The organism is Kitasatospora sp. NPDC054939 (assembly GCF_053610105.1).
Window position 1 is genome coordinate 1 of record NZ_JBSGXP010000018.1, and the last position, 51,747, is coordinate 51,747.

A 51,747-nucleotide genomic window follows, 5' to 3' on the forward strand; every position below is an offset into this window, starting at 1 on the left:
CATGAACAAGCAGTTCAAGCGCGTCAACTTCGTCGAGGAGCCCGAGACCAGCAACGGGATCGCTGGTGAGGCGCCGAGCAAGGGCTGACCTGGGACGATTCATGACCCACGATGACCCACGATGGCTCACCGTGTTTCATCCAAAACCTCCCCCCGCGCTCCCTGGGAGTGCGGGAACTCCCTGAGAACTCCCCGGGCGCTCACGCGAAACCGCCCTGCACCCCCCTTTCGGGGGGTACAGGGCGGAGCAAGAGCCAGGTAGGGTACCGAGATGTCTCCCACAACTTAGGTTACCCTGGCCTGACTCAGAGTTCCCGTCCCTCAGCGCCCGATGTAAGCGGGCACTGCGGGACGGGAGTCATCGGGCCGGCCCTCTCTGGGCGGCTATCCCCAGACCGAGTCCGCGAGGGTCGCAGTCGGCTTGGGAGTGGGCTTGGGCTCGACCGGGACGGCGCCCCAGACCGAGTCGGCCGACGGTGCGGCGGGCCCCGCGGTCGGGGCCGCCGTGATGGCGATAGCGGCGCTTGCCAGGGCGAGGCCGGCGGTGAGGACCCCAGCCGCTCGGCGGACAGTGTGCAGCACTGTTCTTCACCCCTTCCGGTGATGTGGAGGGGAGTGTTCCCCTCTGCCTGTGATCAGCATTCCGGTCGTTCATATCTGAATCAAGCGATCACACGGTATCCTCCGGACATTGCACAATTAGGCAAGGTCATACCGGATGAATCGGGACAAGAGGGATGTTTTCTGAGGGGTCGTCAGGTCGATTCTTTCCTGTTCGTGCAGTGCGCGATCTGTACCTCGGCGTCCTCTCCGGTCGCCGCACGAACCCGGAGCCCTGCCCCGAGCTGGACCAGCTGCGAGCCACCCACCTGCTCGCCCCCGATGCCGGCCGACCCGGCCACTACGTTGCGCTCGACCCGGCTGCGGCCCTACGCGACCGGCGAACCGAACTTCTGCGCGAGGTCAGCGACCTGATCGCCGAGGCTCAGATCCTCCCCGTCCAGATCGCAGACTTCGCCGCAGCCTACGAGGCGAAGCACGGACCTACCGCCGGCCAGCAGCGCGGCGGCATCGAGATCCTCACTGGCAAGGCCGGCATCAACGAGCGGCTCGAAGGGCTGGTTGGTGAGTGCAAGCGCGAGCTCCTGACGGCCCAGCAGCTCGGCCCGAGGCCGGCCGATCTGCTGGCCCTCAGCTATCAGCGCGACCTCGGCGTTCTGCGCCGCGGGGCCATGATGCGCACCATCTATCTGCCCAGCGTTCGAACGCACGCGCCGACAGCCCGATGGGCTCTCACCATGACCGAGCAGGGCGCGAAGATTCGTACAGGCAGGGCCTTCGGCCGTGCGATCGTGATCGACCGCCGCGTGGCGTTCGTTGCGGTGGTCGACCCCTGGAGTGGCGAGGAACTCACCAAGGAGCAGGCTGCCGTCGTCACGGCTCCTGCACTGGTCGCCGCCATCTCCGCGGGCTTCGAGCGGGATTGGGCTCGGGCGGAGCCGTGGGACGGGACGACGGAGGTTGCGCTACTGCCGGTGCACGTCGGCATCCTGGGGTGTCTGGCGCGGGGTCTCGACCAGGATGACGCCGCGGCCGAGCTGAGCATCTCTCGGCGGACCGTCAACAACCGGCTGGCCGAGCTTCGGCGGATTGCTGGCGCCGCCACGGTAGCCCAGCTCCTGTACTGGTGGGCGCGCCGCGAGGCGGCTACCGCTGACGCGTGATCGTCGCGGTGTAGTACCGGCCGTCCGCGTAGAAGCGAAGCTCAAAGCCGGACTCGGCGTCCAGGTAGTCCAGGACGCGCCGCTCTCCGCCTTCCCCGGCGATCATCCAGACATAGGCGTCCGCGCGGTCCGGCCGTATCGGCGCTGACCTGAGCACATTGGCGAGCGCCACGATCGCGTCGCCTAGGCGCTCGTGGTGCTCAGGCTTGATCAGGTCGGGGATGGCGAGGGTGTACAGGGTGTGCTCCCGGTCTATCCCCCCGGGCTGCGGCAGGGCGATTCTATCGAACAGGTAATCGATCAACTGGTGGCCTCGGCATACAGACTTTCGATCATGGGCACGCCAGCGTCAAGGGGTGCCGACCCCGCCCCGCCGACTACCGGACCCCCGCCAGCTGCAAGAACGTCGCGAGGTCGGGGATCGCCTCCGCTTCTTACGCCGCCAGCAGGGCGTGAGCCAGGAGCGCCTGGCCGAGATGATCGGCCGCGACCGGCAGTCCGTATCGAGCTGGGAGCGCGGCACCACACCGCCGACGCTCGACGACCTCGGGGCGATGGCGCGGGCCCTGGGTGTCGAGACGTGGCGTCTGCTGTACGGGTAGGTCCCGGCCCGGCGGGCGGCCGGGCCGGGACCGCGGATCTACTCGCCTGACGGGGGGTTCTGCGGCGGGTTGGGGTTCCCAGCCGGCGGCGGGGGCTGGCGCGGGCCGGGCGGCGGCGGGGGCGCTCCCCCGATTCCGGTCGGCTGCCCGCTTGGCTGCTGCTGCGGCATCTCCGTGTCCTCCTCCTGGGTATCCGCCGGTAGCTGGTCCGGCGGCAGCATGGTGGGGTGGGCGGGGCCCCGGGTTGGCCCACGGGTGCCGCGGCGCTGTCCGCGCCACCGGCCCTGGGCGCCGGGCGGGATGATGTGGCTCATCGTGGTGTCCTCGGTCGGTGCGGCCAGGTCGGCCGGAACCCCATCGTGGCGCGCGTCGCGGACGGCCGGGGCGGGATCGTCGGACTCCAGCCGATCGGCGTCCGGCGGGACCGGACAGTCGAGGTGCTCGACGCTCGCCGTGCAGGCCGTGATGTCCTCGATGAACCTGCCCCAGACCCGGGCGGCGCCACATCGCACGCAGGTCCCCCACTCCTCGGGAGCCCCGAGGGCTGGAGCCCTGGCCAGAACCTCCCGGGCCCACCACCGGGCCCCCGTCGGCCACCCATCGTCCTCGGGCTGCCGGAACATGCCGGCCATCATCGGGCGGCCGGGGTGACGTCGGCCGCCTGGTACCCGCCGTACCCGGACGCCGCGACCGCCCGACCGATCCACGCCTGCGCACTCTCGCGGCTGTGGAACTCGACCGGGGCCAGGCCCTGCCGGACCCATCCGCCCGCCTCCAGGTCGCGTACGCCCCATCTGCCGGGGCGCTCACCCTCCTCGCCCCGGGGCTCGGGCCGGTACCGTGCCGCGGTCCTGGCGGTCGTCGACTGCCACTCCCCGCGCCACGCCCGGACCTGGATGTGTCGGCCGTCGGCCAGGATGACCTCGACGTCCAGGCGGCCGTGGAAATCGAGCTGGAACTCGACCCCCTCGGTTCGGCCGGTGCCGAGCAACAGGCGCATCGCCTCGCGGTAGTTGGGCCGGAGCGACATGTCGCGGAGGGCCTGCCACAGGGTGGTGAGTGCGGTCTCGATGGGCTCGGTCACCGGGTCGAGGAACCCGTCGATAGCGACCGTCAGCTCTTCCGTATCACTCATGAGCTGCTCTCCGGGCCAGGGCAGGGGCCAGGGTGGGCAACGACGGCCCAGCCCAGGGGAGCACTGCCAGGGGGGACAGGGGTGTACGCGTAGCCGTCCGGCACGAACGGGCCGACGGTGCCCCCACAGCGGACGCAGGCCTCGGCGCGGACCTGCTGCGGGCTGTAGTCGGCTGCCAGGGTTGACTTCCCCAGCCAGATCTCGCGCGAGAGCGCCCCGGTGAGTAGGTACTGCTCGACCGCGATCCGGCCGCTGTCGGGGGCGAGCGGGTGGGTGCCGAGTACGACCACGACGGTGCCCCCGCGGCGAACGAAGTCGGCCCACCCCTCGTCAGCGGGTACCCGCAGCGCGGGCGCACCGCCGGGCAGCAGCACGACAGCGTGCCGGTCCTGCAAGACCAGCCGGATCCCGGGCGCGGGCAGCGGCTCGGTCGGGACTGCCAGGCCGGCCTGTTCCGCTATCGGCCCGAGGCTCCCCGTGGCCCCTTCGGGCGTCACCAGGACGAACGACACCAGGCCCTCGGGCGTGGAGTCGATCCAGGTCCAGGCGGAAAGTGACAGGCTCGGTAACGGGCGCGGGCGATCAACCGCCACGGACACGGCCCCCTCCAATCGACAGCGGGACTACCATCAGCCCCAGGCTCCACCCCGCCGGGACGCCGCGCGATCACCGTGGGGGTGGCAGAGGGTGGCACTTCTGCCCGGGGTGGCAGAGGAGGGTAGGTAAGAGCCATGACGACACCGAGAGAACCGAACGCCAGGCTCTCCGAGTGGCTCGACCGCGCGGGCCTCAGCAACGGCGAGCTAGCGCGGCGGGTCAAAGCCGCAGCTCACGACGCCGGGCACCCGCACGTCCTGCCGGACGCCACGGCAGTCCGGCGCTGGCGAGCGGGCAACCGGCCGCGGCGGCCAATCCCCGGGATCATCGCCGATGTCGTCTCAGCGAAGCTCGGATACCGGGTCACATCGTACGAACTCGGACTCGGGGAGAGCCCGGCCGAGGACCGCTCGCTCCTTTACTCCCGCGACTTCGCAGTTACGGTGGAAACCGTCTCTGACCTGGGGAGAGCAGACGTGGACCGCCGTCGATTCCTTGCCGCCGCACCGTTCGCCGCCGTAGCCTCCACCGGACCGTCCCGGGACTGGCTCCTCGCCGTCCTGGACCAGGCCCCCGAGCCGGGCCCCCGCGTCCGGCTGGAAGACGTCACCGCGGTCCGGAACATGTTCGGCGCCTTCCAGCGGATGGACGTCATGCAAGGCGGCGGCTCCGGCCGGCTCCTCCTCGCCCAGTACATGAACATCCACGTGTACCCCCTACTCCGCCGCCCCCAGCCTGCTGACGTCCACCGCGCCCTGTGCGAGGCCGCCGCCGAGCAGACCTACCTCCTGGGCTGGATGGCCTACGACTCCGGCGAGCACGGCACCGCCCAGCGGTACCTGGTCCAATCCCTCCGCCTGGCCGAGGAGTCAGGGCACGCGCCGCTCGGCGCCCACGTCCTGGCCGGCATGGCCGACCAGGCGACACTCCTCGGACACCCCGAGGAGGGACTCCGCCTCGCCCAGACCGGTCGGCACGGGCTGCGCGGGTCCTCCCCTGCGGCACTCGCCGACCTGTGGGCGTTGGAGGGCCGGGCACTCGCCGCGATGGGCGACAAGGCCGGCGCCACCCGCGCGGTCACGGAATCCGAGCAGGCTGCCGAACAGATCAACACCGCAGCGGAGCCGGAGTGGGCGGTGTTCATCGACCCCGCCTACCTGCACGGCGAGCACGCCATGACCCTCCGGGACATCGGCGACCACGCTGGCGCCGCCGAGCACGCCAAGCGCAGCATCGACCACGCCCGCGAGCAGAAGCGGGCCCGCCGCGGCGCGCTCTCGCAGGCCGCCCTGGCCACCACCTACCTTGGGCGGCGCGACCTGGAGCAGGCGTACGCCGCCGGGCTCCGTACGCTCTCCCTGGCCGGGCAGGTGAAGTCGAGCCGCGCGGTCGAGGCCGTCGCTGACCTTCAGCGGCGGATGCAGCCGTTCGGCAAGAGCCGCCTGGTCGCGGACTTCAACGAGCGGGCACGCACGCTCACCGCGGCCTGACCCCGAACGCGACGAACCGCCCCCGCCCGGGTGTCCGGGTGGGGGCGGTGGTGTCAGCGGGCGAGCGCCAGCAGGGTGGCAAGGGAAGCGATTACACCGGCGACGACGCCGACGACCGCGGAGAGCATCTGGACCCGGCGGCGGTCGGCCGCCCGGACTTCCTCGGCCGCGGCGAGCTTCTGCTCGGCGGCGTCCAGGCGCCGGTCGTGCTCGGCGAGCGCGGCATCGTGAGCGTCGACCCGCAGGTCGGTCTGGCCGGCCCGCTGGACGAGAAGCGCCAGCGAGCCCTTGATCTCGGCGAACCCGGTCGAGACAGCTCCTCTCAGCTCGGCGAGGGCGACAGCCAGTGCGGTCTGCGGGTCCGCGGCCGGGGGCGGGGCGGTCACTCGCGGACCGCCTGGCGGTGGGCCTCGGCGTCCGGGTCCGGCGCCGACCGCAGCCAGGCCGGCAGCATCCGGTCGACCACGGGCAGCGCCATGACCCGGGTGATACCGGCCGCTACGGCCAGGCCGACCGCGACCCCAGGCGCGGACTGCGGGATGCCGGACGCGTCGAGGATGAGGGGCGCGGCGGCGGCCAGGCCCAGGCCGGTCTGGACGGTGGTGCGGATGGTGCGGCGGGTCGAGTCGCGCATCGTCAGCTCTCCTTGGTAGTGGTGACGGTGAGGGTGATGCCAGCCGCGAGCTGCTCGGCGACGGCGGGGCCGACGGTGTCCTGCACCGCGGCCACCAGCTCGGCGCGAAGGCCGGAGAGCTTCTCGTCCAGGACCTCGCCGACGACCGCGCGCAGGTGCGACCGAGACGCCTGCTGGTACCAGTCGATCAGCCACTTCCGGCCGTCGGACGCGCCCGGCGGGTACTCGTGGGCGAGGCCCTGGGCGTGGAGGTACACAGCCGCATCAGCGATGCGGTCCATCTCTTCCTGGGTCAGCACGGCAGTGGGCTCCTTCGGTGTGGTGGTGGGGAGGTTAGGGGTGGTGCCGGAGGCACCGGCGAAGATCCCCGGCATGATCACGTCGTAGAACTGGCGCACGCGCGCGTCGCCCGGGCAGTCCGTCCCGCCCTGCGACCACTGCGGGTACAGCCGGTGAACGCCGAACCCCGGGTCGTCGTGCGAGCGGCAGACCCGCAGCGGGACGCCGTGCTGACGGTGCACCCAGACACCGAGGTCGACCAGGGTCCGCAGCTGGGCGTCCGTCCACGGGTCGGAGTGCGAGGTGTTCGACGCCGTCTCCACCGAAACGGCGCCAGTGCCGTCCGGCCGCCGGTTCGCGTACATGTTCGCGTCCGCCCGGGTCTGCGTGCCGACGAACTGCGCGATCCCGCCGTCGAACCCGACGCCGAAGTGCGACTCAAGGCCGGTCGAGTCCCGCCAGAACTCGTACGTCCTGCGGGGCGTCCACGGCGCCGCGATGCTGTGGAAGATCAGCTGGGTCGGGACGATAGCCGGCTGCTGATCGGATTCGGGCTGCAGCTCCATGCGCTGAGCCTCTGGGTACCAGGCCAAGGCGGCCTCCTGGGGTGCGGGCCCGGCCGTGCGGCGCGGGGTGGTGGTCAGTTGAGCGGGACGTCGGCGGCGGACGAGGCGACGGCGAAGCCGCGGTAGTGCCGCAGGACGACCTGGTGGCCGGCCGCGGCGAGCGGGCGGGCGATGTCCTCGGCGCTGCGGATGCCGCCGGTGTACGTCCCGGTGCGGTACGGCCAGCCCGGGATGTCGTCCTCGCTGGTGATCGCGTAGACGATGTGCTCGCCCGGGTCGATGGCGGGCCGGGCCACGGCCATGAGCCACAGTTCGCCGTACGCGGCGGGCTGGCCGGCCTGCGTCGGGGCGAGCTGTCCGCAGCGGTCGGCGAGGTACTCGGCGGCGGCCAGGTCGTCGAGCCGCGCGGCGAGTTGCTGGGGGGTGAGGGCTACGAGGGTCGTGACCGTGCGCACGGTGCAGTGCTCCTACATGAGGTTGCGGATCAGCTGGGTCTGGGCGTGGACGGTGCCGGAGCCCGAGGTGCGCTGGGCCTCCACGGCCAGGCGGTAGACGTCGCCGACGGCCACGGTGGACGGCAGGTCGCCGGTGTAGTCGAGCGGGTCGCCGGCCGCCACGGTCGGCCCCCACGGGGCGCCGTCCACCGTGATCCGGACGTTGCCGGCGCCGCCGCCCGAGGTCGCGGTGACGAGGACCAGGCGGAGCTGCGTCGACCAGCGGACGTTGCTGCAGGCCGCGATCGTGGTCCAGGAGCTGAGCGTGGTCTGCGGCCAGCGCGCCGGGTCCGCGTCGAGCGGGGGCAGCAGCGCGTCCGCGGCAGACAGGTCCGGGCGGACCGCGCGGAGTTCGCGCAGCTGCCGCTCCAGGTCGGCGAGCTGCCGTCCGAAGGCCGACGGGCCGCCCGGTAGCTGGTCCTGGCGGGTGGTCACTCGTCCTCCAGCAGGATCGGCGCCACCCGGTCCGCGCCGGGGTCGAGCAGCCAGGCGTAGGCCCGGGCGGTCGTGGCGATGCCGGCGGGGTGGCGGGGCGAGGAGTCGATGGTGATGCTGACGCTGTCGCCGAGGTCCCAGCTGGTCCCGAGCCGCGGGGCCGCGGAGGCTACCGCTTCGAGGCCCCAGGCCCGGGTGCCGGTGCCCATCAGGGCCAGCGCCTCGGTGGCGTGCCGGTCCAGCTGGGCGGTGTCGGTGATGCCCTGGGCCGGGGTCCAGCGGTGCTCCCACAGGGCCCAGCCGGAGGCGAGCAGGGCGTCGGCGGTGTGCACGCCGGACGTGGTCCGGGCGTTGTTGGCGTGGTCGCCGCGGGCGACCACGCGGGTGGCGCCCTTCCCCCGCTCGTACGACTCGGACAGCACGTAGGTGGAGATGCAACCGGGCATGTCGAACAACGCCTCGGCCGCGGGCCCGCCGAGGGCCGGCCGGATCCGCAGGGGCAACTGAAACCGGGTCTGGGCGGCGTCCGCCCACTCGACGTCGATCGTCCACTCGGGCCCGCCGTCCAGCGCGCTGATCTCCTGCAGCCCGGAGAGGATGGTGCGGTCGTCGGCGTCGGCCATGGCGTAGTCGATGACCGTGCCGCTGGCCGTGGTGTCGATGGTGATCGGGAGCCCGCTGGTAAGCGCCGGGGTGGCGAGCGCGGCCATGACGGTGGACGCGTCGGTGACGCTCGCGGTGTAGTCGCCCGGGTAGCGCCGGTCCAGGTACGCCTCGGGCGTGGCGGCCTGCAGCCGCACCGCCGGGTCCGATCCGCCCTCGCGCCGCAGCACGATGCCGGGCCACAACGGCGTCCCGGTGTCGGTGTCGACGGCCACCAGCAGGGTCCGGCCCGGGTCGACGGCGGCCTCCCAGCCGTGCGGGGCGCCGGCGAGCGCCAGCGACATGCTGCCGTTGGTCTGGGCGCCGATGCGCCGGCTGATCGGCTGGTCGAGCCGCAGGGACGGCAGCTCCTCGGCGATCGCCCCGGTCCGCAGGTCGCAGCCGTACCAGGTCAGTTCCAGGGCGGGCATCAGAGCGCCTCGTACTCGGCGGACCAGATCAGCTTCGCGCCGGTGGCCAGCGAGGTGGGGTTGACGGCGCTGATGTTGTCGAAGGAGGTGGTGGAGAACGAGGTCTTGGCGATCAGGGTCGCCCGGTTCGCGTCGGCGGGGTTCATCGAGACGACGCCGACGAAGTTGTTGCCGCCCGAGATGTAGTTGAGCGAGCCGAGTCGGGTGAAGCCGATCCCCGTGCCGGTGGCCTGGGCTGCCGGCATGCTCAGGAACCAGAGGCCCGACCCCCCGTTCGTCGTGGAGCCGATGGTCATCTCGCCGTGCCAGAAGACCGTGTTGCCGAGGCGGTGCCAGCGGCTGTAGATGGTGCCGTTGCCGATGGACGCGCCTCCGCCGAGCGCGGTGAACACGGGGGTGAAGCTGCTCCAGTCGCCTTGCGCGTACCAGGCCGCCCCGTTCCAGTACTCGGGGCAGCCACGGACGGTGTTGTAGCGCGCCTGGCCGGTGTAGGTGCCGGGGGCGGCGATGTCGACGGCGCTGGAGACGGGCAGGATGCCGCCCGGCGCGACGGTGATCTGGCGGATCGCGCTGGAGACGGTGGCCGAGCCGGTGCCGCCGCCGCCGGTGGACGGCACGTTGATCGTGGCGAGCGGGATCCAGATCTCGGTGGCGCCCGGGTTGGTGATGGCCGGGGTGCCGGACGGCACGCCGGGGAGGAGGACGGTGTCGGCTTTGCGGAAGCCGGCGGAGTCGATGGCGGTGTCCCACACTCGCAGGTAGACGAGGTCCAGCCGCGAGAAGGAGCCGTGGGCGGCACCGAGGGCGCCCGGGCTGGTGGCCGCGAGCTGGGCCCGGTAGACGCCCTGGCCCGCGCGGTGCAGGGTCGCGGTGCCCGCACTGACGTTGACGGTGGTTCCGGCCAGGGAGACGGCGAACCCCGCGTCACCCGGCCGGATGCCGGGCCGGGAACCGAGGGCCGTGCCGTCGGCCATGACGAGCGCGCTGTCCATCTTGCGGAGCTCGGTCTCGTCGAAGTTCAGGGTCGGGAGCCAGAGCGGATCAGTGGCAACCACGGGCGGGGCTCCTCACATCCAGGCTGAGCGGCAGGTGCCGGTCAGCAGCGCGGCGGCGTCGTAGACGGGGCAGGTCCAGCTGAAGGTCAGCGAGGACTGCGGGGGGACTTCCGGCCAGGTGCCGGACAGGTAGCGGCGCCGGGACACCTGGCCGTTGAGGGTCACCGTGCGGGCCTGGGCGTCGATGACCAGCACGTCGCCGGCCAGCAGGCTGTCGCTGTAGGTCTGCTGGGTCGTGACGCCCGTCGGGCGGGCGGCGACGATGGTGAAGCCCCCGGCGCACGGGCCCGTGACGGTGAGCACCGGCCGGGTGCCGATCGTGCCCTGGTTGGTCAGGGTGATCGTGCCGGACACCGTGGTCGCGGTGATCGTGATCGGCAGCGTGATCGGCAGGGTGAGGCCGCCCGTCACGGACGGCAGGGCGGCGGACTGGGACTGCAGGACGGTGCTGTAGCGGCGCGGGTCGGCCGCCGTGAGCATCACCGAGTAGCGGGCGGTCCGGTCGGTCTCCGGCTGCCACAGCACGCGGCCCGAGCGCCGCACCGTCACCCGCTTCGGCACGGCGTCCGCGACTTCGAGGACGGTGTCCTCCAGGGACGCCGCCGCGGACAGCTGCTCGCCGGCGGCGTCCAGGGCGGCGAGGGACGTCGCGGTCGCAGTGCCGGCCACGGTGATGACCCGGGCGGCCAGGTAGGTGGGCCCCGCCCAGGAGCCGTGGTCGGCCTCCCGGTCGGTGTACTGCGCGCGCACGTCCGCGCTGTCCCAGCCCTGCAGTCCGTCCCGCCCGATGGTCCAGGCGGTCCCGGCGGCGTCGACCGCGCCCAGCACGAGCGTGCCGAGCGCGGCCGTCTTCCCGCCGAGGACCTGCCCGGGGGTGTATCCGGCCACCGGGCATCACCCCCTCTCGTCAGCCGATGAAGGCCAGGCGCCGTTCCAGCTCGGCCAGTTGCTCGTGGGCGGACTGGCGGGCGCCGTTGAGCGTGATGTTCGTCGTCCGGCTGTGGTCGTATCGGGCGGCCGGAGCCGGTCCGCCGGAGATCTGCCGGGCGGGGATCAGGTCCCGCGCGAGCGGCATCAGCTGGAGGCCGAAGCGCGCCGCGACGTCGGCGAGGATCGCCGCCGACCTGCCGCGCTTGCCGGGGGCGAGCGGGATGTACGCCTCCCCTCCGGTCTCCGGCTCCGCCCAGACCCGCCACTCGCCCGGGCGGGCGATCTGGGCGACGTGGTGCTCGCCTCCGCCGGCGAACGCAGTGGCCCGGATGCCGCCGTCGGCGAAGCCGGTGAGGACGCCGCCGTCGCGCTCGGCCCGGTGGAGGCCGGCCGGGAAGTTGTAGCGGACGTCGACACTGACCTCTCTCCCCTTGATGGAGTTGATCAACTGCTGGATCCTGGTCGACCCGTTGACCGCGTCGTTGACGGGGACGGTCACCTTGACGTCCTTGCCGCCCTGGATCTGCTCGACCGTGAAGCCGATCGCCTGAAGATCCCGGATGGCCGACTCGTTCGGCGCCCTCACCGTGATGGTCTTGCCCGGCGGGACTGCCTCGACCTTGGCCTTGAGGTCCTGGAGGTCGCGGATGGTCTCCAGGGCGCCTGGGTCCGAGATGTTGGTGACCTTCGCCGCGGGCACCTGCGCGTACGCGGCCGTCAGGCTGTCGATCTGCAGCTTGGTGAAGCCGGCCTGCTGCATGACCTTGCGCAGGGCCTCGACGTCCTCGCCCAGCACGATGGTGGCCTGCTCCGTGCTGCCGGTCTGCTTCATGACGGCCTCGGCGTGCGCCTGGGCTGCCGCGGCGGCGTCCAGCATCGCGGCCTTGACCTCGCGGCCCTTCTCCGTGGTGATGTCCAGCGACGTGCCGTTCTCCTTTACGGCGTCCCGCAGTTCGGTGAGCGAGGACTGCATGTTGATCGCCGCCCTCGCGGCGCTGATGTTCGCGCCGTTCAGGTTGTCGAGCGCCTCGCTGAGCTTCTCGGCCTCGGTGCGGGTGTCGGCGAGCTCCTCCGCGGTGGTCGCGGCGGCCGAACCCAACTTGCCGGTGCTGCCTGCCGCGCCGCCGGCGGCCTCGGCCTCACGCTTGGCCGCCTCCACGGCCCCGTTGATCTGGGCGTTGAGTCCGCCCAGCGCGCCGTCGACCTTGGTAAGCGCCTGGGCCCACTTGTCCTGGCCGCCGCCGGCCTCCGCCGCAGCCTGTGCCGCGGCCACAGCCTCCACCCGCATCGGCTCCAGCTCGGCACGCACCCGGGCGGCCGCATCCGCGTTACCGAGGATCGCGTCCGTCAGGGTGGAGGTACTGATGCCGAGCTCCTTGGACGCCTTGAGCACGCCGTCCGTCTCCAACTTGTGGGCCACCCACGCGCGCGTGTTGGCGCCGATCGCGTTGCTGTCCGCCTTGACGGCCTCCGTCAAGGACTGGGTCTCCTCCTTGGCGTCGGCCGTGGCCAGACCGAAAACCGTCAGCGCGGCGACCGCCACGCCGAGGGCCGCACCCCACGGCCCGGTGAGGAGCGACATGGTTCCCGTGGCGGCGGCGGCCAGCCGCGGCATGGTCGTCGTCAGTGCCGTCAACGACGCCTGGAACGCGGCGATGCGCGGCAGGACCAGCATGAAGCCGCCGGCGAGGAGGGCGAGCGCGCCGCCGATGCCGAGCAGGGCGACCGTGGACGTCTGGGCCCATCCGGGCAGGTTGCTGTAGGCGTCGACCACCTGGGTGACCCACTGCACCATCTCCCGCAGGACCTTGTTGGCCGCCGAGCCGCTCTGGATGAGCGCGACCTCCAACGACCCCTGGAGCTTCTGCAGGTCGCCGGCCAGGTTGTCCAGCTGGATCGCGGCCATGCGGCTGGCTGCGCCCTGGTCGGTCACGGCGCCGATGTACTTGTCGATGCCCTCGGCGCCGAGTTCGTACAGGATCGTTGCCGAGCGGACGGCGTCCGATCCGAAGATGGTGGCGAACGCGGCGTTGCGGGCCTCGGGGGTGAGGTTCGTGAAGCTGGACTTGAGGTTGCCGGCCAGCTGGGACAGGCCGACGAACTGGCCGGACGCGTCGTACGCCGAGAAGCCGAGCTGCTTCATCACGCCGAGCGCTTCGTCGCTCTGCGGGACCAGGCGCTGCAGCATCACCTTGAGCGAGGTGCCGGCGTCGCTGCCGATCAGCGCGCGGTCCGCGAAGGCGGCCAGGGCCCCGACGGTGTCCTCCAGGCTCAGGCCGGTCTGCTTGGCGAGCAGGCCGCCCATGCGCAGGGACTCGCCGAGCTGGTGCACGTCGGTAGCGCTCTTGTTGGCGCCCGCGGCGAGGACGTCCGCTACGTGGCCGACGTCCCGGCCGCGCAGGCCGAAGGTATTCATGGCCTGGGCGCTGATGGTGGCGGCCTCGGCCAGGTCGAGCTGTCCTGCCGCGGCGAGGGACAGCGCGCCGCGCAGGGCGCCCTCGAGGATGTCCGCCGTGGAGATGCCAGCCTTGGCGAGTTCGGCTTCCGCTTCGGCCGCCTGGGAGGCGGTGTAGGCGGTGTCCCGTCCGGCGTCCAGCGCCGCGTCGCGCAGCTGGTTCATCTCCTCCGCGGTGGCGTCCGCGACGGCCTGCACCCCGGACATCGCCTTCTCGAACTTGGCTGCGGCGACGGAGGCGACGGCGAACGCTCCGAGCATCAGCACGCCGGCGGTCCGCACCGCGCTGAAGGCGCCCTCGGCGCGGTCACCAGCCGCCGCCATGCGGGCGAACGCCCCGCCCTGCGCCGCGGCGGAGGCGCTCGCCGAGGCGGCCAGGGCAGCCTGCTGGGCCATCAGGGCCTCGCCCGCAGCGAGCCGGGCGGCCAGGGACGCCCGGGTGCCGGCCGCAGCCGCCGCAGTGGCCTCCGTCATCCGGGCCTCGGAGGCGACCACGGACGTGGCGGCGGCCTGGGTGGCGGTCGCCAGCTGCCCCATCGAGCGCGCGGACAGGCCGGCCGCCGAGGCGAACGTCGTCGGGATGTCGCGCGCCGCTGCTTCGAGCCGGCCGAGGGTGGCGGTGGTGGCGGTCACCGACTGCTGGGTGGCGCGGCCCGAGGTGCGCGCGGCGGCCGCAGTCTCGGCGAGCGAGCGCTGAGTGCTCGCCGCGGCGCGGGCGAACGCGTTCTGCTGCTCGGCCGCGGCGATGCCGGCCGTCCGGCCGAGCTGCCGGTAGTCCTGCTCGGACTGGCGCACACCGCGGCGCGCGTCGGAGTTGTCCAGCGTCAGCCGGACGTTGACCGTGCGGTCAGCCACGTCACCCTCCTCTGCGCTCTCGCGGGTGGACGTGGACGTGGGCGCCGACCTGGTCCCCGCCGTCCTGATGGAAGCGTTCGGCGTGGCGGCCGGCGGTGGTGCAGGCGTGGCAGCGGATCACCTCGGCCACGTACCGATACTCACTGTCTGGGTCGGTGGACTCGGCGAGCGGCTGGCCGCATCCGCTGCAGGTCTCGTCCTCGACCTGGAGCAGGGCCAGGGCCCAGGCCCGGTCGGAGTCGGTCCACAGCGGCTCCCCGGCGGCGGGCACGCGGCCGAGGAAGACGCTGCGGGGAACGCCCCACGCTCGGGCTGCCTCTAGCTCTCGCCGCCACGGGCCGCGACGGTCGCGGAGGCGAGCAGCGAGAAAGGGACGCGCTGGCTGGCCTCCGTGTTGAGGGCCCACACGGCGTCGAGGAGCGCGTTCTGCTGGCCTGCGGTCAGCTTCTCCGCCAGGCGCCGGTACTGCTGGACGGTCATCGTCGGCTCGACCGCGCACGCGGCGACGGCGGCCGGCGCGAGGGTCCGCGGGTCGAACAGCGCGCCCGCTTCGCCCGGGTGTGCGGCCACCAGGTCGGACCACCTCTCGGCGCCGATCGCGCGAAGGCGGAACTCGACCTGGTGCTCGGCCATCTCGGCGCGCAGTTCCTCCATGCGGGCGGCGATCTGCACGCGGGGGCTGCCGGCGAGCGAGTCTCCGACCAGGGAGGCGACGTCGGCGAGCTGGCGCTCCAGGGCCTCGTACTCGCCCTGGAGCTGACCGGCCAGGCACAGCGGCACCGTGGTCTCGCGCAGGGTGGCGCCCTTGATGATCTCCTCGATGTCGGGCATCAGGCCACCAGAGCGTTCGTCGCGGGCTCGGTGGTGACGAACATCGGCACGACATACTTCATGACCTCGTTCGGGGCCGTGGCCTTGTTCTGCCGCTCGCCGCACACGGTCGGGTAGACCTCGACCTGCTGGCCGGCCGCCCACGCGGTGGCGTAGGGGATGCCGCGCCGCACAATCATGAAGCCGCGGACGCCCTTCACGAGGGTCCCGTAGAGCAGGTCCTCCGGGACCGTGTCACCCCTCTTGAGGGTCAGCTCGTTCGCGAACTTGGTCCGTCCGACCTCCTCGGTGTCGTACGTGCTGGCCAGGCTGCCGGTGTCGACGGCGGCCGTCGTGGGGTCCGTCTTCAGGCCGTCCGGGGTGACGCGGAGGGTGGCGTCGGTGCCCGCGGTCAGCTCGGCCACCGTCGGCGCGTTGATGTTGGCGATGGACGTGGCCCAGACCACGCGGACCTTGCCGTCGCCGATGACGTCAGACATGAGCCCTCCCAGGGCTGGATTGGGTCAGATGCGGAGCAGGGCCGCGGTGACGGAGGTGGTGGAGGAGTAGGTGACGGCGCAGGTGCCGTCGCTGCCGCCGGCGAACAGGTCGGCCTGGATCGGGCCGATGAGCTTCTCGCCGGTGGTGGCCGGGACGGTGACCACGACGTCGGCGGCCGACTGGCCGCGGACCTTCGCGGTGGAGGTGAGGGTCACGGTCATCGGCGAGCCTGCGGTGTTCTTGACGTGCAGGAAGTTGCGGTCAGAGCAGGGCAGGGTCGTGGATGCGACCGCCGCGCTGAAGGTCGGGGAGAGGCCGGCCAGGGAGACGACCTGGGGGGTGAGCTGGGGCATCGGTGGCTCCTCAGTCGGAGATGGAGTGGATCCGGTACTGGACCGGCAGGGTGAACACGGGCGGGGTGACGTCGTCCTCGCGCCGGAGCGGCGGGCCGCCCACCGGCTCGGGCCGCCAGCACACCCGGCCGGCGACGGCCAGGCCGCCGGCGAACGCGGCGCGGACCCGGCCCGCGGTGCCGATGGCGCCCTCGGCGGTACTGCCCACGCACGTCGCCTGCAGCGGCAGGTCCAGGACCGTCCGGTCGTCCGCGAGCGAGGCGGCCGTCTCGAGGCCGGGCGAGGGGTAGAGCACGACGTAGGTCGGCGGCAGCGGGCGCGCGGCCGGGGCGCCGCCGATGTAGACGGTCACCCCGGTCGCCTCGATGGCGGCCCGCGCGGCCAGGACGTGCGGCAGGTCCTCGGGCGGGGTACTCACAGCAGGCCCTCGGCGAGCTGCGCGACCGCGGCGGCGAACCGCGGCTCCTCGGCCATCAACGCCCTACCGCCGTCGTTGTGCGGCGGATTCTTGGACGAGCCGTATTCCAGCAGGTTGCCCAGGGCCCCCTGCGTGGCGCCCTTGTCCGGGCCGATCACCGCGCCCGTGCCGCCTCCCGGCAGGCTCACCAGGTCGTAGCCGATGCTGCGCGGGTAGTGCGGGGCGTACCGGCCCGCGGTCGCCCGGGCGTTCGCCGCCCAGTCCCGCTTCACGTTGAGGGCCCCGCGCGAGACCACCTGCCGGCTCGCCCGGTCGAGGTCCGCGCCCGCCCGGGCCAGGTCCCGCACCAGGGCCTCCAGGTCTCCGAGGTGTGCACTCATGACCGGTCCTCCGCACTGATCCGCCAGGCTGTGGACAGGGACGACTCCGGGACCGAGGTCACCCACAGCACCCGGCCGGCGAGCCGAGGGTCGGGGGACGCGGTGACCTCGACCAGGTCGCCCGGGAGAAGCCGCTCGCCTCCGGCCGGGACGGCCGACCAGGGCAGCGCGACGTCGTAGCGGCTCAGCACGACGGCGCGCTGCTCGGCCTGGACCTCCTCGGCCACCGCCTTGGCGGGCCGGACCCTGGCCCGGCCCGCGTACAGCACACGCGGGTCGGGCTGGACGGTCGCGCCGGTCACCGGGTCGTAGACGTCCTCGAGCGGCCGCAGCAGGCGCACGGTGTCGACCATGAGCGCCTCGTGCGCGGCCCGGCCGCGGGCGAGTACCGCTGACGGGTCAATGGCCATCAGGACTTCACCACCCACACCTTGGGGACCGGGCCGAGCTCGCGCTGAAGCGCGGTGAGCTCGCCGGGCAGCAGATCGCCGGCGGCGTCCAGCTGCTCGACGGCGTAGGTGACGCTGTAGTCCTCGATCTGCTCGGACCGCACGCCGGTCGCCATGCCCGTGGCCGGGGTGTCCGCCAGCCGCTGGGCGACCTGGCAGGTGAGTTCCACGATCCCGTCGGGAAGCACCGCCCAGCCGCGCTGGTAGGTGACCTCGACCCGTCGGGTGCACGGGTCCGGGAGCCGGAGCCGCTCGCCGTCCCACACCCAGCCGGTCACCACGGTGAGGGTGCCGTCCGCGGCGACCGCCCGGACCTGCTGCACGGTGATGACCGGCGGCGCGGGCAGGGTGACCGTGCCGTCCTCCTCGGCGTCGAGCTGGACGGTGACGGTGCTGGGGGTGATGGGCTGGCCGGCCGCGCGCCGGATGCGTACCGACGCGCGGCTCAGCAGGGCGTCCGCACGCTCCGGCGGGAGGGTGTACCCCCACGCGGTGGCGTCGGCCTGGGTGGCGAGCGCGGGCAGGCTCACGGTCGCCCCCTTCTACTCGGTGACGGCCGGCTCCTGGCCGGCGGTCCCCTCGGGGCCGGGCGGCTGGGCGTCGGCGTACTTCTCGACCAGGTCGGCCTTGGTCATGCCGTCGGCCTCCTCCGGGTCTGCGCCGCAGGCCACCGCCCAGCCGACCCAGAGTTCCTTCGCCGCGGCCTTCGCGGGCGCGGAGGTGGGCAGGGACGGCACCTCGGGCTCGGCCGGGCCGCGGTAGGCGGAGCCGTCGGAGTAGACGCGCTGCAGCTGCCCCTTGGCCAGCCGCTGGGCGATCGACTCCGGCAGCGGCAGGTCCATGGCGATGACGACGCCGCCCTCGCCACGCACGTGGATCGTCTCGGGCATCAGGTGTTCCTCGGGACGCGGAGGGCGGTGATGGTGCCCGGGACGACCGCGGCGGCGACGTCCACGAGCATGGAGCCGTCGTTCTGCAGGAACCGGCCGGACTCGAACGGGCCGATCCAGCTGATGGTGTTCGCCGTGACGTTGACGACCAGGTCGCCCTGGCCGGCCGCGAGCGCGGGCGGGTTGGTGCCGGCCTTGACGGTGATGTTGCCGCCGGTCGCGCCGACCGCGACCCGCAGCACGGTGAGCTCGGGCACGGCCTTGGCGATGGTGTGGCCGTTGTTGGTGCCCGGGTTGAGCGAGACGGCGGTCAGCGACGCGTCGGCGACGGAGCTGTTGGGGAGGAAGTTGCTGTAGGCGACAGCGGTGCGTGCCATGGTGGGTGGTCTCCGATCAGGCCGGGTCGATGTAGGCGCAGGCCAGGTGGTCGGGCAGGATCAGCTTCGCCCCGTACACGGACAGCCCCTTGACGGCGTCCGAGAAGCTGGACTCCGGCCGGTACGCCTCCGTCTTGGCGATCTGGTCCGCGAAGGTGATCGCGGCGCTCACGCCGGCCTGGATGACCTGGGTGTCACCGGAGGGCACCGGGACGTTGTTGCTCTCGAAGATGGTGAAGCCCGCGGCGCGGCCGACCAGACCGTTGCGCAGGGCATCCGGGGTACCGGCCTCGTTGGCCTTGATGAACCGGCTGTCGAGCAGCAGGGACGCCATGAACTCGGGGCTGGCGACGACGTAGCGGCCCTGGGTGGGGACGTTCGCCTTGGCGAGCTTGGTCCGCAGCGGCACCAGGACCTTGTCGTAGGCGTCGGTCGGAGTCGTGTAGGTGTTGATCGGCGCGCCGGTGGAACCGAGCACGTTCGCCGCGACGATGCCGGTGTACAGGCCCGCGATGTACTGGTCCTGCTGGTCGGCGACCTTGTACGCGGCCCGGCTCATGGCCTCGGGCATGACGCTGCCGGCGGCCTGGCGCTTGTCGACGTCGTCGACCTTGAAGGCGAAGTACTTGGACTGGTCGACGACCAGGGTGCGCTGGGCGTCGGTCAGCTCCTCCGCCACGATGGCGGTGACGTTGGGCACGTAGGTGCCCACGGTCGGGTCGGAGATCGAGGTGATCCGGACGCTGTCGCCGGCGTCGGAGATGTCGCCTTCGTAGTCCCGGTTGATCACCATGGGGCCGCCGTAGACGAGCGCCTTCCGCGCCGCCACCAGGAGCTTGGCGCTCCAGAACTCAGGCTTGAAACGGGTGATGGCCACTGCTGTGGGTCCTCTCGGTCAGGAGCCCAGGTAGTCGCGCAGCTGACCCTTGCGGTGAGCCTCGTCGATCTGCTCGGGCGTCATCTTCTTCAGGTCGGCCTCGCCGAGCTGGCGGGGGCCGGTGGAGCCCTTGCGGGCGCCTTGGTCGGCGGTGCCCTCGAAGCGGGGCCGGCCGGTGGTGGCGGCCGTTGCGGCCAGGTAGGGCTTGGACTTGATGAGGTCGGCGATCGCGTCGGCGATCTCGTCCTCGTCGACCTGGCCGTCCTCGTCGACCTCGAACCGGTCGAGGTCGATGAACCGGAGGGCGTCGCGGGGGTCGGCGAGCCTCCCGGCGGCCGCGGCCCGGACCTCGGACCGGAGGATCCGGGCGTTGGCCTTCGCGGTGGCGGCGGTGGTCGCCTCGCGGCGGATTTGGTCCGCGTCCGGGGCGCCGTCGTCGCCCTGCTTCGCGGCGGCGAGCTGGGCCTCCAGGTCGGTGGCGCGCTTCTCGGCCGCGCGGCGCCGGTCGGCCTCGGCCTTGCGCCGGGCCTTCTCCGCCGCGAGGGCCTTCGTGCCGGCCTCGCCGAGCGGCTCGTCGTCGTCGCCCTGGTCGTCGCTGTCGTCCAGCTCCGATTCGTCGCCCTCGCCCGAGTCGTCGTCCTCGTCGCCGGGAGCGCCCCCGAGGATGGGCCAGACCGGCTGCGGGCCGTCCTCGCCGGTGCGGGGCCGGCGCCAGCCGACGGCCTCCAGGCCGGTGCGCGGGTGCCGGGGCAGGGTGCTGTGGTGCATCGGTGCTCCTGTTGCAGGAGTCGGGGCCGCCCGTTGCGGGTGGCCGGGTCAGTAGAGGTAGCCGTACCGGTGGAGCAGGCGGATCGCGTCGTCCCGGTCGGAGGCAAGCTGATAGATCGCGTCCGGTGTCAGGCGGGCCCGGGCGGGCGCCCGGCCCTCGGCCGCCAGCTGGTTGAGGCGCCGGCGGGCCAGGCCGCGGCGGGTCATGCCCTCCCGGGTGGCCAGCAGCGTCCGGTCCCCCGAGCCGACGCGGTACAGGCCGCGCCGGGCGTTGACGACCTGGGCGACGTCGGCGCCGTCCCGGATCGCCCGGGCACCGGCCACGGTGAACGCGCGGTCCTGCTGCTTGGGTGTCAGGGAGTTGAAGTAGTCGCGCGAGTCGAGGGCCCGGCCCCGGAAGTGCGTGCGCTTGCCGATCGGCACGTGGACGCAGTGGCAGTGCGGGTGCCGCTGGAACCCGCGGTTGAAGGCGTACTCGCGGCCGGCCAGGACGGCGCACCTGCCGCACGCCCCGCCGGAGATCATCCGGACGTAGCCGCGCAGGCTGCGGCCCGCGGTGACCCCCACGCCGTCCGCGGCCCGGCCGGCGTCGGCGACCTCGGTGTCCACGATCGTCCGCAGCTTCCGCTCCCCGACGGCGAGGGCCTCGCGCAGGCCGGCGCCGTCGGCGATCGCCCGCTTGGTGTCGATGACCGGCAGGTAGAGCAGCGAGCTGAGCGCCCGGCCGTCGGCCGCGATCCCGGCGAACGCCCTCGGGTTGATCGTCCCGGCCGGGAGCGGCTCGACGCCCTGCAGCGCGGTCGCGGTGTCGGTGTACGCCTGGGCGGTGCCGGCCGAGGCGAGCTGCCCGGCGGAGACGACCGCCAGCAGCCGCGGCGATGCCTCCGCCCAGGACCCGCTGAGGTCGCGCTCGTCCAGGCCCCGCCACTCCCGGACCGCGCCGAGCACCGCCGCGGCTGCGGTCCGGCGCCGGGCGACCAGGTGCCGCTCCGCCAGCTCCATGAGGTCCACGGCCTACTCCTCCGGCAGTGCGGCCGGGTCCGGGCCGGGCGCCACCGCCGGGCTGGCGGCCTGCTGGGCGCTGTTCATCAGCGCGGCCACCGGGTCGAGGTCTGCCTCCCGCTCGCGCATGGCCATCAGGTCGAGGACCTCGGTCGGCGTGAGGCCGAACCGCAAGGCGAGCCACTCGAACGGGAACCCGATCTGCTTCAGCTTCAGCAACGAGTCGGTGAGCTGGGCAATCGACCGGGACTCGGCGTCCGCCCACAGCACGCTGCCCCCGGCGACGGCGTGCGCCTTGCCGTACTCCCCCTGGACCTGGGCGATGAGCTGGAAGACCTCCCTCAGCGCCTGGCCGAACCACAACTGCTTCTCCTGGGCCTTCTTCACCAGGCCCGTCTCTGCGGCCAGGAGCGCGCCCTCGGCAAGGTTGGCCATCCGCCCGATCAGGTAGTGCTGCGGGGTGCGGGTCTGCGCCGCGATGTGCCCGACCGCGACCTCGATGACCTCCGTGTACGCCTTCAGGTCGGCCGGCGCCCAGCTGCCGATCTTCGCGTCAGGGTTCTCCAGCCAGAGCACGCGGTCCTTGGCGAACTTCTTGAGGTCGATCGGCTTCTCGCCGACCTTCTGCCCGGTCGCGTCGAGCACCGGCATCTTGGGCACCGCGGCGCCCATCACCACCCGCTGAGCCAGCGATGCGTAGTCGGCGCCCGTGAAGAGCTGGGCCCACAAGAGGTTCACCGCGTCCTGCATGGCGATGACCCCCGCCACGTCCGAGATCGGTTCCTCGGCCAGCAGCGGCCGGTTCGGCAGCTCCACCATCGGTACGACGCCCAGCGGGTTGGTCTGCGGGTTCGGCTCGGTGCGGGTATCCCGCGGCTCCCAGGACCGCATCGCTTCGTCGGCCTCTGCCATCTGCGGGGACTTGCGCGGCCCGGGTCCGGTCGGTCGGGCGAACTTCCACACCTCGTCAGGCAGGTACAGGGTGGCGTACTCGCTCTGGCCGTCCTGCCACATCTTCAGCGCCGCCCGCCGGCGCCGACGGGAGCCCGGTTCGTAGGCGACGATCGAACTGGAGGCGTCCTCGAACGTCACGATCGGCAGGTCCGGGTTCTTGGGGTCGCCCCACACCAGGACGTGGCAGCGCGCCGAGGTGACGGCGCCGAGGAACCCCAGCTGGCTGTCGGCGTCGAGGCCGTTGCGCTGCCACACCTGCCACAGCTCGGCGTCCGCCCGGGTCTCGCCCGCAGCCCGGACGCCGACCACCGTCAGCCGCTCCACCGGGCTGTCGCTGACCGGCTGGACCCAGTTGTCGGAGAACCCCGCGTACTGCTCGGCGAAGTACTCCCGGAACTCCCGGGACGCGAACCGCAGCGGGTGCTTGCCGCGGTAGTAGTCCGAGGCGACCCGGGCCTTGGCTGCCCGGGTCGTCAGCTCCGAGGCGAGGACGTCCACCAGGTGGCGGGCCTGCTCCTCCGTGGCCACGGGACCACCCCCTATCCGGTGTAGACGTAGAACTGCTGCGGGGGCCCGCCCAGGCCAGCGGTGATGGCGTCGCGCCGCGCTTCCCAGGAGAGGCAGCCGGCCATCGCGGCGTCGATCTTGCGCGGTGAGTCGTGGCGGTCCTTCTGGATGGTCCACATCGGCTTGCCGTCGTCGTCCCGTACTCGGGCGTCGCGCTTCACTGCGTTGGCGATGTGCCGGGCGTACAGCGGATCGCCGTCGTGCTGCAGAGAGCCGTCGGTCTGGGCAGTACGGAACGCACGGAGGGCGAAGGCCATCTGGCGCGGGCGGTGGGTCCACCACTCGACGACGACCTTCTCGCCGTACTTGCCGGCCCAGGCCGCCACCGTCTCCTCCCAGTACGGGGGATCGGCGTAGACCCGAACCACGGACCACCGATCGAACGCGGACTCCAGAGCGGCGTTCACCTCGGCGACCGGCACCTCCCAGCGTTCGGCCTCGTCTGGTCGCGTCGGCGACTCCCAGGCGCCGAGTACCCACTGGTGCCCGGACTTCAGGTGCGTGGCGACCAGCGCGGTGGCGTCGCGCCAGCGGGCTCCGTCGAACCCCACCGTGATGGCCTCCTTGGGGGGGACCACGAAGCCGGTGTTCGCCAGCTCGGCCCACCGGCCGGCATCGAACGCGCGGGCTGAGGCGGTGCCGGGCTGGTTCAAGAAGTAGCGGCGGGCGTCTGCCGGGTCGGTGTCCGGTTCGCGCATGTCCGCCGCGATGCGCTCCAGGTCCATCCACCCGGCCGCGTCCCCGTAGACGTACTCCAGCGCGGGCAGCAGCTGGGCGTCGTCCATCAGGTCCTCAACGTGCGGGCCCTGGCGGTGGTCGAAGAGCAGGCCGCCGTCGCGCACCTTGCCGGCCTTGATGGCCTCGTAGTACTGGTGCGTGGCCTCGGCCACCGAGTTCTCCCCGACCGCGTACATGGTCGACGTCTCCAGCGACCACGGTTCGGCCGCGCGGCGCTTCACCAGGTTGCGGCGCACCGTCTTGTGCATGGCGCGGGTCTCGGGGAGCACGTAGAGGTGCGTCTCGTCGAAGACCCCGAACGTCTCCTTGCCGCCGTCCTTCGACGCCGAGCTCGCGGTCGAGGGGACGATCTCACCGCCGCCCTCGATGAAGATCCGGCTTGAGGTCTGGGCGTTGCGCCCGAGGTCGATCGCCGGGAACTCGTCACCGAAGTGCTCGACGAGGTGCTCCAGCATCACCGCGACGTTGTCGTAGGTGTTGCCGGCCTGCCCCTCCTCGGTGGCCATGCACCGGATGTACGGGTACGTCTGCTCACGGCCTACCGGCTCGCCATCGGCGTCCCACCCGTCGAACCGACAGGGCCCAAGGGCCTCGAAGACCACCAGGGCGCCGGCCAGTTCCGACTTGGCGCGGCCCTTCGGCCGGGAGAGGAAGGCCCGGTTGACCTTCCGGCGGCCGGTGGACGCGTCCAGCTCGTACGCCTTGACGATGAAGGCGGCCATCTCGTCGTCGATGACCAGCGGCTGGCCCTGGACGTCCCCCGGCCCGTGGCACAGGTAGTGCTCGATCCAGTCGACCGCGTCGAAGCCGAGGGAGACGAATCGGGCCGGGTCAGCTCTCCGCCTGGCCATCGACCACTCGCAGAACGCGGTTCCGGCGGTTCGTGGCGGCCCTGCTGCTCGGCGCGCGCTTTCGCGCAGCCGGTCCGTCGGGCTCGGCCACGGTCCACCGCAGTCGAGCCCGGTCGGCCGCCGTACCGCCGAGGGCCGCCTCGTTCAGCCGGATCTCGGACAGCAGCTCCTTCTTCGGCTCGGTCCAGTACTGCTCGACGAGCTGGGCCAGCATGTGGAGCCGCTGCCAGTCGGTGGCGAGGAAGGTCGCGGCCTGCGGCGACGAGCGCCAGGTCTCGTACCACTCCAGGGTCCGGCTGTCGTAGTCGTGACCGCCAGGGAGCGCTGGCGTCGGCCCATCGGGGCCGGCCGCAGGGAGGACTGCGCCAGCGGCCGGATCGGCGTTGCGCCGGCGCCGCTGCGACGGGTCCTTCGGAACAGGGCCTACACCGGCCATCGTGATCACCTCTCGGGTGCCGTTGCGGCACGTCATCGCCCGGCCGTTGCGGCCTGGGCGGGGTCACACTGGGTTACTGAAGCGGCCGCCTGGGATCCCCCAGACCCGTACGCACCGCGAGGTCCCTCCCCCGCGGGTCCCTGCCGGTGGGCCCGAGGGGGTCACCCCCCAGGGTCTAGTCACCCTCCGTGCCCGCCGGCAGGTCCCAGCCCATGGCGATCAGGGCCTCTCGGGTGCCCGGGCCCAGTACGTAGCGTGGCAGTGGGTCACTCAGGGTCGTGACATCGACCAGCGGGGCCGGCTCGGGGGCGCCAAGCAGCGGCTGGCCGATGACCTGGGTGCGGATGAAGTCCATGCACTCGGCCTCGGAGCGGAACCACATGCCTGTGCTGACCATGAGGCCTTCGAGTTGGAGCACCGCCTGCCACGGGTAGCCAGGGCTGAAGCCTTCGCCTTCGGTCTCGAAGCAGGCGAACCAGCCGGCGCTCATGTGTTCCACCCTCCTGGCTGGTGCTGTGCGGTCTCTCGGCTGTGGCAGCTGTGGCAGAGGCCGCGGCCGTGTTTCGGGTCGTCGGGGTCGTGGCCGCGCTCGACCAGCTCGCGCCGGCTGAGCGGGTGGTGGTCGGCGTGCTGGCTGGGCTTGGCGCGGCAGAGGACGCAGACGGGGTCGCGGGCGAGGACGGCCGGCCGGAATCGGGTGCGGTGCCGCTGGCCGTAGCCGCGCTGGGTGGTGGTGCCGCGGGCTCGGTCTGCTTCGGCGCGGTGGGTCGGGCAGCGTCCGCCGTCGGTGAGTTCGGGGCATCCGGGGACGGTGCACACGGTGTGTGCTCGTCGTCTGGTCACGGTGATCACCTGCCTCTACGCTGGCGCCTTCGACTGGAGGGGGTTGTGATGGCGTCTCAGGTGATTCAGGGTGTGGTCGTGGGCGGGCTGACGCTGGTGGTCGGCGGGTTCGCGCTGGGGTTCTTTCCTGTGGGCGACGATTGCGGGTCGCCGTGGTCGCCTAAGGAGTCGAGTTACCTGCGGACCGTGTCGGCGGAGTGCACGCTGAAGGTTGCGGAGCGGCAGGCGCCAGCGTGGATGTTGCTCGTTGGCGGGGCCGCGGCGTTGTTCGGGGGCCTGGCGGCCCGGCCGAAGCCGGAGCCGGAGCCGAGGGTGTCCGGGCGGGAGCCCGCACCGGTCGGTGAGGGCGAGGGCCCGCTCGTGCCGTAGCGGTCAGACGCGGGGCGGCCAGGACCACGTGCCCGGCTCGGTGCCCTCGGGCCGGGTGGTGGCCCAGTGGGCGTCCACGCCGTCGAGGTGGACCTGCAGGTTGCAGCCGGCCGGGAAGGCTCGGGTGATGACGGCGGGGTAGCTGTCGCCGGCGGTGACCATGCTGCCGAGGGTGGCGACGTCGATGCGGTCGCGGGTGGCTCGGCCTGCGCGACGGCGGTTGATTGCGTCGGCGTCGTGCTGGTCGAGTGTGTAGAGCACGGTGCGGCCGATGGTGGGCTGGGCCAACGGATCCTCCGGGTCAGGCTGCGATGGTGCGGTGGGCCTTCGCGCGGGTGCGGGCCTCGGCGCGGGCGACGTCGAGCTGGGCGTAGAGCGGGCGATCGTGGTCGTCCAGGCCGACGGGCTCCAGGAGGCCTCGGTGTCGCCAGCTGCGGATGGTGGGGGGCTTGACACCGCAGAGGGCGGCGGCCTCGGCCGTGGTCATCAGCACAGTGGCCTCCTCCGGGGAACGACGAAGGGCCCGACGCTGGTCGGGCCCTTCTGGAAGCGGACGCAGTTGTTCTGCTGGCATCAGCGTTGCACAGCGTGCCGATCACGCGCAAGCGCCTTGATCCAGTGGACGTCGGAGCGGGCGGGGTCGCCCGGGTCGTCCTTGATCAAGTACCCCTCTCGGGGCCCCTCTCCGGCAGACTGTTGCTGTTGCTGTTGCTCGGTCTGACCAGCAGCAACACCTGCGAGAAGGGGTTGCAGAGCGGCCGGGGGGAGAGGGGGCAGATCCTCCCGCCGAACGCCGGTCGACACCCCGCGGTCCTTGACGCGCACCCCGCGGTTGACGGGGACGCCGGCGGCCTTGCACAGCGCGCGGATGCGGTCGGTCGCGGTCTCATCCCCGAGGATCGCGGCGGCGAGCTGGGCGAGGTGCAGCCCCTTCTCCGTGCCGATGGTCAGGTGGAGGGCGGCGAGGAACGCGGTCGCGTCCTTCCCCGCCGGCCCGTCCTCGGCCGTCTCGGCGGCGGGCGGGGTGGCGCACCAGGAGGCGATGAGCCAGCCGGCAGCGAGCGGCCACCAGAGCACGGGAGCGGCGGCGAGCATCCCGGCGGCGAACGCGGCGCCGGACACGGTGCCGATGATGCGGGCGATGCCGGACTTGATGCCGTCCCGGGCCCACCAGTCGGTGACGCGGTGGAGGAGCACTCCCCCGCCGGCCAGCGCGCGGCCGGTCACTGGATGGCCATCGTGACGACGGCGCCGGCGGCGTTGACGGCGGAGGCGAGCGGGACGGCGGCGGCCCCGGCGACGGTGCCGGACAGGCCGAGGCAGGCGCCGGCGAGGGAGCCGACGGCGAGCTTGCGCGGGGAGATGGCCGTCGCCCACTTCGCCAGGCAGAGGATGGTCACGGTGAGCAGGAGGACGACGACATACCCGCCGCTGGTGAGGGCGACCTGCTGGGCCCGGGTGGTGTCGGAGGTGGAGCCGCCCACGCCGAAGACGAGAGCCAGGTCCCCGAGGCCGCTGGCACCCCACAGGGCGATGCCGAATGTGCCGGAGAGGAGGCCGCCGGTGGAGATGATGCCGATCATGCCGTAGGCGATGGCGAGGAGGTACGGGACGGCGGCGGCCGGCTTGTGCGCCTCGTGGAACCACCAGCGCACGCCGATGCCGATGACGATGCTGATGCCGACGCAGAGGCCGCCGAGAGTGACCGTGTTCATGGGGGGCCTACCTGAGGATGAGGGGGAGGGCGAGGAGGGTGAGGGCGGCCCAGATGCCGCACGCGGTGCGCAGGGTGACCGTGGGGCCGTGGGGGTGCACGGCGGCGAGGACGGTGAGCGCGAGCGCGGCGGGGACCGCCCAGAGGAGGGCGGCGTTCACACGTAGCCTCCGTTCCCGTGGCGCCGCTCGTGCGCGGCCTTCTTCTCCTGGTTGGCGTCCTCCTCGGCCTTGCGGGCCCGGGAGAGTGCAGTCCGCACGTACGCGGCGTCGGTCGCCATTCCCTGGAGCGCCAGCTGCTGGACGATGGTCCGCGCGTCGGCGTCGAGTCCGCCGAGGTGCCTGGCCATGAGGGTGACCGCTCGCGCGACGGTCAGGCCGCCGACCTGGGGCGCATCACCGCGCATCATCGCGCGGGCGGGGTCGAGGGCGGGGTGCTCGTCGACGGTCGGAGGCGCGGTGACACGGTCAAGGCGGACGCTCGGGACGGCGCGCTCGATCAGGAGGGCGACGTGCTCGGGGGTGAGGTTGACCCGGTAGGTGGCGAGGATCTCGGCGATCTCGGCGTCGGTCGCGTTCGGGTTGGCGGCGGCGACGCGCTGGACGGCGGCCGTGGGGCCGATCTCGGCGAACTGCTCGGCGATGACGTCCTCGGCGGACCGGGCGGGGAGGGCAGATGCGGGCGGATGCGCCACGGATGCGCCGCTGGTCACGTGGGTGACGGCCCGGGTGCGTACGGCGGTGGTCGCCTCCTCGTGAGCGAGGAGCCAGCCCCAGAACCCGAAGGAGGGGAGCCGGAATGCGTCCTCGCCGCGGGCGGCGCGGGCGGCGGCCCGGTCGGCGTTCCAGGAGAGGGCGGAGACGACCAGCAGGCCGACAGCGGGGGAGGCATAGAGGACTTCGGCGGGTCGGCCGCCGTTCGCGATGTCGGCGTGGACGAGGTTGAGGTAGACCGACGTGGCGGCCATGCCGAGGGCGGCGAGGACGCTGGGGGCGGCGGAGCGGCCGGCGCGGATGGCGTCACTCGCGGAGCGGAGGCAGAGGTAAGCGATGCCGTCGAAGACGAGGCCGGCGCCGACGGCGAGCCAGTGCGGGACACCGTAGTGGCGGGCGACGACGTAGAGGGACCAGGCGGCCATGCAGGCGGCAGCGGTGCGGACGAGGGCCATGGCGACCTGTCGGCCGAGGTTGGCGGCGACGCGTCGGACGTAGTCGACCTGGGGGGTGGCGGTCATGGTTGGTGTGCTCCGGGGAGGCAGTGGCAGCGAAGGATGTCCTTCGCTGCCGCGAGAGGAGGGGCTTGGTGTTGGTCAGGCGAAGCGGAGGAAGTCGGCCGTCACGTCGTCGCCGTGCTCGCTGGTCACCGTGATGGCGGACACGGTCTCGGCCGCCGCGAGCAGGACGGTGGCCAGCTCGACGCTGTGTCGGTCGAGGGCCTTGCCGTGCTGTCGGCCGTCGGTGGTGAAGGTCACCAGGTAGACGGGCTGCGGGGTCCACTCCAGCCCCTTGTCGGTCAGGGAGATCCACGCGGGGCGGGTCGGGGTGGACGGCGACATGTGGATGAGGCCGGCGCGCTGAGCGGTGCGGAGTGCGGCGAGGAGGCCGGTCTTGCCGGTGTCCTGGCGCATCCGGTCCGCGACCACGTTCGCGGGGCCGGACGGGTGGGTCTGCAGGTAGCTGACGAGGTCGGCGACGGTGCTGGCCTGGCGGGTGGCGGTGGTGAGCATTGGGTTCCTCCCCTGGGTGGCGGTGGGTGCCTGCCTTCCTCCATAATTGCATCATGAAGTTGCAACGTCAAGATGCATCACGAAGCGGCAAGCGTCGCCCCTACCAGCGATGGAACATCGCGTGGCATCATCAGGGCATGACCAGCACTGACGACCAGCAGGCGGCACGCACCCGGCTCGCTGAGCTCAGCGCTGCCTACGCCGCCGCCGAAGCCGCCCTCGACACCGCCCGCGACGCACTGAACGCCGGCATCGTCGACGTCCTCAAAGCCCGGGCCCTCGGCCCGTCCGAGGTGACGCGCATCGTGCCGTACGAGCGCCAGCATGTCGGCCGCATCGCCAAGGCCGGCGGAGTTCCACCGCTCCGCGAGCGCACCGTCGTCAGCGCCAAGAAGGCGACCCCTGTCGACGGCTGATCAGCCCGCATCACGGCGCATCACGGCCCCGCCCGGGCGACTCGGGCGGGGCCGTTGCTGTGCTCTGACCTGCGGCGCATCAGTGCCGCATCACTGGCGCATCACGCTGCGGTGAGTTCGCCGATGGTCTGCTCGACGCTTGCGGTGTACTCGGCCGGCTCGAACGTGTTGCGGCACGCGAGGCACTCGCGGACGCCGTCCGTACGCTCACACAGGCCCAGGACGCGGCAGGACGGGCACGCGCTGCGGACGGGACGCGCCGGCCGGGGCCCGACGCCGGTGATGCTGCTGAGGTGGTGGTGGAGCTCGGCGACTTCCTCGGCCAGGTCCTCGGCGTACGGCCGGAGGACGGCGTAGTCGAGGTGGAACCGGAGCGCCGCGGTCGCCGTGGCGGCGGCGTGCTCGCTGTCGAGGGCGTAGGGGAGGCGCGGGCCCGCCGGGACGCGGACCCAGCCGGTCCAGTCGTTGGCCTTCCGGCGGTCCTCAACGACCGCCGCGGCCCAGCTGGTGAGGATGGCCAGCGTCGGCGTGCCGTCGCGCCGGGGGCCGAGCTCGTCGAGCGCGGCCAGGCGGCACGGCAGCGGCGGGGTGCGGGTAGCGCCGGTAACGCGGTCACCTTGAGCGCCGGCGGCCGGCAGCAGCGCGAGGTGGGTGTGGGCGATGAGCACGGGCATCTCGCCGAGGTGGGTCCGGAGGCGGGCGGTGTACGGGGCGGTGAGCATGTCCGGTCTCCTGGTACTGGGCGGTGCGGGAACGGGCGATCAGGCGCAGATGGTGCAGCGGTGGCCGGCGTCCTCGCTCTCGTGGCACCGGTCGACGCAGGAGCGGCAGTAGTCGCTGTGGTGGTGGCGGGCGCGGCCGTCGAACCGCGTGTCGGTGTGGTCGAACTGGCGGCCGCAGCGGGCGCAGGTGTCGCAGCAGATGCCCATGCAGGTGTCGGGGTCGTGGTCGAGGGGCGGGGTGTTCATCGGGTGGTCTCCGTCGGGTGGGGTGGTCAGGTGGTGCTGCCGGGCCGGGGGATGAGGCCGCTGTCCTCGGCGGCCTCGCGGGTGGGCTGGTGGTGCTCGGGGTCCTGGCCGTCGCGGGCGCCGCCGAGGGCGAGGCCGATCACGAGGGCGGCCATGCCGGCGACCATCAGGCCGCCGGCGACCGCGGCAACGTCGGTCACGCGCCGCTGCCCTGGCCGCAGGTCTGGCTGTGCCGGTCGACCCGACAGACCGCGCACAGGCCGGTGAACCGGGTCCGACTCCCGCAGGCGGTGCAGACGCTGGCCGGGCGGGGGGTCGACTCGCGGCCACCGGCCATCGAGGCGGCACACGCGGGGCAAATGCCCTCGGGCAGCTCGCCGACGGCGCTGGTCTGGGTGAGGGCCTCGGGGACGACGGCGAGTTCGTCGCACGCGGTGAAGGTGAGGGTGCCGGGCTCGGGGTCGGGGAGGAAGATCGGGGTCGGGATGATGTGTCTGAACGTGGGGTCGGCGGTGGCGTAGGGGCTGGGCGGGTTGGGGGCGATGCGAACCACGGTGTCTCCTCGGGTTGGGCCCGCCCGCGGTGTGCGGGCGGGCGTCAGACGGCGGGGGCCTGCTGGCTGGTTACGGCCGCGAGGACGGCGTCCGCGAGCTGTCGCCGGATGCTGATCGGGACGAAGTAGCCGGCCCTGGCCAGGGTGTGGCTGGCGGCGTTGAAGGCGAGGGCCCGGTGGTCGGCGGGGGCCGCCGGGTCGGCCGGGTTGGGGTCGGTGAGGGCGAGGAGGATCTCGGCGGCCTCCGCACCGGGGTCGGTGCAGTCGGCGAGCCAGCCGGCCTTGTAGCGGAGCAACGCGGCAGCCTCGGCGAGTGCGGCAGTCCGGGCGTTGGCGGGCTCGGCGCGGAGTTGCTGGCTGGTCACAGGCCCTCCCCTGCGGTGGCGCGGGTGGCGAGCCGGATCGCCCGGGCGCGGGCCTGCAGGTCGATCGACTCCCGGCGCCGGACAGCACGGGCCTCGACCTGCTCGGGCGAGTTCCACCACGTCGAGTAGACGCCGTGCTGCGGGCAGTCTCGGTGCCACTCGCGGTGCTCGGTGACCTCCATGCCGACGGCGAGACGGCCGCAGGTACAAACGGTGGCGGCGACCCAGTCGCGGATGGTCTTCTCCATCTCGGCCAGCGCGGCGTTGCCCTTGGCCTGCGCGGCGAGGTTCTCGTCGCTGTCGGTCAGGGTGGAGTGGGCCTTGCGAAGCGCGCGCTGGTAGCGGCCCTGGGCGGGCTTGATCTCGTCGAGGAGCTGCCAGAAGGTCTGGTAGGTGCGGGGGGTGAAGTCGGGCAGTTCCACGGCGGGGCTCCAGGGGGTCTGTGCGGCCTGCGGGGCCGGTGGGTGGTCAGGTGGTGGGCTGGAGGAGGCGTATCGAGGTGGGACCGGTACGGAGGGTCAGGAGGGTGCCGGTGCCGTCGGTGAGGACCGCGGCGCCGATGCGGACGAGTGCGGTGTCGGGGAGTCGGCCGAGCCAGGCGCAGAGCGCGGGCAGGTCCTCGGCCGGGATGGTGTGGCGCCAGGGGGTGACGTGGGAGGCGGAGGCCAGACGGGGGGCGTGGCCGGGGCCCGCGGTGACGAGGATGCCGCCGAGGTCGGGGAGGGCGGTGAGAGCGAGGGGACCGGGCTGGGTGAGGAGCCAGGTCAGGCCGCTGGCGGGGAGTGCGCTGCTGCCTGCGGTCTGGGTGGTGCGCTGGTTCATCGGGGGCTCCGTGACTGGTCTGGGTGGTGCGGCTGGCCGCCAAGAGGCTGGCGGCCGACGGAGGGTTGCGGCGGGCCGTCAGCTCTGGTCGGCGATCAGGTGCCAGGCCGGGTCCGGGTGGTCGGCGTAGTCGAGCTCGATGCAGGCGTGGTGCAGGCGCGCGTCGCGCTCGGCCTGCCCAGCCGGGTCGAACGGCGCGACGATCACCGTCTCGCCCATATCGGCGCTGGCGTAGTCCGTGCAGACGTAGGTGGTGTCGCGGTCGTAGGGGCCCTCGCTGGCGTGGCCGACACCCTCGTGGTGGTCGAGGATGGCGTCGCGGAGTTCCTCGCCCCGCCACCCGGCGGCGTCGTGGGAGTCGGGCAGAGGGATGCCGTACAGCAGGACGGCGCTGTTGTAGATGCCCATCGGGGTGGCTCCTTCGGGTAGGTGGCACTGTCGCGGCCTGGAGGGCCGTGACGGTCACGGGCGCGGACAGTCAGAGGCCGAGGGCGGCGTAGGCGGCGCGGTGGGAGGCGCGGGTGCGGGCGTCGTCGAGGTGGCCCCCGAGCAAGCAGTGGGGCCGGTCGCACGCGACGGTGACGTGGCCCTCGGGCTCCCGGCCGTAGTGAACGCGGAAGGCGAGACGGCCGGGGGAGTAGATCTCTCGGCCGTGGCACAGCCGCGGGGCACCGCGGTGCGTCGAACCGGTCCACACCAGGTGGCCGTCGTCGGTTGGCCGGGCGAGCGCGGCGACCTTGGCCTCGGGGCTGTCGTACTCGGGCCGGACGGGGCCGTCGGACGGGGTGGTCATGGTGTCGACCTGGTGGGCGGGGGCGACACACGTCGCGTCGCCGCAGCCGGGCCGCGCGTGGCCGACGGGGGCGGCGCCGTCGTGGTGGAGCTGGTAGGCGATGCGGCGGGCGCTGTAGTGCGTGCTGCCGACGCTGAATGCGGGCGTGGTGCGCCGGCGGCGCCCAGTCCAGATGAGGTGGCCGTCCGGGCCTGCCTCGGTGTGCAGGCGGAACGCGGCCTCCAACTCCGGGGTGATCGGGGGTGCCGGGCGCTGGGGCTGCGGGATGCCGAGGTCCGTACGCAGCGCTCGGACCTGCTGGCGACCAACGCTGAGTGCGCGGCTGATGGCGAAGTCGGTGAGGCCGGCGCGCAGGAGGGTGATTGCGGTGGTGCGGTCGAAGGGGGTCATCGCGGGTCCTCGGGGTGGTCGTCCTCGATGTCGGCGGGTGTGATTTGCCAGCCGGCATCGGCGAGGGCGTGGGTGATCTGGTCGGTGAGCGCGTCGGGGTCGAGGTGCTGGCCGTCGACCGCGGCGGCGCGGATGGTCTGGACGGCGGCAGCCGGGATCCCGGTCACCGGGTGTGTCGCTGGGGGTGGACGCCGGGGTAGGGGCGGCCGGCCTCGGTGCGGCAGGGGATGCCGGGTTCGACCTGGCAGGCCGGGCAGACGGCGGTGGCCACGAGGCGTGCGTCGGTCTGGCGGGAGTCGTGCGGGGAGGCGAGGACGGCGCGGGTGCTGCGGAGGCGGCAGGGGCGTCCGGGGGCAGCTCCGCAGTGGCCGCAGTGCACGGTGAGCGCGGGGTGCTGCAGGGCGCGGAGGTGGGCGCGGAGGCTGGCGGGCATCGGGCGGCCCATCAGGCGGCCCTGCTCGCGTCGAGGCGGGCCGGGTGGACGTCGGCCATGCGTCGGCGCTGGTAGGTGGTGTGGCAGGGCCGTCCCGCCGGGGCCTGGCATCGAGGGCACTCGACTCCGAGGGGGCCGGGGCGTCGGACGGCCGCGTGTTCGGCGGGGATCGTCCGACCGACGCTGGAGATGAGTTCGGCGACCGGTCGGCGGCGGAGGGGCTCCCCGAGGGCCGCGCGGTTCCGCTGGGCGCGGAGAGCGTCAAGGTAGGCGGGGACGTCGTCGGGGTCGGCGTCGGGGACCTCGGCGGCCAGACCGGGCCCCTGGAGGTCCGCGGCGGCCTGGTCCCGGAGACGCCGAACGTGTTCGCGGATGTCGGCCGGCATGACCCAGTTGCGGGTGTTGGCGTAGTGGTGCGTCACCGCGGCCTGCGCCTGCTCGTAGTCGATGTCGGCAAGGACGGTCTGCCAGGCGCGGACGTCGGCGTCGCCGACCGTGCGACGGTCGAACGCGGCGGCAAGGGCCAGCAGCGTGGCGGTCTCGGATCGGTTCATTGGGCGGCTTCCTCTCGGGCGTACCGGGCCGCAAGGTCGAGGGCCTGCTGGACGCGCTGGTCGGTGGTGGAGAGCTGGGGAACGGCGCCGACGGCGGCGGGAAGGTAGGCGACGCCGTTGTCCGGCGGGGCCTCCAGGGACTGCCACCCGTCCACCCAGGCGGCGGCGGTGGCCGGAGTCCCCTTCAGCCGGGCGGAGCTTGCGGCGAACGCCACCATCGCGGGCACGCCGACGCGTGTGACGGCCTGCTCGGCGGCCTCCCACTGGGACTCCCGCAGGGCCCAGCCGATGCCCGCGATGCCTGCGGCTGCGACGGCGGTCTTGAGGTCGAGAAGTCGGTCGGGATGGGCTACGGGCCGCTCGGCAGCAGCTCCCCTGTTCCTTCCGAAGGAAGGAACAGGGGGCATGGCAGCGGCATGGGCATCCGCAGCACCGTCGGCGGGGGTGCTGTGTGACGATGCCTGCTGACCTGCGGCGGAGTCCCAAGAATGGGGTTCGTTTCGCTCTCGATTCGCCGAGCTTTCGTCGCTGAAACGAGGACGATTCGAGGCGTTTTCGTCAGCGATTCGGTTCGAGTTTCGGGCGGCGCGGCTCTTCGCAGCCCGGTCTGCGGCGGCCCGCCGGTTCGCCTCGTCCTGAGCCTTGGTGAGGTTCCTGCCGCCCTCGAAGAAGTCGTGAATCACATAGTCGCCGGGGTCCGGCTGCGGGCAGCGGGGGCAAGCGTGGTCGGCCTGGTGCCACAGCCCGACCTTGACCAGCTTGGCCGCCTGGGGGGCGGTGCCGTACAGCTGGGCGATGACCGCCGGGACGACGCCCTCGGTGAGGTGCTGGGCGGAGTAGGAACCGGCGCGCACGAAGAGTCCGATCGCCGCGTTCCCGGCCTTCAGCCACTTCGGGTGGCTGTGGGCCTTGTCGTCGATCTTGAACCACGGCACGGGTGCTCCTGCGAGGGTGGTCGCCCGGGCCGAGCGGACGGTGTCCAGCGCGGCCCGGGCGGGTCGAGTGGGTCAGGCGGCGGACAGGGCCGGCCGACGGAGGTCGCGTCCGCACGCGCACCGGACGCCGTCCTCGGCCTTGAGGTACTTCCAGCGGTGGAAGGGGCACGGCTCGACCAGCAGCGGGCCGGGCGCGTGCTGGACGATCGCGGTGCGGGGGCTGTACGGGCCGCCCATCGCGCGCACGGGGTGCAGGTCCTGGCAGGCGAGACACTGGCCGACCGTCCCCGGCGGGATGGCCTGGGTGAGGTGTTCGGTGCGCGATCCCGGGCAGATCCTGGGCGGGTCGAGGTCGCGCGGCCGGAAGGTGAGCTCGCGTCCGGTCGGTCCGGCGGGCTCCTGGCCGGAGCCGACCGCCCGCCCGTCGCAGGAGCCGCACACCCGGTCGCCCGCCGGCACCGTCTCGCGGGAGAGGAACTGGTCGTCGCGGACGCTGCCGGTGCACCACAGGTGGTAGACGGTCCGGCCGTTGCCGTAGCGGACGCCGGAGCGGACCCGGTGCCAGCGGGACATGCGCTCGGTCCGGACGAGGCGGGGGCCCTCGGTGAGCGGCTCGACGTCCTGGCTGTACAGGCCGAGACTGCTCACGGGCGGAAACAACTGGACCGTCATGCCGTCCTCCTGGTGCTGGTGGTGCTCGGGGTAGGGGCCCGGCCGGTGGCGGCCTGGGCGAGGCGGAAGTCCTGACCGCTGGAGCGGCGCTTGCCGCTGGCGACCGCCCGGGCGTCCACCAGGGCGCTGGCGGACTGCGGGGTCGGGAGCCGCTGGGGGGTGTAGCCGGGGCCGGGCGGCGGCTCGGGTTGGCCGCGCTCGGCGGCCGGGGTGTGGAGGCTGCAGCGCTCGCCGACACCGCCGTACGGGCGGCTCGCCCGGCCGCAGTGCCTGCCCAGCGAGGGCACCCACTGGTTGCAGCTCATCGGCGCCAGGCCGGCGGGAGGCCGACCAGCAGCTGGTCGACCTCCTCACCAACCGGTACGCCGGCGAGCTCCAGCTCGGTGAGGAGACTCATCGCGGCCGTGGTGACCGCCGGGTGCCCGCTCGTCAGGCCGTGGGCGATGTGGTCGGCGACCGTGCGCCGCAGGACCTCGGCCGGATCGGGGTCGGTCTGGGAAGCGGTCATGGCGGCGGTCCTCACGTCACGGGCGGTGCGGGTAGAGGGTTCTGCGGACGGCGGCGCGGGCGCGGCGCTGGGCGTCGGCGGCGGCCTGCTGCTGCTCGTGCTGCACCTGGTCGTGCCAGAGCACGGCCCAGGCGGCGGCGATCAGCAGGGCGGCGGCGAGGAGGGAGATCAGCACGGGATCTCCTCCGCCGTCGCGGCGACCGGGACGGGGCAGGTGTAGCGGTCGGTCGGGACACCGTCGGCGTAGAGCGCCCAGTAGCCGGACGGGTCCTGCTCGTTGATCGGCGCCCAGTGCAGGCGGGCGTAGGGCTGGAGGCGACGGACGGCGGCCTCGCAGGCCGCGGCGGCGGCCGACCGGCTGACGTACAGACCGGTCGCCCGGGCGTCCAGCTCGGCCCGGTAGACGGTCAGGTCGGTCCGCAGGACGTTCGCGGCCTCCAGGGCCCGGACGATCGCGGCCGGCCGCGGGTCCTGGCCGAGCATCGTGCGCACAACCAACTCGGCGGCGCGGATGAGGTGCTGGCGGGCGCTGATCGGCGGTGCGGGGCTACGGGTAGGCTGGTTCACAGCCCTACCTCCTTCGAGACGTTGATCGGTGGGGCAGAGGGCCTTCGTCCGGCGGCATCCGGGTGAGGGCCCGCCCCATGTCTGGGGGTGGGTCAGGCCGCGGCCGGCTGGCGGCGCGGCGCGCGGCGCGGCTCGGGCGCCCGGAGCGTCGGGTCGAGGCCGCGGTTGGATCGCGAGTCCTGCGACTCGTGCTCGTCCAGCCAGGCGTCCAGCGCCTCGATGCGGAAGAGAACCCGTCCGCCGGCGCGGAAGCCGGGCGGAGCGGTGCGGCGGTGTCGGAGGCCGCGGAGTCCCTTGGGCGTGCGGCCGATGTAGGCGGCGGCCTCATCCAAGGTCAGGACGGGCGACTTCGTGCTGTCCATCGTTTCCCTCCATTGCTCAATGAGTCAGGTCGGCGATTTCGGTGACGTCGACGCCCAGGCCATCGGCGATGCGTCTCATCACCTCGGGCTGGGCGCCGCGCTGCCCTCGCTCGATGCGGGACAAATGCGCAGCTGAGACATCTACTGCGGCGGCGAACCGCCGCAGGCCGTAGCCCAGCCGTTCGCGTCGCTGTCGGATGTTCGGTCCGTGCGCTCTCACGACAGCAACACTATGAGCAACGATGGGAAATGGCAAGCATTGATGAGCAGTGCTTCTGCGCGCGGCCTCTCACCTGGGCAAATGGCGGGAACCTGACTGCACAACCGCAGGCGCGATCTGCGATGCTGTTGCCTAACGTTGACCCGCGTGAGGAATCGGAGCCGTGATGAGCGCAGCCACAGGGGCTGACCTCGACTGGGCCGGGATCGGCCAAGCCATCCGGGAAGCGCGCGTTCGGCTCGGCATGAATCAGACCCAGCTGGCGGATGCGGCTGGCCTGGACCGGCGGACGATCTCCAACTACGAGAACGGTCGTCATCCGGCGTCGGCTCGGATCCCCGAGGGCTACTACGCCGTGGCGAGCGTCTTCGACTGGCCGACGGGCAGCGTCGAGTCGAAGCTGGGCCTCCCCGTGCGCACTCAGCGCACCGGGCGCGGCCCCGACATCGCTTCGCCCTCTCTGGCGCAGTCGCCGGGCGACCTGTTCCCCTGGGTCGGGCGCTTCGCCCGAGCTGCCGTTGCAGCGGGCGGGGACCCCGCGCTGCGGGACCAGCTGGAGGAGGTGGCCGACCGGCTACTGCAGTCCATCGCTTCTGGCGGGCCGACGTCGGCGCCGGCGCACCGGTCCTACGCGCTCGCCGCCTACCGCCCCCATGCCTGGGACGAGGGGGACGTCGGCGTCCCTGACGACGATGCCGAGCGAATCCAGCGTTTCCTGGACGAGCAGATGAGACGTCAGGGCGGGCCGCAGTAGGGAGGGCAACTCCCTGGCATACCCGCTAGCTGGGTGACTTAACGTGCATATTTACTCACCTTTGACCGTGAGAATGTGCCAGAATTCAACCGCCGACATGCCTCCCACACACGTCTGGATGTAGGGGGAGAGGCATGCCCGCAGCCAACGCCGTCGTCGCTGGGCTGTCGTACGACCCTGCCGCCGAGATCGAGATGATGGGGATCCCCATCTACCGGCTCTGGCTGCGGGACACCTGGGGAGCCTGGAGCCCCCGCCACCGCGCCGTGACGATCGCCGCCGGGCTCAGCCCCGTGGAGGAGCGCTGCGTCCTTGCGCATGAACTCGAACACATCCTCGCGAAGGACGCCGGCTGCGGCGTGCCCGCCGGCCGGGCCGCCGAGCGCCGGGCTGACCGGATGGCCGCGCGGAAGCTGGTCGCCCTGTCCGACTTCTGCGCGGCCCGCCAGTGGGCACAGTCCGAGGCAGAGCTCGCCGCCGAGCTGAACATCACCACCTGGGTCCTGCGGGCCCGCCTCGACGACCTGGAGGGGGGTACCCAGTGGCTGGGTACATCGAAGATCGCTGGCTGACCAAGCGCCCCGACCCCGCAACCGGGAAGCGCCGGCGCACCGCGCTCTGGGGCAAGGGCAAGCGCTACAAGGTCGCCGGGATTCCGGGTGTCCGCTCAAGGTCGTTCGACACGGCCGGCGACGCCAAGCTGTGGAAGGACAAGGCGTCCGTCAAGAAGGCTGAGGGGAAGTTCGTCGACCCGCGCGACGGCCAGGTCCTCCTCGCGGACTACATCGAGACCACGTGGTGGCCCGGCACGGAGTACCCACCGTCGTCCCGCGCGACGGTCCAGAGCCGGCTCCGGAATCACATCATCCCGTTGCTCGGGCACCTCCAGCTCAACGAGATCGACTACGAGGTGCTCAAGCAGTGGCGCAAGGACCTGCTCAAGCGGGTGGCGCCGAGCTCCGCCCAGGCGATCTGGGCTCACCTGAACAGCATCCTGGAGGCGGCGCGCAAGGGCCGGCGGATCCCGGAGAACCCGTGTCGGGAGCACTCCGAGCTGCGGCCGGAGGCTGGCGAAGGACGCAAGGCGAAGGCGTGGCCGCGCACGACGGTCGACGGCATCCGGGCCGGTCTCCCCGCCCACTACCAGGTCCTGGTCGACCTCGGGGCCGGCCTCGGCCTGCGCCAGGGCGAGGCCCTCGGGCTCGGAGAGGGCGACTTCGACTGGGAGGCCGGAACGGTCTTCATCCAGCGTCAGCTCCGGCATGACGAGCGCGGGCGCGCCTACTACTGCCTCCCGAAGGGGCGGAAGACCAGGCGCGTGCCGGTGGCACCGAGGCTCGCAGCGCGCATCCGCGAGCACATCGCCCAGCACCCCCCAGTGCCAACGACGCTGCCCTGGCAGGACCCCGAGACGCCGATGACCGACCTGGAGGCGAAGCAGCGCAAGCCGCGGACCGCCAAGCTGCTCGTCGTCACAGCGAAGGATCGAGAGCCGGTCTCGGCCGACGTCTTCAACCGGATCTACTGGAAGCCGGCGCTGGAGGCCGCGGGCGTGATCGCGCGGCTCGACCTCTCGACGCTGCCCGCGGTGAAGTGGCGGCGGCCGAAGAAGACGTACGGCGACACCCGAGAGCACGGCTACCACTGCCTCCGCCACACATACGCCTCGGTGAACCTGGGCGCTGGGGAGGCGCCGGCCGCCGTCTGCGCGTGGATGGGGCACGCCTCCCTGAAGGTGACCCTGGAGGTGTACGGTCATATGGTGCCGGGCGCCGTCCAGCGCGGCCTGGCCGCGATCGACACGTGGTTCGATGCCCCCCAGCCGCAAAATCTCCCTCAGGACTCCCTGGGAGGGCTGGTGGCCCGGTGGGCGGAGGAGCTCTCGCTGGTCGGTGCGGGGTCCGGATCAAAGACGGGCATGAACAAGCAGTTCAAGCGCGTCAACTTCGTCGAGGAGCCCGAACCCCCGAAGGAGTGAGCCGGCCGGCCCCGCGTCCCGGCGCCGATGCGCGAGGATGGGGGCATGCCGAACCGTCTCGCCGACGCGACCTCGCCCTATCTGCAGCAGCACGCCGACAACCCGGTGGACTGGTGGCCCTGGGGCCCCGAGGCCTTCGCGGAGGCACGCCGGCGGGGGGTGCCGGTGCTGCTGTCGGTCGGCTACGCCGCCTGCCACTGGTGCCACGTGATGGCGCACGAGTCCTTCGAGGACGACGCGCTGGCCGCGTACGCCAACGAGCGCTTCGTCGCGGTGAAGGTCGACCGCGAGGAGCGGCCCGACGTCGACGCCGTCTACATGGAGGCGGTGCAGGCCGCCACCGGCCAGGGCGGCTGGCCGATGACGGTCTTCCTCACGCCGGACAAGGACCCGTTCTACTTCGGCACCTACTTCCCGCCCGAGCCCCGGCACGGCATGCCGTCCTTCCGACAGGTGCTGGAGGGCGTGGACGCCGCCTGGCGGGACCGCCGCGAGGAGGTCGGCGAGGTCGCCGCCCGGATCAGGGCCGACCTGGCGGAGCGCGCCTCGGTGTACACGGTCGGCTCCGGGGTGCACCGGCCGCCGGCCGAGGACGACCTGCACCGGGCACTGGTCGAGCTGAGCCGGGGCTTCGACCCCCGGCACGGCGGCTTCGGCGGCGCCCCCAAGTTCCCGCCGGCCATGGTGCTGGAGTTCCTGCTGCGCCACCACGCCAGGACCGGCTCCGAGGCGGCCCTGGAGATGGCCGTCCGCACCGCCGGGGCGATGGCCCGCGGCGGCCTGCACGACCAGCTCGGCGGCGGCTTCGCCCGCTACTCCGTGGACGCCGGCTGGGTGGTGCCGCACTTCGAGAAGATGCTGTACGACAACGCCCTGCTGCTGCGCGCCTACCTGCACCTGTGGCGGGCCACCGGCGACCCGCTCGCCCGCCGGGTCGCGCTCTCCACCGCCGACTTCCTGCTGCGCGAACTGCGCACCCCCGAGGGCGCGTTCGCCTCCGCGCTGGACGCCGACAGCCTCGACCCGGCGACCGGGAAGTCCGCCGAGGGCGCGTACTACGCCTGGACCCCGGCCCAACTGGCCGAGGTGCTCGGCGAGGCGGACGGCGCGCTCGCCGCCGAGCTGTTCACGGTCACCGGCGCGGGCACCTTCGAGCACGGCTCCTCCGTCCTGCAGCTGCTCGCCGACCCGGCGGACCCCGAGGCGTACGAGCGCATCCGCACCCGGCTGTCCGAGGCCCGCGACCGGCGACCGGCGCCCGCCCGGGACGACAAGGTGGTCGCCGCCTGGAACGGCCTCGCCGTCGCGGCGCTCGCCGAGACCGGCGCCCTGCTGGAGCGCCCGGACCTGGTCGAGGCCGCCGAGCGCGCCGCCGACCTGCTGCTCTCCGTCCACCTCACCCCCGAGGGCCGGCTGCTGCGCACCTCCCGGGACGGGCGGGCCGGGGAGAACGCGGGCGTGCTGGAGGACTACGCCGACACCGCCGAGGGCTTCCTCGCGCTGTACGCCGTCACCGGCGCCGCCGAGTGGCTGGACCTCGCCGGGGCCCTGCTCGACACCGTGCTGAAGCATTTCGCCGACGAGGCGTCCGGCGCGCTGTACGACACCGCGGACGACGCCGAGGAGCTGATCCGCCGCCCGCAGGACCCGACCGACAACGCCACCCCGTCCGGCTGGACCGCCGCCGCCAACGCGCTGCTCGGCTACGCCGCGTACACCGGGTCGGAGCGCCACCGCACCGCCGCCGAGCGGGCCCTCGGCATCGTCGGCGCGCTCGCCGCCAAGGCGCCGCGCTTCATCGGCTGGGGCCTGGCCGCCGCCGAGGCGCTGCTGGACGGGCCGCGCGAGGTCGCCGTCGTCGGCCCGGCCGGGGACCCCGCGACGGCCGCCCTGCACCGCACCGCCCTGCTGGGCACCGCGCCCGGCGCGGTGGTCGCGGTGGGCGAGCCGGGGGGCGGCGAGGTGCCGCTGCTGGCCGACCGGCCGCTGGTCGGCGGTGCGCCCGCCGCGTACGTCTGCCGGCACTTCACCTGCGACGCGCCGACCACCGACCCGGCGGTGCTGGCCGAGCGGCTGGGCACGGCCGTTCGGTAGGGGGCGTCCGGTAGGGCCGGCGCCCTCCGGGTGGGGGGTCTCCGGCCGTTCCCGCCGACCGCCGGGGGCTGGGCCTGCGGCGGTGGATGCGGGAAGCTGGCCCCCTGCGGAGGGAGGGGGCGACGGTGCACGGGCTGCTGGAGTGGGGCGCGCGGCGCGAGCCGGCCGAGGTGGTGGCCGGCGCGCTGGTGGTGAACATCGGGTTGCTGGTGGTGGCGGTGCTGGCCGGCACCTGGCTGGTCCGTCGCTTCGGCGGGCGCCGGGTGACCCCGGTCCCCGGGCCGGTGACGGCCGCCGAGTGGTCGCTGGTCGCCGTCGCCGTGCTGCTCAACGCCGGGGTGGGGGTGGCCGGTTGGGCGCTCTGGCGGGCCGGCTGGATCGGCCTGTCGGCGGACACCGGGCTCCGCGCCGCGGCCGAACTCCTGCTGTTCACGCTGTTGATGGACGCGCTGATGTACGCCGGCCACTGGATCGCGCACCGCCGCCGGCTGTACCGGCTGGCGCACGAGATGCACCACCGCTTCCCCGACCCGCGCCCGTCCACGCTGTTCGTGCTGCACCCGCTGGAGGTGCTGGGCTTCGGCGGCACCTGGCTGGCGGTGCTCTGCGTCTGGGACCTCTCGATCGCCGCGATCGGCGGGTACGTCGCCCTGAACCTGGCCTTCGGGCTGCTGGGGCACCTCGGGGTGGAGCCCTTCCCGGCCCGGGTGCGGCGGTGGGCGGTGTTCCGCTGGGTGGCGCTGCCGATGTTCCACGCGGGCCACCACGCCGACCCGGGCGTCAACCTGGGTTTCTACACCACCGTCTGGGACCGCCTGTTCGGCACCGTCGACCCGGGCTACGACCGCGCGCGGACCGCCGCCGACACCGGCTGACCGGCACCGGCTGTCCCGACCCCGGCTGTACGGGGCCCGGGACCCGGCCGCGCCCTCCCGGGGCCGGTCACTCCCAGTCCCAGCGGATGCCCAGCAGGCAGGGCCGCAGCGCGGTGCCGACCAGGTGGACGCAGCGGTGCCCGTCCAGGGTCAACTCCTCGGTCTCGTACGGCTTCTCGCCGGGCGCGGAGAGGGCGAAGCGGTGGCAGCGGACGGGCAGCGCGGCCGGGTGGAAGGTGACCTGCAGGACGTACTGCCCGGCGCCGGAGTGGAAGCCGCGGAGGTACTCGGTGCTGGGCTCGGGCGTCGGGGTGTCGTCGAAGCCGTAGCCGAGCAGATGGGTGTCGCCGGCCCGCAGCCGGCGGTCCAGCAGCAGTTCGGCGACCAGCAGGTCGTGGGCCGGGTCGCGGCGGATCCGGCCGGGCCGGCAGTTCTCCTCGGCGCGGACGCCGACCCGGGCGATGTCGCAGCCGGGATCGCCCTGGTAGATGGCGAGGTAGCGGTCGATGCCGTCGCGGTGGGCGCGCAGCGCGTGCTGGGAGTCGCGGCGGACCATCCGGCGGTCGGCGCCGATCCGGATGCGCTCGATGTGGGTGATGGTGTGCAGCCCGGTGTCGCGGGGGCCGGAGATCTCGGCGAGCAGGTCGTCGACGGCGGCGGGCGGCACGATCAGGTCCCGGTACGGGCGGACGGGCGGGGCGCCGGGTGCGGTGGCGACCGCCCGGCGGGGGCCGAGCAGCCGGGTCAGCGAGTGCGCGGGCAGCTCCAGCACCTGCTCCAACACCCCCACCGCGCGCAGGGATTCGGGCCGCTCGGGGCGACGCAGGCCCTGCTGCCAGTAGCTGAGGCTGGTGACCCCGACCCGCACCCCGCGCCCGGCGAGGTGCTGCTGCAGCCGGTGCAGGGCGAGTCCGCGGGCGGTGATGGCGGCGCGCAGGGCGAGATGGAACGGTCCGGTGCGCAGGACGGTGGCGAGTTCGGTGTGGTCGCCGCGCTGCATTGGCTGCCTCCTCGGCCGGTGGGGCGGCCCGGTTGGGCGTGAATATTCACATGCGGAGGCGGGTTTGTCACCGGTCGGGGCGTGCTGCGCGGGGATTGTCCGTCCGGTGTTCACAACCGGGGGGTGGCGTTCACACCCGACTCCGGCCGCCCCCAAGGGCGTTGACCGGCCACCGTCAGCACCGCATGCTGGCGAACGCGATCCGGACCGCATCCCCCACACCCCTCGACTCCTGCCGCCCTGCCGCAGGACAAGGAGGACCCCCATGTCAGCAAGCCCCTCGCGGGCGAGGCTGCGCCGTGCGGTTTCGGTGATCGCGCTCGGCGTCCTCGGCCCGGCCCTCACCGTCGCGACCGGCAGCCCCGCCCTGGCCGCGGCCGAGCGCTCCGCCCCCCACGGCGCGACCGCTCCCGCCGCCTCCCCCTCCGCCGCCTCCCCCTCCCCCTCCGCCGCCTCCCCCTCCCCCTCCGTCGCGGACGCGGCGGCGGACGCCCCCGCCGGCGGCACGGCCCTGCTCGCCGCGAAGAAGCTCGACCTCACCATGCAGGCCCAGCAGCAGACCAACTGGTGCTGGGCGGCGTCCGGCAACACCATCGCCGCCTGGTACGGCTACACCTACAGCCAGAACCAGTTCTGCAACGCCGCGTTCAACCGCTCGATCAACTCCAGCTGCCCCAACAACCAGGCCACCCTGGGCAATGTGCAGACCGCCCTGCGCTGGATCGGCATCAACCCCGGCTCGTACGTCACCGGCTACCTGCGCTACAGCACGGTGCAGACCGAGCTGAACGCCGACCGGCCGATCGAGACGCGCATCCAGTGGAGCTCCGGCGGCGGCCACATGCACGTCGTCTACGGGTACGACACCGCGAACAACTGGGTCTACTGGGGCGACCCGTGGCCGTCCAGCTACCGCTACAACTGGGCGGACTACGACTACTACGTCTCCAACAGCAGCTTCTCCTGGACCCACTCCCTGTACCGGATCGGCGCGTGAGGGGCGACCATGACTGACATCCGCAAGGACGCCCTGCTCCGCTCGGCCGCCGCCCTGCTGCTCGCAGCGGGGCTCGGCCTGACCCTCGCCCCGGCCGCTCAGGCGGACGGCGCCCCCGCCGGAGCCCCCGGCGGCGGCGCCCCCGCGCCGGTGGCCGCCGCCGACCTGGCGCAGGCCCGCGCGGCGGCCCAGAGCCCGGCGGTGCTGGACCGGCTCGGGCAGTTCTTCGCCGGAGCCGGAGCCGGAGCCGCCGCAGGCCCGGCGGGCCGGGCCGGCAAGGCCCCGCAGGCGGCCTCGAACGGGGCACCGCAGGCCGCACCGCAGGCAACACCGCAGGCAACACCGCGCCTGGTCGGCGAGACCGTGCCGGTCTACACGCTGGACGCGGGCTTCGTGGCCGGCCGCGCGGGCGCCCCGGTGGCCCGGGCCGAGTTCACCGCGAGCAAGGCGGTGGCGGCCGACGGCCGGTCCGCCTCGGTCTGGACGGTCCGCCAGGGCGACGGCTGGCGGGTGGTCAACATCGCCTCGGGCGGCGACGAGACCGACTACGCGGCCCGCGCCGCGGCGGGCGGCGGCGGTACGGCGTTCCGCGAGCCGCAGCTCGGCGCCTGGTACGTGCTGCGCGACGGCCGGGTGCTGCCGCTGGACGAGGCCGGCCGCCGCTCGGTCGGCGAGGCCGGGGTGAGCCTGGCCGGGTACCAGGAGCTGGTCGCGCGGCGGTACGGCGACAAGCTGCCCGGTTCGGCGTACGACCGGGCCGGGAAGGGCGGCGGCTACGGACCGGAGGCCGCCTCCGGGGCGGCGGGCGGCGGCGGCGGTTCGCTGCCCGCCGCCACCGCGGCCGCCGCCCTGGGCGCCACCGTGCTGGTGGGCGCGGGCGCCGCGGTGCGCCGCCGGGCGGGCTCCCGGCGGAGCCGGTAGGACCGGCCGGGCACGGCCCGACGGGCGGGTGGCGGACTTCGCCACCCGCCCGTCGGTGTTTTGTGCGGAGCACGTCACTCCCCGTGGCGGCCCCCTTCCGGCCCGGGCGGTGCGTGCCCGATCGGTGACACTCGGTGCTGTGTCCCTGAAGTGCGGGTTCCGCACGTGGAATTGACGCAACGTTGATCTGGCGTTCGCCGCCCCGGGGGGTGGTCGGGTCACTGTCGGTAGATACCATGTGGCAATCGGTCAGTGCTGACCGTTGCGTGCCGAGAGCGGAGATGGGGTGGGGCGGCAGGAGCCGACCACGAGCCCGGCGCACGAGAAGGGGAGCCGAGGAATGGCCGACAACGAGTCGGGCGTCGCCCAGATCTGGGGCGCCGCCGTGGTGGTGGGATCCGCGCTGGCCGTGGTCGCGGCCTATCTGATCAACGGCGCCGCGCTGGTGCTGACGGTCGCCGGGGTGGAGACGCTGCTGCTCATGGTCTACGTGGCGCGGCGCTGGCGGGCCAACCGCGCGCCGGTGCTGCCGCGCGGCCACCGCACGCCCTCCGGCAGGCCGGATGCGGCGCACTGCGAGCGCTGCCGCCGGGCCCGCGAGGCGCTGGACGCCCGGGCGCACGGCCGGTCGGCCGCCCGCCCGGGGCTGCCCGGTTCAGTCGGTGACGCTGTACGCCACCAGTGAGACGCCGACGTACTGCACGATGAAGGCGCCGAGGGTGAAGGCGTGGAACACCTCGTGGAAGCCGAACCAGCGGGGTGAGGGGTTGGGCCGCTTGAGTCCGTACACCACGCCGCCGAGGCTGTAGAGGACCCCGCCGACGATCATCAGCACCAGGACGGCCACGCCGCCGGTGCGCAGGAAGTCCGGCAGGAAGAACGCGGCGGCCCAGCCGAGCGCGAGGTAGACCGGGGTGTAGAGCCAGCGCGGGGCGCCGACCCAGAACACCCGGAACGCGATGCCCGCCAGCGCGCCGCCCCAGACCGCCCAGAGCAGCAGCTGCCGGGCGGCGCCGTCCAGCAGCAGGATGGTGAACGGGGTGTAGGTGCCGGCGATGATCAGGAAGATGTTGGCGTGGTCGAGCCGGCGCAGGACGGCGTCGCCGCGCGGGCCCCAGTCGAAGCGGTGGTAGACCGCGCTCACCCCGAACAGCAGCCAGGCGCTGACCGAGTAGACCGCGCAGGCGGCCTTGGCGGCCGGTGAGTCGGCCAGGCAGATCAGCACGATCCCGGCGGCGACGGTGGCGGGGAACATCCCGGCGTGCAGCCAGCCGCGCCACTTCGGCTTGATCTCCGCCAACGTGTCGGTGCCGGTCCCGGCGATCCCGGCGCTCTCCGCGCTCCGTGCGAGCTCAGCAGTCATGGGCAGCATCGTAGCGACTACTTACGGAACCGTAGGTTACCTCCAGGTAGGAAGTGGCGATGGTCACTCTTGGACGTTTTGGAGTGTTCGAGAGGGGTGTTCGAGGGGTCGAGGGCGGACGGGAGCGCCTAGTTACCGGCCGGAAACTATCCATGGAGTAGTAAAGAAAGCGCCAATTTCACCGATGCGCCGTATTCGGGCCCGGTGGCCGGAGCTACGCTGCAAGCACCCTCAAACCCCCGCTACGCCGTCTCCCCGCCGGGATGGCGTGAAACGGAGCGATCGTGTCGTACGAGAACTCTGCTCACAGCGCATCCGCGCCCACCCGTCACAAGCGTCTGCTGGCCTGGGTGAGCGAGATCGCGGAGCTGACCCAGCCGGAGCGCATCGAGTGGTGCGACGGTTCCGAGGAGGAGTTCCAGCGCCTCGCGGACCTGCTGGTGGCTCAGGGCACCTTCAAGAAGCTCAACGAGGAGAAGCGCCCCAACTCGTACTACGCCGCCTCGGACCCCACGGACGTGGCGCGCGTGGAGGACCGCACCTACATCTGCTCCGAGCAGGAGAAGGACGCGGGCCCGACCAACAACTGGAAGGCCCCCGCCGAGATGCGCGAGGTCTTCCAGGGCGACAGCGGCCTGTTCCGCGGCGCGATGAAGGGCCGCACGATGTACGTCGTGCCCTTCTCGATGGGGCCGGTCGGCTCCCCGCTGGCCGCGTACGGCGTCGAGATCACCGACTCCCCGTACGTCGCGGTGTCGATGCGCGTGATGACCCGCATGGGCAACGCCGTGATCGACCAGCTCGGCGAGGACGGTGACTTCGTCAAGGCGGTGCACACCGTCGGGGCCCCGCTCGGCGAGGGCGAGGCGGACGTCCCGTGGCCGTGCAACAGCACCAAGTACATCTCGCACTTCCCGGAGACCAAGGAGATCTGGTCCTTCGGCTCCGGCTACGGCGGCAACGCCCTGCTCGGCAAGAAGTGCTACGCGCTGCGCATCGCCTCGACGATGGCGCGCGACGAGGGCTGGCTGGCCGAGCACATGCTCGTCCTCAAGCTGACCCCGCCGAGCGGCGAGGCCAAGTACGTCGCGGCGGCCTTCCCGTCGGCCTGCGGCAAGACCAACCTGGCCATGCTCCAGCCGACCATCGAGGGCTGGAAGGTCGAGACGATCGGCGACGACATCGCCTGGATGCGCTTCGGCGCCGACGGCCGGCTCTACGCCATCAACCCGGAGGCCGGCTTCTTCGGCGTGGCCCCCGGCACCGGCAAGGACACCAACGCCAACGCCATCGACACCCTGTGGGGCAACACGGTCTTCACCAACGTCGCCCTCACCGACGACGGCGACGTGTGGTGGGAGGGCCTCACCGACGAGCTCCCGGCCCACCTCACCGACTGGCGCGGCAACGACTGGACCCCGGAGTCCGGCACCCCGGCGGCCCACCCGAACGCCCGCTTCGCCGTCCCGGCCGCGCAGTGCCCGACGATCGCCCCCGAGTGGGAGGACCCGGCGGGCGTCCCGATCTCGGCGATCCTCTTCGGCGGCCGCCGCGCCACCGCCGTCCCGCTGGTCACCGAGTCCTTCGGCTGGCAGCACGGCGTCTTCCTCGGCGCGAACATCGCCTCCGAGAAGACCGCCGCCCAGGAGGGCACCGTCGGCGAGCTGCGCCGCGACCCGTTCGCGATGCTGCCGTTCTGCGGCTACAACATGGGCGACTACTTCGCCCACTGGCTGAAGATCGGCGCGGAGGCGGACGCCGCCAAGCTCCCCAAGATCTACTACGTGAACTGGTTCCGCAAGAACGGCGCGGGCAAGTTCGTCTGGCCGGGCTACGGCGAGAACAGCCGCGTGCTCAAGTGGATCGTCGAGCGCCTGGAGGGCAACGGCGCGGGCGTCGAGACCCCGATCGGCGTGCTGCCGACCGTCGAGGGCTTCGACCTGACGGGCCTGGAGCTGTCCAAGGAGGACCTCGACCTCCTGTTCACCGTCGACGCCGACATCTGGCGCCAGGAGGCCGCGCTCGTGCCGGCCCACCTGGAGCTGTTCGGCGACCACACGCCCAAGGAGCTGTGGGACGAGTACCGAGACCTCGTCGCCCGCCTCGGCTGAGCCTGAGCCTCAACCGCGGTGAGTAACGGGCGGTGCGTGGCACGAATCGCGCACCGCCCGGCGACAGGACGGCCGGAGCACCGCCGGACGATCTTTCCCCGACCAAGGAGATCGTCCGGACCGGGGCTCCGGCCGTAGTCCGTTCCGGGGCCGCTCGGGCCGCGGCCGGGTGCAGCCGCTCGGGGCTGTGTCGTCAGGGCCCGAGCCGCTCGGGCCCGCGTCGCTCCGGCCCGCGTCGCTCAGGGCTGGGCGTAGCCGCTCAGGAAATCACCGATCCGGGTGACGGCGTCGGTGATCTCCTCCGCGCGCGGCAGGGTGACCAGCCGGAAGTGGTCCGGCTCGGGCCAGTTGAAGCCGGTGCCCTGGACGACCAGGATGCGCTGGGCGCGCAGCAGGTCGAGGACCATCTGCGCGTCGTCCTTGATCTTGTAGACCTTCGGGTCCAGCCGGGGGAAGGCGTACAGCGCGCCCTTCGGCTTCACGCAGCTGACGCCCGGGATGTCGTTGAGCAGCTGGTACGCGGCGTCCCTGGACTCCAGCAGCCGGCCGCCGGGCAGCACCAGGTCCTTGATCGACTGCCGGCCGCCGAGCGCCGCGGCCACCGCGTGCTGGGCCGGCATGTTGGCGCACAGCCGCATGGAGGCGAGCACCGTCAGGCCCTCGATGTAGCTGCGGGCGCGGTGCCGGTCGCCGGAGAGGACCATCCAGCCGGAGCGGAAGCCCGCCACCCGGTAGGACTTGGACATCCCGTTGAAGGTGACGCAGAAGAGGTCCGGGGCCAGCGTGGCCAGCGGGGTGTGCTCGGCGTCGTCGTAGAGGATCTTGTCGTAGATCTCGTCCGCGTAGACCACCAGCTTGTGCCGGCGGGCGATCTCGACCAGGCCCTCCAGGATCTCGCGGGGGTAGACCGCGCCGGTCGGGTTGTTCGGGTTGATCACCACGATCGCCCTGGTCCGGTCGGTGACCTTGGACTCGATGTCGGCGAGATCGGGGTACCACTCGGACTGCTCGTCGCAGCGGTAGTGCACCGCGGTGCCGCCGGCCAGCGAGACCGAGGCCGTCCAGAGCGGGTAGTCCGGCGCGGGGACGAGCACCTCGTCGCCGTCGTCCAGCAGGGCGGTCATGGCGAGCTGGATCAGCTCGGAGACGCCGTTGCCGAGGAAGACGTCCTCGACCGAGAGGCCGTGCAGGCCGCGCTCCTCGTAGTGCATGACCACCGCGCGGCGCGCGGAGAGCAGGCCCTTGGAGTCGCCGTACCCGTGCGCGCCCGCGAGGTTGCGCAGGATGTCCTGGAGGATCTCCGGGGGCGCCTCGAAGCCGAACACGGCGGGGTTGCCGGTGTTGAGCTTCAGGATGCGGTGGCCCTGTTCCTCCAGCCGCATCGCCTCGTCGAGCACCGGACCGCGGATGTCGTAGCAGACATTGGCGAGCTTGCTGGACTGGATGACCTGCATGCCTGCCTACTTTACGGGGCCCGGGGTACCGCGGGCGCGTGTCGTGGGACACGTGGTCGCGGGCCCGCGGGCGGCGGAACGTCGGAGGAAAGCACGGGGCCCGTCGCACCGGATCGGTGCGACGGGCCCCGGTCGGCGCGCGGGCCCCACCCTCAAGGAGCGGCGCGCCGGGGGGATTACGGCATGGAGTGGACGAACGGGCCGACCGCGTTGGAGAACGCGTTGCCGTTGGTGGAGTCCCAGTTGGTGGACCAGGTCATCGCGCCGCGGATGGTCGGCCACTTGGCCGGCGGGA

Annotated in this window: 75 protein-coding genes (1 of these 75 only partly in view); 14 read left to right on the plus strand and 61 right to left on the minus strand. The window is 72.9% G+C overall.

Going from position 1 to position 51,747, the window contains the following annotated elements:
• Positions 1-782 precede the first annotated feature (782 nt).
• Positions 783-1,724 (plus strand): hypothetical protein, encoded by a 942-nt coding sequence (locus tag ACWGB8_RS07715; protein WP_452211256.1) that lies wholly within the window; start codon positions 783-785, stop codon positions 1,722-1,724.
• On the opposite strand, the gene ACWGB8_RS07720 is transcribed toward ACWGB8_RS07715, so the two are convergent.
• Entirely contained in the window at positions 1,708-2,028 is a 321-nt protein-coding gene (locus ACWGB8_RS07720; RefSeq protein WP_452211258.1) for a hypothetical protein, read from the minus strand. The genes ACWGB8_RS07715 and ACWGB8_RS07720 overlap by 17 nt on opposite strands.
• 52 nt (positions 2,029-2,080) lie before the next feature.
• Between ACWGB8_RS07720 and ACWGB8_RS07725 the strand changes: the two genes are divergently transcribed.
• On the plus strand, positions 2,081-2,326 hold the full coding sequence (locus ACWGB8_RS07725) for a helix-turn-helix domain-containing protein (protein ID WP_452211259.1): 246 nt from the start codon (positions 2,081-2,083) through the stop codon (positions 2,324-2,326).
• Positions 2,327-2,957: 631 nt separating this feature from the next.
• On the opposite strand, the gene ACWGB8_RS07730 is transcribed toward ACWGB8_RS07725, so the two are convergent.
• Both ACWGB8_RS07730 and ACWGB8_RS07735 read right to left on the minus strand, forming a co-directional pair.
• On the minus strand, positions 2,958-3,461 hold the full coding sequence (locus tag ACWGB8_RS07730; protein ID WP_452211261.1) for a hypothetical protein: 504 nt from the start codon (positions 3,459-3,461) through the stop codon (positions 2,958-2,960).
• Positions 3,458-4,054, minus strand: coding sequence for a hypothetical protein (locus ACWGB8_RS07735; protein ID WP_452211263.1), 597 nt, complete (start codon positions 4,052-4,054; stop codon positions 3,458-3,460). Before ACWGB8_RS07735 ends, ACWGB8_RS07730 begins: the two co-directional genes overlap by 4 nt.
• Before the next feature lie 138 nt (positions 4,055-4,192).
• Here ACWGB8_RS07735 and ACWGB8_RS07740 point away from each other — a divergent pair, with 138 nt between their 5' ends.
• Positions 4,193-5,548 carry a transcriptional regulator gene (locus tag ACWGB8_RS07740; protein ID WP_452211265.1) on the plus strand — a complete coding sequence of 452 codons (1,356 nt, stop codon included), beginning with the start codon at positions 4,193-4,195 and terminating at the stop codon, positions 5,546-5,548.
• Positions 5,549-5,601: 53 nt separating this feature from the next.
• Here ACWGB8_RS07740 and ACWGB8_RS07745 read toward each other — a convergent pair whose 3' ends face one another.
• The 27 genes from ACWGB8_RS07745 to ACWGB8_RS07875 form a co-directional block, all read right to left on the minus strand.
• A complete protein-coding gene (locus tag ACWGB8_RS07745; protein WP_452211267.1) occupies positions 5,602-5,934 on the minus strand; it encodes a hypothetical protein in 333 nt (110 codons plus the stop codon).
• Positions 5,931-6,182, minus strand: coding sequence for a hypothetical protein (locus ACWGB8_RS07750; protein WP_452211269.1), 252 nt, complete (start codon positions 6,180-6,182; stop codon positions 5,931-5,933). Before ACWGB8_RS07750 ends, ACWGB8_RS07745 begins: the two co-directional genes overlap by 4 nt.
• Positions 6,183-6,184: 2 nt before the next feature.
• Positions 6,185-7,027 carry a peptidoglycan recognition protein family protein gene (locus ACWGB8_RS07755; protein ID WP_452211270.1) on the minus strand — a complete coding sequence of 281 codons (843 nt, stop codon included), beginning with the start codon at positions 7,025-7,027 and terminating at the stop codon, positions 6,185-6,187.
• Between the two features lie 74 nt (positions 7,028-7,101).
• Positions 7,102-7,482: a hypothetical protein gene (locus tag ACWGB8_RS07760; RefSeq protein ID WP_452211272.1), complete on the minus strand. Its 381-nt coding sequence runs from the start codon at positions 7,480-7,482 to the stop codon at positions 7,102-7,104.
• Between the two features lie 12 nt (positions 7,483-7,494).
• Entirely contained in the window at positions 7,495-7,956 is a 462-nt protein-coding gene (locus ACWGB8_RS07765) for a hypothetical protein (protein WP_452211274.1), read from the minus strand.
• A complete protein-coding gene (locus ACWGB8_RS07770) occupies positions 7,953-9,029 on the minus strand; it encodes a hypothetical protein (RefSeq protein WP_452211276.1) in 1,077 nt (358 codons plus the stop codon). Before ACWGB8_RS07770 ends, ACWGB8_RS07765 begins: the two co-directional genes overlap by 4 nt.
• Positions 9,029-10,084, minus strand: a complete 1,056-nt coding sequence (locus ACWGB8_RS07775) for a hypothetical protein (RefSeq protein WP_452211278.1) — start codon at positions 10,082-10,084, stop codon at positions 9,029-9,031. The genes ACWGB8_RS07770 and ACWGB8_RS07775 overlap by 1 nt, the downstream gene beginning before the upstream one ends.
• A 12-nt stretch (positions 10,085-10,096) precedes the next feature.
• A complete protein-coding gene (locus ACWGB8_RS07780; protein ID WP_452211280.1) occupies positions 10,097-10,972 on the minus strand; it encodes a phage distal tail protein in 876 nt (291 codons plus the stop codon).
• A 19-nt stretch (positions 10,973-10,991) separates the two neighbouring features.
• Entirely contained in the window at positions 10,992-14,324 is a 3,333-nt protein-coding gene (locus ACWGB8_RS07785; protein WP_452211281.1) for a phage tail tape measure protein, read from the minus strand.
• A gap of 1 nt (position 14,325) precedes the next feature.
• Entirely contained in the window at positions 14,326-14,595 is a 270-nt protein-coding gene (locus ACWGB8_RS07790) for a hypothetical protein (RefSeq protein WP_452211283.1), read from the minus strand.
• Positions 14,596-14,642: 47 nt separating this feature from the next.
• The gene (locus ACWGB8_RS07795; RefSeq protein ID WP_452211284.1) at positions 14,643-15,155 is read right to left on the minus strand and encodes a hypothetical protein; all 513 of its coding nucleotides are present in this window, start codon (positions 15,153-15,155) and stop codon (positions 14,643-14,645) included.
• On the minus strand, positions 15,155-15,634 hold the full coding sequence (locus ACWGB8_RS07800; RefSeq protein ID WP_452211286.1) for a phage tail tube protein: 480 nt from the start codon (positions 15,632-15,634) through the stop codon (positions 15,155-15,157). Before ACWGB8_RS07800 ends, ACWGB8_RS07795 begins: the two co-directional genes overlap by 1 nt.
• Before the next feature lie 24 nt (positions 15,635-15,658).
• Complete coding sequence (locus tag ACWGB8_RS07805; protein WP_452211287.1) at positions 15,659-15,988, minus strand: hypothetical protein; 330 nt, start codon at positions 15,986-15,988, stop codon at positions 15,659-15,661.
• Between the two features lie 10 nt (positions 15,989-15,998).
• Complete coding sequence (locus tag ACWGB8_RS07810) at positions 15,999-16,406, minus strand: hypothetical protein (protein WP_452211288.1); 408 nt, start codon at positions 16,404-16,406, stop codon at positions 15,999-16,001.
• The gene (locus tag ACWGB8_RS07815) at positions 16,403-16,786 is read right to left on the minus strand and encodes a hypothetical protein (RefSeq protein ID WP_452211290.1); all 384 of its coding nucleotides are present in this window, start codon (positions 16,784-16,786) and stop codon (positions 16,403-16,405) included. The genes ACWGB8_RS07810 and ACWGB8_RS07815 overlap by 4 nt, the downstream gene beginning before the upstream one ends.
• Complete coding sequence (locus tag ACWGB8_RS07820) at positions 16,783-17,196, minus strand: DUF6093 family protein (protein ID WP_452211292.1); 414 nt, start codon at positions 17,194-17,196, stop codon at positions 16,783-16,785. Before ACWGB8_RS07820 ends, ACWGB8_RS07815 begins: the two co-directional genes overlap by 4 nt.
• On the minus strand, positions 17,196-17,765 hold the full coding sequence (locus ACWGB8_RS07825) for a hypothetical protein (RefSeq protein ID WP_452211294.1): 570 nt from the start codon (positions 17,763-17,765) through the stop codon (positions 17,196-17,198). The genes ACWGB8_RS07820 and ACWGB8_RS07825 overlap by 1 nt, the downstream gene beginning before the upstream one ends.
• A 12-nt stretch (positions 17,766-17,777) precedes the next feature.
• Positions 17,778-18,125 carry a hypothetical protein gene (locus tag ACWGB8_RS07830; protein ID WP_452211295.1) on the minus strand — a complete coding sequence of 116 codons (348 nt, stop codon included), beginning with the start codon at positions 18,123-18,125 and terminating at the stop codon, positions 17,778-17,780.
• Positions 18,125-18,502, minus strand: coding sequence for a hypothetical protein (locus ACWGB8_RS07835; RefSeq protein ID WP_452211297.1), 378 nt, complete (start codon positions 18,500-18,502; stop codon positions 18,125-18,127). Before ACWGB8_RS07835 ends, ACWGB8_RS07830 begins: the two co-directional genes overlap by 1 nt.
• Before the next feature lie 16 nt (positions 18,503-18,518).
• Entirely contained in the window at positions 18,519-19,379 is an 861-nt protein-coding gene (locus ACWGB8_RS07840; RefSeq protein ID WP_452211298.1) for a P22 coat protein - protein 5 domain protein, read from the minus strand.
• Positions 19,380-19,397: 18 nt separating this feature from the next.
• Positions 19,398-20,147: a hypothetical protein gene (locus ACWGB8_RS07845; protein WP_452211300.1), complete on the minus strand. Its 750-nt coding sequence runs from the start codon at positions 20,145-20,147 to the stop codon at positions 19,398-19,400.
• A gap of 48 nt (positions 20,148-20,195) precedes the next feature.
• A complete protein-coding gene (locus tag ACWGB8_RS07850) occupies positions 20,196-21,149 on the minus strand; it encodes a VG15 protein (RefSeq protein ID WP_452211415.1) in 954 nt (317 codons plus the stop codon).
• Positions 21,150-21,161: 12 nt separating this feature from the next.
• Positions 21,162-22,631, minus strand: coding sequence for a phage portal protein (locus ACWGB8_RS07855; RefSeq protein WP_452211302.1), 1,470 nt, complete (start codon positions 22,629-22,631; stop codon positions 21,162-21,164).
• 11 nt (positions 22,632-22,642) lie between these two features.
• The gene (locus tag ACWGB8_RS07860) at positions 22,643-24,259 is read right to left on the minus strand and encodes a terminase (RefSeq protein WP_452211304.1); all 1,617 of its coding nucleotides are present in this window, start codon (positions 24,257-24,259) and stop codon (positions 22,643-22,645) included.
• Complete coding sequence (locus ACWGB8_RS07865; protein WP_452211305.1) at positions 24,240-24,731, minus strand: phage terminase small subunit; 492 nt, start codon at positions 24,729-24,731, stop codon at positions 24,240-24,242. The genes ACWGB8_RS07860 and ACWGB8_RS07865 overlap by 20 nt, the downstream gene beginning before the upstream one ends.
• A 139-nt stretch (positions 24,732-24,870) precedes the next feature.
• Positions 24,871-25,185, minus strand: coding sequence for a hypothetical protein (locus tag ACWGB8_RS07870; RefSeq protein ID WP_452211306.1), 315 nt, complete (start codon positions 25,183-25,185; stop codon positions 24,871-24,873).
• The gene (locus tag ACWGB8_RS07875) at positions 25,182-25,538 is read right to left on the minus strand and encodes a holin (RefSeq protein WP_452211307.1); all 357 of its coding nucleotides are present in this window, start codon (positions 25,536-25,538) and stop codon (positions 25,182-25,184) included. Before ACWGB8_RS07875 ends, ACWGB8_RS07870 begins: the two co-directional genes overlap by 4 nt.
• 48 nt (positions 25,539-25,586) lie before the next feature.
• Here ACWGB8_RS07875 and ACWGB8_RS07880 point away from each other — a divergent pair, with 48 nt between their 5' ends.
• A complete protein-coding gene (locus ACWGB8_RS07880; RefSeq protein WP_452211309.1) occupies positions 25,587-25,907 on the plus strand; it encodes a hypothetical protein in 321 nt (106 codons plus the stop codon).
• A gap of 3 nt (positions 25,908-25,910) precedes the next feature.
• Here the strand turns inward: ACWGB8_RS07880 and ACWGB8_RS07885 are convergent, their stop codons facing one another.
• From ACWGB8_RS07885 to ACWGB8_RS07915, 7 genes are all read right to left on the minus strand, one after another.
• Positions 25,911-26,195 (minus strand): hypothetical protein, encoded by a 285-nt coding sequence (locus ACWGB8_RS07885; protein ID WP_452211310.1) that lies wholly within the window; start codon positions 26,193-26,195, stop codon positions 25,911-25,913.
• A 13-nt stretch (positions 26,196-26,208) separates the two neighbouring features.
• On the minus strand, positions 26,209-26,394 hold the full coding sequence (locus ACWGB8_RS07890; RefSeq protein ID WP_452211312.1) for a helix-turn-helix domain-containing protein: 186 nt from the start codon (positions 26,392-26,394) through the stop codon (positions 26,209-26,211).
• 86 nt (positions 26,395-26,480) lie between these two features.
• The gene (locus ACWGB8_RS07895) at positions 26,481-27,134 is read right to left on the minus strand and encodes a hypothetical protein (protein WP_452211314.1); all 654 of its coding nucleotides are present in this window, start codon (positions 27,132-27,134) and stop codon (positions 26,481-26,483) included.
• Positions 27,131-27,622 carry a hypothetical protein gene (locus ACWGB8_RS07900; protein ID WP_452211316.1) on the minus strand — a complete coding sequence of 164 codons (492 nt, stop codon included), beginning with the start codon at positions 27,620-27,622 and terminating at the stop codon, positions 27,131-27,133. Before ACWGB8_RS07900 ends, ACWGB8_RS07895 begins: the two co-directional genes overlap by 4 nt.
• 7 nt (positions 27,623-27,629) lie before the next feature.
• On the minus strand, positions 27,630-27,782 hold the full coding sequence (locus ACWGB8_RS07905; protein ID WP_452211318.1) for a hypothetical protein: 153 nt from the start codon (positions 27,780-27,782) through the stop codon (positions 27,630-27,632).
• Positions 27,779-28,855 carry a hypothetical protein gene (locus tag ACWGB8_RS07910; protein WP_452211320.1) on the minus strand — a complete coding sequence of 359 codons (1,077 nt, stop codon included), beginning with the start codon at positions 28,853-28,855 and terminating at the stop codon, positions 27,779-27,781. The genes ACWGB8_RS07905 and ACWGB8_RS07910 overlap by 4 nt, the downstream gene beginning before the upstream one ends.
• Before the next feature lie 75 nt (positions 28,856-28,930).
• Entirely contained in the window at positions 28,931-29,347 is a 417-nt protein-coding gene (locus tag ACWGB8_RS07915) for a hypothetical protein (protein WP_452211322.1), read from the minus strand.
• Between the two features lie 137 nt (positions 29,348-29,484).
• Here ACWGB8_RS07915 and ACWGB8_RS07920 point away from each other — a divergent pair, with 137 nt between their 5' ends.
• Complete coding sequence (locus tag ACWGB8_RS07920; protein WP_452211324.1) at positions 29,485-29,763, plus strand: hypothetical protein; 279 nt, start codon at positions 29,485-29,487, stop codon at positions 29,761-29,763.
• A gap of 101 nt (positions 29,764-29,864) precedes the next feature.
• On the opposite strand, the gene ACWGB8_RS07925 is transcribed toward ACWGB8_RS07920, so the two are convergent.
• The 20 genes from ACWGB8_RS07925 to ACWGB8_RS08020 form a co-directional block, all read right to left on the minus strand.
• Positions 29,865-30,485 (minus strand): hypothetical protein, encoded by a 621-nt coding sequence (locus tag ACWGB8_RS07925; RefSeq protein ID WP_452211326.1) that lies wholly within the window; start codon positions 30,483-30,485, stop codon positions 29,865-29,867.
• A 39-nt stretch (positions 30,486-30,524) separates the two neighbouring features.
• Entirely contained in the window at positions 30,525-30,731 is a 207-nt protein-coding gene (locus ACWGB8_RS07930) for a hypothetical protein (RefSeq protein WP_452211327.1), read from the minus strand.
• Positions 30,732-30,757: 26 nt separating this feature from the next.
• On the minus strand, positions 30,758-30,931 hold the full coding sequence (locus ACWGB8_RS07935; protein WP_452211329.1) for a hypothetical protein: 174 nt from the start codon (positions 30,929-30,931) through the stop codon (positions 30,758-30,760).
• Positions 30,928-31,284, minus strand: a complete 357-nt coding sequence (locus ACWGB8_RS07940) for a hypothetical protein (protein ID WP_452211330.1) — start codon at positions 31,282-31,284, stop codon at positions 30,928-30,930. Before ACWGB8_RS07940 ends, ACWGB8_RS07935 begins: the two co-directional genes overlap by 4 nt.
• Positions 31,285-31,328: 44 nt before the next feature.
• Positions 31,329-31,649, minus strand: coding sequence for a hypothetical protein (locus ACWGB8_RS07945; RefSeq protein ID WP_452211331.1), 321 nt, complete (start codon positions 31,647-31,649; stop codon positions 31,329-31,331).
• The gene (locus ACWGB8_RS07950) at positions 31,646-32,071 is read right to left on the minus strand and encodes a hypothetical protein (RefSeq protein ID WP_452211333.1); all 426 of its coding nucleotides are present in this window, start codon (positions 32,069-32,071) and stop codon (positions 31,646-31,648) included. Before ACWGB8_RS07950 ends, ACWGB8_RS07945 begins: the two co-directional genes overlap by 4 nt.
• Before the next feature lie 46 nt (positions 32,072-32,117).
• A complete protein-coding gene (locus tag ACWGB8_RS07955) occupies positions 32,118-32,471 on the minus strand; it encodes a hypothetical protein (protein WP_452211334.1) in 354 nt (117 codons plus the stop codon).
• Between the two features lie 78 nt (positions 32,472-32,549).
• The gene (locus ACWGB8_RS07960) at positions 32,550-32,879 is read right to left on the minus strand and encodes a hypothetical protein (RefSeq protein ID WP_452211336.1); all 330 of its coding nucleotides are present in this window, start codon (positions 32,877-32,879) and stop codon (positions 32,550-32,552) included.
• A 70-nt stretch (positions 32,880-32,949) separates the two neighbouring features.
• On the minus strand, positions 32,950-33,654 hold the full coding sequence (locus tag ACWGB8_RS07965) for a hypothetical protein (protein ID WP_452211338.1): 705 nt from the start codon (positions 33,652-33,654) through the stop codon (positions 32,950-32,952).
• Positions 33,651-33,821 (minus strand): hypothetical protein, encoded by a 171-nt coding sequence (locus tag ACWGB8_RS07970; protein WP_452211340.1) that lies wholly within the window; start codon positions 33,819-33,821, stop codon positions 33,651-33,653. The genes ACWGB8_RS07965 and ACWGB8_RS07970 overlap by 4 nt, the downstream gene beginning before the upstream one ends.
• On the minus strand, positions 33,818-34,087 hold the full coding sequence (locus ACWGB8_RS07975; RefSeq protein ID WP_452211342.1) for a zinc finger domain-containing protein: 270 nt from the start codon (positions 34,085-34,087) through the stop codon (positions 33,818-33,820). Before ACWGB8_RS07975 ends, ACWGB8_RS07970 begins: the two co-directional genes overlap by 4 nt.
• Before the next feature lie 11 nt (positions 34,088-34,098).
• Entirely contained in the window at positions 34,099-34,641 is a 543-nt protein-coding gene (locus tag ACWGB8_RS07980) for a zinc finger domain-containing protein (RefSeq protein WP_452211344.1), read from the minus strand.
• Positions 34,638-35,576, minus strand: coding sequence for a mucin-2 (locus tag ACWGB8_RS07985; RefSeq protein WP_452211346.1), 939 nt, complete (start codon positions 35,574-35,576; stop codon positions 34,638-34,640). The genes ACWGB8_RS07980 and ACWGB8_RS07985 overlap by 4 nt, the downstream gene beginning before the upstream one ends.
• A gap of 72 nt (positions 35,577-35,648) precedes the next feature.
• A complete protein-coding gene (locus ACWGB8_RS07990) occupies positions 35,649-36,248 on the minus strand; it encodes a hypothetical protein (RefSeq protein WP_452211348.1) in 600 nt (199 codons plus the stop codon).
• Positions 36,245-36,553 carry a hypothetical protein gene (locus tag ACWGB8_RS07995; RefSeq protein ID WP_452211350.1) on the minus strand — a complete coding sequence of 103 codons (309 nt, stop codon included), beginning with the start codon at positions 36,551-36,553 and terminating at the stop codon, positions 36,245-36,247. The genes ACWGB8_RS07990 and ACWGB8_RS07995 overlap by 4 nt, the downstream gene beginning before the upstream one ends.
• Complete coding sequence (locus ACWGB8_RS08000; protein WP_452211352.1) at positions 36,550-36,756, minus strand: hypothetical protein; 207 nt, start codon at positions 36,754-36,756, stop codon at positions 36,550-36,552. The genes ACWGB8_RS07995 and ACWGB8_RS08000 overlap by 4 nt, the downstream gene beginning before the upstream one ends.
• A 16-nt stretch (positions 36,757-36,772) precedes the next feature.
• Positions 36,773-36,931, minus strand: a complete 159-nt coding sequence (locus ACWGB8_RS08005; protein WP_452211354.1) for a hypothetical protein — start codon at positions 36,929-36,931, stop codon at positions 36,773-36,775.
• A complete protein-coding gene (locus ACWGB8_RS08010) occupies positions 36,925-37,323 on the minus strand; it encodes a hypothetical protein (protein WP_452211356.1) in 399 nt (132 codons plus the stop codon). Before ACWGB8_RS08010 ends, ACWGB8_RS08005 begins: the two co-directional genes overlap by 7 nt.
• A gap of 92 nt (positions 37,324-37,415) precedes the next feature.
• Complete coding sequence (locus ACWGB8_RS08015) at positions 37,416-37,685, minus strand: helix-turn-helix domain-containing protein (protein WP_452211358.1); 270 nt, start codon at positions 37,683-37,685, stop codon at positions 37,416-37,418.
• A 16-nt stretch (positions 37,686-37,701) separates the two neighbouring features.
• The gene (locus tag ACWGB8_RS08020) at positions 37,702-37,905 is read right to left on the minus strand and encodes a helix-turn-helix domain-containing protein (RefSeq protein WP_452211360.1); all 204 of its coding nucleotides are present in this window, start codon (positions 37,903-37,905) and stop codon (positions 37,702-37,704) included.
• Between the two features lie 166 nt (positions 37,906-38,071).
• On the opposite strand from ACWGB8_RS08020, the gene ACWGB8_RS08025 reads away from it, so the two are divergent.
• From ACWGB8_RS08025 to ACWGB8_RS08045, 5 genes are all read left to right on the plus strand, one after another.
• Entirely contained in the window at positions 38,072-38,659 is a 588-nt protein-coding gene (locus ACWGB8_RS08025; protein ID WP_452211362.1) for a helix-turn-helix transcriptional regulator, read from the plus strand.
• Between the two features lie 134 nt (positions 38,660-38,793).
• Positions 38,794-39,231, plus strand: coding sequence for an ImmA/IrrE family metallo-endopeptidase (locus ACWGB8_RS08030; RefSeq protein ID WP_452211364.1), 438 nt, complete (start codon positions 38,794-38,796; stop codon positions 39,229-39,231).
• Positions 39,201-40,637: a tyrosine-type recombinase/integrase gene (locus tag ACWGB8_RS08035; protein WP_452211366.1), complete on the plus strand. Its 1,437-nt coding sequence runs from the start codon at positions 39,201-39,203 to the stop codon at positions 40,635-40,637. The genes ACWGB8_RS08030 and ACWGB8_RS08035 overlap by 31 nt, the downstream gene beginning before the upstream one ends.
• A 45-nt stretch (positions 40,638-40,682) precedes the next feature.
• Positions 40,683-42,731, plus strand: coding sequence for a thioredoxin domain-containing protein (locus tag ACWGB8_RS08040; RefSeq protein WP_452211368.1), 2,049 nt, complete (start codon positions 40,683-40,685; stop codon positions 42,729-42,731).
• Between the two features lie 125 nt (positions 42,732-42,856).
• Entirely contained in the window at positions 42,857-43,606 is a 750-nt protein-coding gene (locus ACWGB8_RS08045) for a sterol desaturase family protein (RefSeq protein ID WP_452211370.1), read from the plus strand.
• Positions 43,607-43,673: 67 nt separating this feature from the next.
• On the opposite strand, the gene ACWGB8_RS08050 is transcribed toward ACWGB8_RS08045, so the two are convergent.
• On the minus strand, positions 43,674-44,606 hold the full coding sequence (locus tag ACWGB8_RS08050) for a hypothetical protein (RefSeq protein WP_452211372.1): 933 nt from the start codon (positions 44,604-44,606) through the stop codon (positions 43,674-43,676).
• A 265-nt stretch (positions 44,607-44,871) separates the two neighbouring features.
• On the opposite strand from ACWGB8_RS08050, the gene ACWGB8_RS08055 reads away from it, so the two are divergent.
• The 3 genes from ACWGB8_RS08055 to ACWGB8_RS08065 all read left to right on the plus strand — a co-directional run bounded on the left by ACWGB8_RS08055 (position 44,872) and on the right by ACWGB8_RS08065 (position 47,209).
• Positions 44,872-45,603: a papain-like cysteine protease family protein gene (locus tag ACWGB8_RS08055; protein WP_452211374.1), complete on the plus strand. Its 732-nt coding sequence runs from the start codon at positions 44,872-44,874 to the stop codon at positions 45,601-45,603.
• A 9-nt stretch (positions 45,604-45,612) separates the two neighbouring features.
• Positions 45,613-46,524, plus strand: a complete 912-nt coding sequence (locus ACWGB8_RS08060; RefSeq protein WP_452211376.1) for a hypothetical protein — start codon at positions 45,613-45,615, stop codon at positions 46,522-46,524.
• A 340-nt stretch (positions 46,525-46,864) separates the two neighbouring features.
• Complete coding sequence (locus tag ACWGB8_RS08065; protein ID WP_452211378.1) at positions 46,865-47,209, plus strand: hypothetical protein; 345 nt, start codon at positions 46,865-46,867, stop codon at positions 47,207-47,209.
• On the opposite strand, the gene trhA is transcribed toward ACWGB8_RS08065, so the two are convergent.
• Positions 47,180-47,887, minus strand: coding sequence for a PAQR family membrane homeostasis protein TrhA (gene trhA, locus ACWGB8_RS08070; RefSeq protein WP_452211380.1), 708 nt, complete (start codon positions 47,885-47,887; stop codon positions 47,180-47,182). The genes ACWGB8_RS08065 and trhA overlap by 30 nt on opposite strands.
• Before the next feature lie 284 nt (positions 47,888-48,171).
• Between trhA and ACWGB8_RS08075 the strand changes: the two genes are divergently transcribed.
• Positions 48,172-49,998: a phosphoenolpyruvate carboxykinase (GTP) gene (locus ACWGB8_RS08075; RefSeq protein ID WP_452211381.1), complete on the plus strand. Its 1,827-nt coding sequence runs from the start codon at positions 48,172-48,174 to the stop codon at positions 49,996-49,998.
• A 239-nt stretch (positions 49,999-50,237) separates the two neighbouring features.
• Here ACWGB8_RS08075 and ACWGB8_RS08080 read toward each other — a convergent pair whose 3' ends face one another.
• On the minus strand, positions 50,238-51,452 hold the full coding sequence (locus ACWGB8_RS08080) for a pyridoxal phosphate-dependent aminotransferase (protein WP_452211383.1): 1,215 nt from the start codon (positions 51,450-51,452) through the stop codon (positions 50,238-50,240).
• A gap of 176 nt (positions 51,453-51,628) precedes the next feature.
• Positions 51,629-51,747 carry the 3' portion of a chitinase gene (locus ACWGB8_RS08085; RefSeq protein ID WP_452211385.1) on the minus strand. 1,492 nt of this gene lie beyond the right edge of the window, so only the last 119 of its 1,611 coding nucleotides appear in the window; its start codon lies off the right edge, out of view; its stop codon occupies positions 51,629-51,631.

Excerpts from the sequence above, each read along its gene's own strand:
- ACWGB8_RS07975 (WP_452211342.1), bottom strand. The coding sequence starts at position 34,087 with ATGCCCGCCAGCCTCCGCGCCCACCTCCGCGCCCTGCAGCACCCCGCG.
- ACWGB8_RS07995 (WP_452211350.1), bottom strand. The coding sequence starts at position 36,553 with ATGAGCTGCAACCAGTGGGTGCCCTCGCTGGGCAGGCACTGCGGCCGG.
- ACWGB8_RS07740 (WP_452211265.1), top strand. The coding sequence starts at position 4,193 with ATGACGACACCGAGAGAACCGAACGCCAGGCTCTCCGAGTGGCTCGAC.
- ACWGB8_RS07955 (WP_452211334.1), bottom strand. The coding sequence starts at position 32,471 with ATGAACCAGCGCACCACCCAGACCGCAGGCAGCAGCGCACTCCCCGCC.
- ACWGB8_RS07915 (WP_452211322.1), bottom strand. The coding sequence starts at position 29,347 with ATGCTCACCACCGCCACCCGCCAGGCCAGCACCGTCGCCGACCTCGTC.
- ACWGB8_RS07980 (WP_452211344.1), bottom strand. The coding sequence starts at position 34,641 with ATGAACCGATCCGAGACCGCCACGCTGCTGGCCCTTGCCGCCGCGTTC.
- ACWGB8_RS07795 (WP_452211284.1), bottom strand. The coding sequence starts at position 15,155 with ATGCCCGACATCGAGGAGATCATCAAGGGCGCCACCCTGCGCGAGACC.
- ACWGB8_RS07870 (WP_452211306.1), bottom strand. The coding sequence starts at position 25,185 with ATGAGCGCCGGCTGGTTCGCCTGCTTCGAGACCGAAGGCGAAGGCTTC.
- ACWGB8_RS08060 (WP_452211376.1), top strand. The coding sequence starts at position 45,613 with ATGACTGACATCCGCAAGGACGCCCTGCTCCGCTCGGCCGCCGCCCTG.
- ACWGB8_RS08000 (WP_452211352.1), bottom strand. The coding sequence starts at position 36,756 with ATGACCGCTTCCCAGACCGACCCCGATCCGGCCGAGGTCCTGCGGCGC.
- ACWGB8_RS07865 (WP_452211305.1), bottom strand. The coding sequence starts at position 24,731 with ATGACGTGCCGCAACGGCACCCGAGAGGTGATCACGATGGCCGGTGTA.
- ACWGB8_RS07730 (WP_452211261.1), bottom strand. The coding sequence starts at position 3,461 with ATGAGTGATACGGAAGAGCTGACGGTCGCTATCGACGGGTTCCTCGAC.
- ACWGB8_RS07820 (WP_452211292.1), bottom strand. The coding sequence starts at position 17,196 with ATGGCCATTGACCCGTCAGCGGTACTCGCCCGCGGCCGGGCCGCGCAC.
- ACWGB8_RS07920 (WP_452211324.1), top strand. The coding sequence starts at position 29,485 with ATGACCAGCACTGACGACCAGCAGGCGGCACGCACCCGGCTCGCTGAG.
- ACWGB8_RS07750 (WP_452211269.1), bottom strand. The coding sequence starts at position 6,182 with ATGCGCGACTCGACCCGCCGCACCATCCGCACCACCGTCCAGACCGGC.
- ACWGB8_RS07860 (WP_452211304.1), bottom strand. The coding sequence starts at position 24,259 with ATGGCCAGGCGGAGAGCTGACCCGGCCCGATTCGTCTCCCTCGGCTTC.
- ACWGB8_RS07770 (WP_452211276.1), bottom strand. The coding sequence starts at position 9,029 with ATGCCCGCCCTGGAACTGACCTGGTACGGCTGCGACCTGCGGACCGGG.
- trhA (WP_452211380.1), bottom strand. The coding sequence starts at position 47,887 with ATGACTGCTGAGCTCGCACGGAGCGCGGAGAGCGCCGGGATCGCCGGG.
- ACWGB8_RS07990 (WP_452211348.1), bottom strand. The coding sequence starts at position 36,248 with ATGACGGTCCAGTTGTTTCCGCCCGTGAGCAGTCTCGGCCTGTACAGC.
- ACWGB8_RS07835 (WP_452211297.1), bottom strand. The coding sequence starts at position 18,502 with ATGGCACGCACCGCTGTCGCCTACAGCAACTTCCTCCCCAACAGCTCC.
- ACWGB8_RS08025 (WP_452211362.1), top strand. The coding sequence starts at position 38,072 with ATGAGCGCAGCCACAGGGGCTGACCTCGACTGGGCCGGGATCGGCCAA.
- ACWGB8_RS07925 (WP_452211326.1), bottom strand. The coding sequence starts at position 30,485 with ATGCTCACCGCCCCGTACACCGCCCGCCTCCGGACCCACCTCGGCGAG.
- ACWGB8_RS08065 (WP_452211378.1), top strand. The coding sequence starts at position 46,865 with ATGGCCGACAACGAGTCGGGCGTCGCCCAGATCTGGGGCGCCGCCGTG.
- ACWGB8_RS07845 (WP_452211300.1), bottom strand. The coding sequence starts at position 20,147 with ATGCACCACAGCACCCTGCCCCGGCACCCGCGCACCGGCCTGGAGGCC.
- ACWGB8_RS08050 (WP_452211372.1), bottom strand. The coding sequence starts at position 44,606 with ATGCAGCGCGGCGACCACACCGAACTCGCCACCGTCCTGCGCACCGGA.
- ACWGB8_RS07890 (WP_452211312.1), bottom strand. The coding sequence starts at position 26,394 with ATGACCACGGCCGAGGCCGCCGCCCTCTGCGGTGTCAAGCCCCCCACC.
- ACWGB8_RS07815 (WP_452211290.1), bottom strand. The coding sequence starts at position 16,786 with ATGAGTGCACACCTCGGAGACCTGGAGGCCCTGGTGCGGGACCTGGCC.
- ACWGB8_RS08015 (WP_452211358.1), bottom strand. The coding sequence starts at position 37,685 with ATGGACAGCACGAAGTCGCCCGTCCTGACCTTGGATGAGGCCGCCGCC.
- ACWGB8_RS07930 (WP_452211327.1), bottom strand. The coding sequence starts at position 30,731 with ATGAACACCCCGCCCCTCGACCACGACCCCGACACCTGCATGGGCATC.
- ACWGB8_RS07755 (WP_452211270.1), bottom strand. The coding sequence starts at position 7,027 with ATGGAGCTGCAGCCCGAATCCGATCAGCAGCCGGCTATCGTCCCGACC.
- ACWGB8_RS08030 (WP_452211364.1), top strand. The coding sequence starts at position 38,794 with ATGCCCGCAGCCAACGCCGTCGTCGCTGGGCTGTCGTACGACCCTGCC.
- ACWGB8_RS07850 (WP_452211415.1), bottom strand. The coding sequence starts at position 21,149 with ATGGAGCTGGCGGAGCGGCACCTGGTCGCCCGGCGCCGGACCGCAGCC.
- ACWGB8_RS08055 (WP_452211374.1), top strand. The coding sequence starts at position 44,872 with ATGTCAGCAAGCCCCTCGCGGGCGAGGCTGCGCCGTGCGGTTTCGGTG.
- ACWGB8_RS07800 (WP_452211286.1), bottom strand. The coding sequence starts at position 15,634 with ATGTCTGACGTCATCGGCGACGGCAAGGTCCGCGTGGTCTGGGCCACG.
- ACWGB8_RS07830 (WP_452211295.1), bottom strand. The coding sequence starts at position 18,125 with ATGCCCGAGACGATCCACGTGCGTGGCGAGGGCGGCGTCGTCATCGCC.
- ACWGB8_RS07965 (WP_452211338.1), bottom strand. The coding sequence starts at position 33,654 with ATGACCCCCTTCGACCGCACCACCGCAATCACCCTCCTGCGCGCCGGC.
- ACWGB8_RS07880 (WP_452211309.1), top strand. The coding sequence starts at position 25,587 with ATGGCGTCTCAGGTGATTCAGGGTGTGGTCGTGGGCGGGCTGACGCTG.
- ACWGB8_RS07910 (WP_452211320.1), bottom strand. The coding sequence starts at position 28,855 with ATGACCGCCACCCCCCAGGTCGACTACGTCCGACGCGTCGCCGCCAAC.
- ACWGB8_RS07900 (WP_452211316.1), bottom strand. The coding sequence starts at position 27,622 with ATGAACACGGTCACTCTCGGCGGCCTCTGCGTCGGCATCAGCATCGTC.
- ACWGB8_RS08080 (WP_452211383.1), bottom strand. The coding sequence starts at position 51,452 with ATGCAGGTCATCCAGTCCAGCAAGCTCGCCAATGTCTGCTACGACATC.
- ACWGB8_RS07805 (WP_452211287.1), bottom strand. The coding sequence starts at position 15,988 with ATGCCCCAGCTCACCCCCCAGGTCGTCTCCCTGGCCGGCCTCTCCCCG.
- ACWGB8_RS08040 (WP_452211368.1), top strand. The coding sequence starts at position 40,683 with ATGCCGAACCGTCTCGCCGACGCGACCTCGCCCTATCTGCAGCAGCAC.
- ACWGB8_RS07960 (WP_452211336.1), bottom strand. The coding sequence starts at position 32,879 with ATGGGCATCTACAACAGCGCCGTCCTGCTGTACGGCATCCCTCTGCCC.